The sequence below is a fragment of the Paraburkholderia sp. BR14374 genome, assembly GCF_040948685.1.
Classification (GTDB): Bacteria; Pseudomonadota; Gammaproteobacteria; order Burkholderiales; family Burkholderiaceae; genus Paraburkholderia; species Paraburkholderia youngii.
The window spans coordinates 1-57144 of the sequence record NZ_JBFPKF010000015.1 but is presented as its reverse complement, the minus strand read 5'-3'; the positions used below and the strand labels follow the sequence as shown (position 1 = coordinate 57144).

At 64.6% G+C, this 57144-nt stretch carries 49 protein-coding genes, 3 pseudogenes and 1 riboswitch (1 of these 53 only partly in view); of the genes and pseudogenes, 19 read left to right on the top strand and 33 right to left on the bottom strand.

Annotation, left to right across the window (positions count from 1 at the left end; all coding sequences use genetic code 11):
- Positions 1-33: the 3' portion of a cysteine dioxygenase gene (locus AB3X86_RS27620; RefSeq protein ID WP_368598467.1), read on the top strand. It extends 675 nt beyond the left edge of the window; only the last 33 of its 708 coding nucleotides appear in the window; its start codon lies beyond the left edge, outside the window; its stop codon occupies positions 31-33.
- An 83-nt stretch (positions 34-116) separates the two neighbouring features.
- Here the strand turns inward: AB3X86_RS27620 and AB3X86_RS27615 are convergent, their stop codons facing one another.
- Complete coding sequence (locus AB3X86_RS27615; protein ID WP_368598466.1) at positions 117-2897, bottom strand: mechanosensitive ion channel family protein; 2781 nt, start codon at positions 2895-2897, stop codon at positions 117-119.
- Positions 2898-3103: 206 nt separating this feature from the next.
- On the opposite strand from AB3X86_RS27615, the pseudogene AB3X86_RS27610 reads away from it, so the two are divergent.
- Positions 3104-3274, top strand: a pseudogene (locus tag AB3X86_RS27610) (DUF6538 domain-containing protein); the annotation flags it as partial.
- Positions 3275-3694: 420 nt separating this feature from the next.
- Here AB3X86_RS27610 and AB3X86_RS27605 read toward each other — a convergent pair.
- From AB3X86_RS27605 to AB3X86_RS27595, 3 genes are read right to left on the bottom strand one after another with little or no spacing between them, the layout of a single operon-like run.
- Complete coding sequence (locus AB3X86_RS27605) at positions 3695-3850, bottom strand: hypothetical protein (RefSeq protein ID WP_368598544.1); 156 nt, start codon at positions 3848-3850, stop codon at positions 3695-3697.
- An 11-nt stretch (positions 3851-3861) separates the two neighbouring features.
- Positions 3862-4239 carry a hypothetical protein gene (locus AB3X86_RS27600; RefSeq protein WP_368598465.1) on the bottom strand — a complete coding sequence of 126 codons (378 nt, stop codon included), beginning with the start codon at positions 4237-4239 and terminating at the stop codon, positions 3862-3864.
- A gap of 48 nt (positions 4240-4287) precedes the next feature.
- On the bottom strand, positions 4288-4482 hold the full coding sequence (locus AB3X86_RS27595; RefSeq protein ID WP_368598464.1) for a hypothetical protein: 195 nt from the start codon (positions 4480-4482) through the stop codon (positions 4288-4290).
- A gap of 306 nt (positions 4483-4788) precedes the next feature.
- Here AB3X86_RS27595 and AB3X86_RS27590 point away from each other — a divergent pair, with 306 nt between their 5' ends.
- Positions 4789-5250, top strand: a complete 462-nt coding sequence (locus AB3X86_RS27590) for a hypothetical protein (RefSeq protein WP_368598463.1) — start codon at positions 4789-4791, stop codon at positions 5248-5250.
- Between the two features lie 888 nt (positions 5251-6138).
- On the opposite strand, the gene AB3X86_RS27585 is transcribed toward AB3X86_RS27590, so the two are convergent.
- From AB3X86_RS27585 to AB3X86_RS27560, 6 genes are all read right to left on the bottom strand, one after another.
- On the bottom strand, positions 6139-6786 hold the full coding sequence (locus AB3X86_RS27585; RefSeq protein WP_368598462.1) for an NAD(P)-dependent oxidoreductase: 648 nt from the start codon (positions 6784-6786) through the stop codon (positions 6139-6141).
- Between the two features lie 98 nt (positions 6787-6884).
- Positions 6885-7334, bottom strand: coding sequence for an Rrf2 family transcriptional regulator (locus tag AB3X86_RS27580; RefSeq protein ID WP_368598461.1), 450 nt, complete (start codon positions 7332-7334; stop codon positions 6885-6887).
- Between the two features lie 91 nt (positions 7335-7425).
- Positions 7426-7890, bottom strand: a complete 465-nt coding sequence (locus AB3X86_RS27575; protein ID WP_176120057.1) for a hypothetical protein — start codon at positions 7888-7890, stop codon at positions 7426-7428.
- A gap of 324 nt (positions 7891-8214) precedes the next feature.
- Positions 8215-8613, bottom strand: a complete 399-nt coding sequence (locus AB3X86_RS27570) for a cupin domain-containing protein (RefSeq protein ID WP_368598460.1) — start codon at positions 8611-8613, stop codon at positions 8215-8217.
- Between the two features lie 23 nt (positions 8614-8636).
- Positions 8637-9116, bottom strand: coding sequence for a carboxymuconolactone decarboxylase family protein (locus AB3X86_RS27565; protein WP_018432277.1), 480 nt, complete (start codon positions 9114-9116; stop codon positions 8637-8639).
- Positions 9117-9167: 51 nt separating this feature from the next.
- Complete coding sequence (locus AB3X86_RS27560) at positions 9168-9923, bottom strand: SDR family oxidoreductase (RefSeq protein WP_368598459.1); 756 nt, start codon at positions 9921-9923, stop codon at positions 9168-9170.
- Positions 9924-10105: 182 nt separating this feature from the next.
- Between AB3X86_RS27560 and AB3X86_RS27555 the strand changes: the two genes are divergently transcribed.
- Both AB3X86_RS27555 and AB3X86_RS27550 read left to right on the top strand, forming a co-directional pair.
- On the top strand, positions 10106-11695 hold the full coding sequence (locus AB3X86_RS27555) for a winged helix-turn-helix domain-containing tetratricopeptide repeat protein (protein ID WP_368598458.1): 1590 nt from the start codon (positions 10106-10108) through the stop codon (positions 11693-11695).
- Positions 11696-11836: 141 nt separating this feature from the next.
- Positions 11837-12160 carry a hypothetical protein gene (locus tag AB3X86_RS27550; protein ID WP_176378023.1) on the top strand — a complete coding sequence of 108 codons (324 nt, stop codon included), beginning with the start codon at positions 11837-11839 and terminating at the stop codon, positions 12158-12160.
- A 45-nt stretch (positions 12161-12205) separates the two neighbouring features.
- On the opposite strand, the gene AB3X86_RS27545 is transcribed toward AB3X86_RS27550, so the two are convergent.
- Complete coding sequence (locus AB3X86_RS27545) at positions 12206-13990, bottom strand: ATP-binding protein (protein WP_368598457.1); 1785 nt, start codon at positions 13988-13990, stop codon at positions 12206-12208.
- 421 nt (positions 13991-14411) lie between these two features.
- Between AB3X86_RS27545 and AB3X86_RS27540 the strand changes: the two genes are divergently transcribed.
- From AB3X86_RS27540 to AB3X86_RS27510, 7 genes are all read left to right on the top strand, one after another.
- Positions 14412-15599 carry an ammonium transporter gene (locus AB3X86_RS27540; RefSeq protein WP_368598456.1) on the top strand — a complete coding sequence of 396 codons (1188 nt, stop codon included), beginning with the start codon at positions 14412-14414 and terminating at the stop codon, positions 15597-15599.
- Positions 15600-15700: 101 nt separating this feature from the next.
- A riboswitch (Fluoride riboswitch) is annotated at positions 15701-15762 on the top strand.
- Between the two features lie 72 nt (positions 15763-15834).
- Positions 15835-16215, top strand: a complete 381-nt coding sequence (gene crcB / locus AB3X86_RS27535; RefSeq protein ID WP_368598455.1) for a fluoride efflux transporter CrcB — start codon at positions 15835-15837, stop codon at positions 16213-16215.
- A gap of 9 nt (positions 16216-16224) precedes the next feature.
- Positions 16225-16539: a hypothetical protein gene (locus tag AB3X86_RS27530; protein WP_368598454.1), complete on the top strand. Its 315-nt coding sequence runs from the start codon at positions 16225-16227 to the stop codon at positions 16537-16539.
- 1099 nt (positions 16540-17638) lie between these two features.
- Positions 17639-18484, top strand: a complete 846-nt coding sequence (locus AB3X86_RS27525; protein WP_368598453.1) for an IclR family transcriptional regulator — start codon at positions 17639-17641, stop codon at positions 18482-18484.
- A gap of 407 nt (positions 18485-18891) precedes the next feature.
- Complete coding sequence (locus AB3X86_RS27520) at positions 18892-20271, top strand: MdtA/MuxA family multidrug efflux RND transporter periplasmic adaptor subunit (protein ID WP_368598452.1); 1380 nt, start codon at positions 18892-18894, stop codon at positions 20269-20271.
- Between the two features lie 23 nt (positions 20272-20294).
- Positions 20295-23429 carry an MdtB/MuxB family multidrug efflux RND transporter permease subunit gene (locus tag AB3X86_RS27515; protein ID WP_368598451.1) on the top strand — a complete coding sequence of 1045 codons (3135 nt, stop codon included), beginning with the start codon at positions 20295-20297 and terminating at the stop codon, positions 23427-23429.
- Between the two features lie 3 nt (positions 23430-23432).
- Entirely contained in the window at positions 23433-26771 is a 3339-nt protein-coding gene (locus tag AB3X86_RS27510; RefSeq protein ID WP_368598450.1) for an efflux RND transporter permease subunit, read from the top strand.
- Positions 26772-26788: 17 nt separating this feature from the next.
- Here AB3X86_RS27510 and AB3X86_RS27505 read toward each other — a convergent pair whose 3' ends face one another.
- The 3 genes from AB3X86_RS27505 to AB3X86_RS27495 form a co-directional block, all read right to left on the bottom strand.
- Positions 26789-27253: a hypothetical protein gene (locus tag AB3X86_RS27505; protein WP_368598449.1), complete on the bottom strand. Its 465-nt coding sequence runs from the start codon at positions 27251-27253 to the stop codon at positions 26789-26791.
- Between the two features lie 77 nt (positions 27254-27330).
- Complete coding sequence (locus AB3X86_RS27500; protein ID WP_368598448.1) at positions 27331-27894, bottom strand: peroxiredoxin; 564 nt, start codon at positions 27892-27894, stop codon at positions 27331-27333.
- 171 nt (positions 27895-28065) lie between these two features.
- Positions 28066-29367 carry an EAL and HDOD domain-containing protein gene (locus tag AB3X86_RS27495; RefSeq protein WP_368598447.1) on the bottom strand — a complete coding sequence of 434 codons (1302 nt, stop codon included), beginning with the start codon at positions 29365-29367 and terminating at the stop codon, positions 28066-28068.
- 339 nt (positions 29368-29706) lie between these two features.
- On the opposite strand from AB3X86_RS27495, the gene AB3X86_RS27490 reads away from it, so the two are divergent.
- Together AB3X86_RS27490 and AB3X86_RS27485 are read left to right on the top strand one after the other, a co-directional pair.
- On the top strand, positions 29707-31536 hold the full coding sequence (locus AB3X86_RS27490) for a putative bifunctional diguanylate cyclase/phosphodiesterase (RefSeq protein WP_368598446.1): 1830 nt from the start codon (positions 29707-29709) through the stop codon (positions 31534-31536).
- 95 nt (positions 31537-31631) lie between these two features.
- Complete coding sequence (locus AB3X86_RS27485) at positions 31632-33089, top strand: HDOD domain-containing protein (protein ID WP_368598445.1); 1458 nt, start codon at positions 31632-31634, stop codon at positions 33087-33089.
- Positions 33090-33187: 98 nt separating this feature from the next.
- Here AB3X86_RS27485 and AB3X86_RS27480 read toward each other — a convergent pair whose 3' ends face one another.
- From AB3X86_RS27480 to AB3X86_RS27410, 15 genes are all read right to left on the bottom strand, one after another.
- Positions 33188-34564: an EAL and HDOD domain-containing protein gene (locus tag AB3X86_RS27480; protein WP_368598444.1), complete on the bottom strand. Its 1377-nt coding sequence runs from the start codon at positions 34562-34564 to the stop codon at positions 33188-33190.
- 249 nt (positions 34565-34813) lie between these two features.
- Positions 34814-35608 carry an ABC transporter substrate-binding protein gene (locus AB3X86_RS27475; RefSeq protein WP_368598443.1) on the bottom strand — a complete coding sequence of 265 codons (795 nt, stop codon included), beginning with the start codon at positions 35606-35608 and terminating at the stop codon, positions 34814-34816.
- 146 nt (positions 35609-35754) lie between these two features.
- Positions 35755-36825, bottom strand: coding sequence for a succinylglutamate desuccinylase (gene astE / locus AB3X86_RS27470; RefSeq protein WP_368598442.1), 1071 nt, complete (start codon positions 36823-36825; stop codon positions 35755-35757).
- Complete coding sequence (gene astB, locus AB3X86_RS27465) at positions 36809-38149, bottom strand: N-succinylarginine dihydrolase (RefSeq protein ID WP_176378138.1); 1341 nt, start codon at positions 38147-38149, stop codon at positions 36809-36811. Before astB ends, astE begins: the two co-directional genes overlap by 17 nt.
- A gap of 12 nt (positions 38150-38161) precedes the next feature.
- Complete coding sequence (gene astD / locus AB3X86_RS27460; protein WP_368598441.1) at positions 38162-39625, bottom strand: succinylglutamate-semialdehyde dehydrogenase; 1464 nt, start codon at positions 39623-39625, stop codon at positions 38162-38164.
- Between the two features lie 2 nt (positions 39626-39627).
- Positions 39628-40665, bottom strand: a complete 1038-nt coding sequence (astA, locus tag AB3X86_RS27455; RefSeq protein WP_368598440.1) for an arginine N-succinyltransferase — start codon at positions 40663-40665, stop codon at positions 39628-39630.
- A complete protein-coding gene (aruF, locus tag AB3X86_RS27450; protein ID WP_368598540.1) occupies positions 40662-41714 on the bottom strand; it encodes an arginine/ornithine succinyltransferase subunit alpha in 1053 nt (350 codons plus the stop codon). Before aruF ends, astA begins: the two co-directional genes overlap by 4 nt.
- A gap of 67 nt (positions 41715-41781) precedes the next feature.
- Positions 41782-43017, bottom strand: a complete 1236-nt coding sequence (locus AB3X86_RS27445; RefSeq protein ID WP_368598439.1) for an aspartate aminotransferase family protein — start codon at positions 43015-43017, stop codon at positions 41782-41784.
- Positions 43018-43323: 306 nt separating this feature from the next.
- A complete protein-coding gene (locus tag AB3X86_RS27440) occupies positions 43324-44367 on the bottom strand; it encodes a GlxA family transcriptional regulator (RefSeq protein ID WP_176108960.1) in 1044 nt (347 codons plus the stop codon).
- 27 nt (positions 44368-44394) lie between these two features.
- Complete coding sequence (locus AB3X86_RS27435; protein ID WP_368598438.1) at positions 44395-45186, bottom strand: ABC transporter ATP-binding protein; 792 nt, start codon at positions 45184-45186, stop codon at positions 44395-44397.
- A gap of 88 nt (positions 45187-45274) precedes the next feature.
- Positions 45275-45988, bottom strand: coding sequence for an ABC transporter permease (locus tag AB3X86_RS27430; RefSeq protein WP_368598437.1), 714 nt, complete (start codon positions 45986-45988; stop codon positions 45275-45277).
- Positions 45989-45993: 5 nt separating this feature from the next.
- Entirely contained in the window at positions 45994-46683 is a 690-nt protein-coding gene (locus AB3X86_RS27425; protein ID WP_368598539.1) for an ABC transporter permease, read from the bottom strand.
- A gap of 291 nt (positions 46684-46974) precedes the next feature.
- The gene (locus AB3X86_RS27420) at positions 46975-47928 is read right to left on the bottom strand and encodes a patatin-like phospholipase family protein (RefSeq protein ID WP_176108963.1); all 954 of its coding nucleotides are present in this window, start codon (positions 47926-47928) and stop codon (positions 46975-46977) included.
- A gap of 59 nt (positions 47929-47987) precedes the next feature.
- Positions 47988-48539 (bottom strand): outer membrane protein assembly factor BamE, encoded by a 552-nt coding sequence (bamE, locus tag AB3X86_RS27415; RefSeq protein ID WP_368598436.1) that lies wholly within the window; start codon positions 48537-48539, stop codon positions 47988-47990.
- A gap of 576 nt (positions 48540-49115) precedes the next feature.
- Positions 49116-50717: a rhodanese-related sulfurtransferase gene (locus AB3X86_RS27410; RefSeq protein WP_368598435.1), complete on the bottom strand. Its 1602-nt coding sequence runs from the start codon at positions 50715-50717 to the stop codon at positions 49116-49118.
- A 336-nt stretch (positions 50718-51053) separates the two neighbouring features.
- Here AB3X86_RS27410 and AB3X86_RS27405 point away from each other — a divergent pair, with 336 nt between their 5' ends.
- The gene (locus AB3X86_RS27405) at positions 51054-52049 is read left to right on the top strand and encodes an LLM class flavin-dependent oxidoreductase (protein ID WP_368598434.1); all 996 of its coding nucleotides are present in this window, start codon (positions 51054-51056) and stop codon (positions 52047-52049) included.
- Between the two features lie 128 nt (positions 52050-52177).
- Here AB3X86_RS27405 and AB3X86_RS27400 read toward each other — a convergent pair whose 3' ends face one another.
- Complete coding sequence (locus AB3X86_RS27400; protein WP_368598433.1) at positions 52178-52969, bottom strand: SDR family NAD(P)-dependent oxidoreductase; 792 nt, start codon at positions 52967-52969, stop codon at positions 52178-52180.
- Here AB3X86_RS27400 and AB3X86_RS27395 point away from each other — a divergent pair.
- Both AB3X86_RS27395 and AB3X86_RS27390 read left to right on the top strand, forming a co-directional pair.
- Positions 52968-53204, top strand: coding sequence for a hypothetical protein (locus AB3X86_RS27395; protein WP_368598432.1), 237 nt, complete (start codon positions 52968-52970; stop codon positions 53202-53204). The genes AB3X86_RS27400 and AB3X86_RS27395 overlap by 2 nt on opposite strands.
- 124 nt (positions 53205-53328) lie before the next feature.
- Positions 53329-53529: a hypothetical protein gene (locus AB3X86_RS27390; protein ID WP_176365726.1), complete on the top strand. Its 201-nt coding sequence runs from the start codon at positions 53329-53331 to the stop codon at positions 53527-53529.
- Positions 53530-53601: 72 nt separating this feature from the next.
- Here AB3X86_RS27390 and AB3X86_RS27385 read toward each other — a convergent pair whose 3' ends face one another.
- Entirely contained in the window at positions 53602-54519 is a 918-nt protein-coding gene (locus AB3X86_RS27385) for a LysR family transcriptional regulator (RefSeq protein WP_368598431.1), read from the bottom strand.
- A 129-nt stretch (positions 54520-54648) separates the two neighbouring features.
- Here AB3X86_RS27385 and AB3X86_RS27380 point away from each other — a divergent pair, with 129 nt between their 5' ends.
- Positions 54649-55581 (top strand): DMT family transporter, encoded by a 933-nt coding sequence (locus tag AB3X86_RS27380; RefSeq protein WP_368598430.1) that lies wholly within the window; start codon positions 54649-54651, stop codon positions 55579-55581.
- 48 nt (positions 55582-55629) lie between these two features.
- Here AB3X86_RS27380 and AB3X86_RS27375 read toward each other — a convergent pair.
- Positions 55630-55867: pseudogene (locus tag AB3X86_RS27375) on the bottom strand (GDCCVxC domain-containing (seleno)protein).
- Positions 55868-56253: 386 nt separating this feature from the next.
- On the opposite strand from AB3X86_RS27375, the gene AB3X86_RS27370 reads away from it, so the two are divergent.
- Entirely contained in the window at positions 56254-56400 is a 147-nt protein-coding gene (locus AB3X86_RS27370) for a hypothetical protein (RefSeq protein ID WP_013089077.1), read from the top strand.
- A 209-nt stretch (positions 56401-56609) separates the two neighbouring features.
- Here AB3X86_RS27370 and AB3X86_RS27365 read toward each other — a convergent pair.
- A pseudogene (locus AB3X86_RS27365) lies at positions 56610-56864 on the bottom strand (alpha/beta fold hydrolase); the annotation flags it as partial.
- Positions 56865-57144 lie beyond the last annotated feature (280 nt).

The following is a 57144-nucleotide window of genomic DNA, read 5'->3' as shown; positions in this document are numbered from 1 at the left end:
TTGCACGTCACGACGACACGTGACGTGATGTGATGTGACGCGTTCGCGCGACTAAGAAGTCATGCGAGCACACAAGCACGCGACCGTCCTAGCACGGTCCCCAACAAACCCCCGCCTCAGCTCTTCCCACCGACATCGCCAGCCGTCGGAATTTGCGGCGGAATCGGCGCGGTCTGTCCGGTCGGCGGCGGCGCCGGACGCGGTTCGTGCGACACGTCACGCGCGGGCGCAAGGGGCACATTTGTCGATGCGCGCGCCGACGGGCCGACGGCGCCCACTTCATACTCCGCTTCGCGCAGATGCTCGTGCGCCGCTTCGCGGGTTCGTTCGCGCGCGGGTTCATGCGCCCTTTGACGGTCTTTGCCGTGCGCGCCGTCGCGCGCCCGCTGGTGCGCGTCGGCACCCGCATCCACAGGCGCGACGAACCCGGTCATCTCATCATCGCGCAACGGCTCGCCCTCGCTATCCTTCGACGACGTGTACACCCGCATCTGCGCGACCGGAATCTCGATGCCCGCCTCGTCCATCTTGCGCTTGAGCCGCAAATTGAACGCCCGCGCGACGCTCCATTGTTGCAGCGGCCGCGTCTTGATCTGCCCTTTGACGACCATCCAGTTCGGATCGAAGCGGTCGAGACCCCACACCTCGATCGGCCCGAGCATCTCGCGGCGGTAGCGGAAGTCGGCCATCAGCTCCGCGCCGACTTCGCGGATCAGCTGCGTGATCTCGTCGACATCAGTCGAGAACGACATGCGCACCTCGAACACCGCATACGCGAAATCGCGCGACAGGTTCTTCACGATCTTGATCTGCGAGAACGGAATCGCGTGGATCGCGCCCTGCCCGTCGCGCAGCCTCACGGTGCGGATAGACAGATGTTCGACCGTGCCCGCATGGCCGCCATCGACGTCGATCCAATCGCCGACCGAGATCGTGTCCTCAATGATGATGAAGAGCCCGGTGATCAGGTCGGTCACCAGCGACTGCGCGCCGAAACCGATCGCCAGACCGATCACGCCCGCGCCGGCGAGCAGCGGCGTCACGTTGATGCCGAGGTTCGCGGCGGTGACGATGCCGCCGATCGTCATGATCGACACTAGCAACACGTTGCGCACCAGCGGCAGCATCGTGCGGGCGCGCGTGCTCGGGCTGCGCGCCTTGTTGCGCGGGCTGCCCGGATTGAGCGTTTCGGTGATCGCGGTGTCGACCAGAATCCACAGCAGCCACGCGATAAAAACGGTGGCGACGATCGCCGTCATCGCATGCGCGATACCGCGCGCCGCCACGTTCCTCTCTATCACCTCGGCCAGCGACACGTCCCACAGACGCGCGGCCAATTCGAAGAAAAACAGCCAGATGAACAAGGTCAGCAAGGTGCCGCAAAAGCGCAACAGGCGCGTCAGATACGGCGAGCGGCGCCGCGCGCGGGCGCTGCGCGGGCGCGTCATGCGCAGCACGATCGCCGACAGGAAAAACGCCAGCACCAGCAGCAGCGCGGTCACGATCGAGATCTGCAGCACGTTTTCGCTGGAGCCTGAGCCGCCCAGCGTCGCGACCACCGAGGCGGCCGCCAGCACCAGCACCGGCACGTGCCACATCGCGGCCAGCACCTCGAACGCATCGGTTGCGGCCCTGTGGTCGTTGCGCTGCTCGTACGGCCGGTTGCGGATCAGGTGCGCGACCGGCCGGCGGAAAGCGAGCGCGAAATAGCCGGTCAGCACGGCGGCCGTCATGTTGGCCGCGGTCGAAATCAGCGCGGCGAGGTTGGTGCCGATCTGATGCTCGACGTCGTAATTGACGGCCGCGTCGCCGAGCGCACCGCACACGCCGATCACGAACAGCACGCGGCGCGCATGATCGATCAGCAATCGCACCGCGACGCGCCGGTGGCCCGAGCCGAACAGCGAGAACATGATGAGGCAGATCGCGGAAAACACCGCTCCCGCGACGATCGCATACGCGACCACCATGCCGAGCGTGCGGCCGAGCGCATCGGGCATCGCGCGCATGAACAGCAGCGCCGCGATGAACGCGATGATCCACGGACCGACGCGGCGCAACGCGAAGATCAGCAGCTCGCGCGTGGTGGGATTGGGCCGCAGCACCAGCTCGACGCCGAAGCGCCGGTGCAGCCGATGCTGCAGATAGATCAGCGCGCCGGCACAGGCGCCCCAGCCGGCCAGCATCCCCAGCATCGCCAGCAGGATCGAGCCGAGACCCTCGCGCCCCTGGCCGGAGACGATCGTGTACAGCTCATTGCCGGCAGCAGTCACGCGCCCGCTCCAGTAGCGCACTGGCGTGCGGCCCTGATGCACGTCGGATTCGAACGACGCGATGCCCGATGCGATCGCGCCGAGCAGGCCCGGGCTAGGTTGCACGGCCGTCGGCGCGGGCGGGCCGACGGTGTGCGCGGCGCTTTCCGATACGTCGCGCAGCTTCTTCAGCTGGGCGACGAGTGCGCTGCGCTGGCGGTCGTTGTCGAGCGTGGCGATCACGCTGTCGAGCGAGCGCGCAAGCTCCGCCTGGCTCGCGGGCGACGGCGCCGACGCCGCCTCGGGCGCCGACGCACCCGAGGCCGCGGACGCGGGCGTCGCGTTCACCGTCGCGCTGTTGATCAGGCTCTGCAATGCCGGGATCACCGGCGTGCCGCCGCCGACCGCGGGGCCGGCGGCCTGCGCGATGCGCGGCAGCGCGCCGAGGCACAGAATCAGCGTGGCGCACACGAGCGCGGTCAACCAACCCAGCACATATGCGCTCGCGCGCGGCTGGGCGTCGCCGCTGGCAGTGCCGCGAGCGGCGTGATCGGAGGAGAGATGAGGGGCGGTGAGAATCGCTGGCTGCTGCCCGCCGCCAGACGGCGCAGCCTCGGACTCACGCCGCGACGGGCATGACTGCATGGCAATCCGTGAGAAAACGGCAGACGCCAGTGTAGCCGCAGTTACGCCCGGCGCGCCCGAACATGCGTAACCGAATGTATCGCGCTTCCCACATGGGAAAGTCATATAATCGTTGAGGGGCAAGGCTGGCACGGTATTTCGGGGTTTTCGGGCTTCCCTCGTGTTACTTGGCTATACCACGCGGTATAGGCGCGTAAGAGAAAAATATGGAACATTTGATCCGCAAAGGCGCACGCTACTACTACCGCCGCAGAGTCCCTAAGGCCCTCGTAGCGGCCTTGGAGGGCAAGACCGAGATAGTCCGCGCTCTCAATACCGCCGACCCGTCAGAGGCCCGCGTACGCTGTCGGAGGGTTGACGTTGAGGTTGACGAGCTATTCGCCCAGGCTGCACATGCACCCGCCACACCTCCCGCACCGCGCGAGGTACGCCCCCTGTCTCCAGCCGACGAGGATTACCTAAGGAAACGGGACGAGCACGAGGAGGCCCAACGCACCGCACTGTATGAGTCGGACGAGGAACAAGACGCATCCTGGAACGCGATATACGCGCGCCAAGCTCGGCAAGAGCGTCATTACGATTTGCTTGCCGAGCGAATGACCAACATTGTGTCTAGGGCTGTCGCGGCTACGGCACGGTTCGAGCCGTCTATCCGCTTGGCTAACGATCCCCCCTCACCCACCACAACCGGCAGACGCCAAGCAAGCCGCCTAAACTCATTACGTAGTGTCTCGCCTGTCTCGTCGCGCAGTTGCCTTAAGCGGTTGATAGCAGCGCGGCTAATCTTGAACGTGTACTTATGGTGCGTCATACGCCTTATTAAGCTCGGCCACTTCACGTTCAAGGCTCTCAATTTCCCGCTTGATCCGTTCAATTTCGGCCCGCTTGTTTTTAATTACGGTTTCGGTGGTAATCACGCGCGCCCTGATTGCGGCCGCCTTAAATCCGTTCATATCTGAATTCCTCAATATTTGTAGTAAAACGGTTTCAACAAAGTCCGGCTCGATTTGGTCCCGCTGCCGTCTACCGGCCCCTTCTCTTTTGGCTTAGCGGTACTAACCGTGTTAAGCGTGGGTTTGACGGTTGCGGGGCTCGCAACCGTAGCGTCCGTGTCCTCAATGACTTTCGCCTGACACTGAGAGTTACAAGGAACCGCGACAAGGCTCAACTCATGCACAATGCTATATGCGAGAGCTTGAGCGTTGTTGTCACGCCAGATAGAGATAATGCGATTTACCGTACGGCTATCGTACTGGCTCGCGTTCTCAATGGCGTTCAGTTGGTAGCTTTGCTGTTTGATACCTTGAGCGGTAGCGACAATGTTTTGGGTGTCGATATTCATAGCCTTAGAGGTCTCCTTTTTGAAAAACTTAAACACGGGGTTGATTCCTTACTTGGTTACAGCAGACGAGATATAGCGACCCTCTACGGTGTTGCCCGCAATCTCCTTGGTCATCGCCTCCGCTTGCGCGCGGAACAGGCTTGAGACGGTCATATCGTTACGTGCAGCGAGGAGACGCATAGCACGGTGGGTATCTGACGAAAGGCGAATAGTTACAACGCGGTCTGCGTATTGCTTAGTCATATGTAGTCCTATTGATTTTGGTTGAATGTATTACGATAGAAACGACAGACAGGCCCGTTGGCTATCTATCGCATTTGATGAGTGGGAAAGCTGAGAGGATATGCACAGCCTCTCGTACCTCCTCTGTGGGAAGGGATACGGGACAAGTTGCGCGGTGCCTCGGCTCTCTGGGACTGTGGGGTAGGAATTCCACGCGGCCCTTCTCTCCTTGTCTCCCAGCAACTACAAAAATATCGCTGAATCCCTTATTGGATAAGGGTTACCGTGTTATATTGGTGTCTCCTCGGTTGTGCGGACACGGCAGTCATGAATGAACCCTTCGAAATCACGAACGAACGCAAGCTGACCGCACAGCAAGTTTTGGTTATTCGTGCGATCCACATTCCGCGCAGTCCCCTGTTTGGGTCGGTTGTGCTGGCAGGGGTGTACGGCGTTTCACAGGTAACGATAGACCGGCTGATTAAGCGCGCTACGTACCGCGAACTGCACCCGCTAACGTTGCCGAACGGGATGCTTGAGGATTCAAGCTACGTCTCGGATAAGGACGGTAACGCGCGCATCCGGCATAACTGGCGAAAGTACGAGCTTGAGAGCGGATGCGACCAAGAAAAGGACGAAGAGACGGACTTTGAGCGGGCTAGTACTAAGGGCGAGTACCGGCTACGACAAGCGCAAATTCGGCGCGGGTTTCTCGAATGGCAAAAATCCAATAGCGATTACCCAAGCCTCAACCGCAAAGGCGCTAAGCGTCTATGGGTGCCGTGGTGAAATTCCACGCAGCTAAAAAACTTTGACTACAAATAGAAAGACCCGCTCTGCGGCGGGCCTCTCAGGGTCATTGGGCTAGTGGGTTGCGGTGGTCTATCCCTACGCGCGTCCCGGTTGGTAGCGTGCGCGCTACGTACCCCGCCGCCCTCTCATGGTCGTTAGCGCAGTGACGCGCCATAACCTTGACTCGTGCCTTGTTCCTGCGTTGCACCGTAAACGCCTGCGTAACCTCAAACCCGTACAACGTGAGCGTTGCTACTACTTGCCGGTGTGCGGTGTGGCCGTTGATGCCGGGAACGTCGATATAAAGCGTCTTATGCATTTGGTCTACCTTGTTGGATTAGTAACGCTAGTCAGAGTGGTCGGTGCGCTGGTTGCCTGCGAACCCCGCGTGAGACGAATATTAACCGTAAAGATGACTATGTTTATTCGCCAACCTTAGACAGAAAAGTCATAGTAATATTCATAGTCATAACTATAGAAATTCGCTACAATCGGGGCGCTATCAACACAGAGGGTTACCAACATGCCAAGAGGTAGACCGCAGAAAGCCCCGGCCCGCTCGCTCAACGTCCGGGTAGAGGTATCGGATTTGGATAAGCTCGCCCTCCTCCAGACGATCACAGGGACGCCGACAGCGGAGGTCGTACGGGACGCACTCAAGCGCTATATCAAGAGCAACCAGGGCAAGCTAAAGGAGGCCGGCGAGAAGCTGGCTAGCGGAGAGTACTGGACAGGCCCGGACGAAAGCTGAGTATGACCGGTGGCGGGAGCATGTGGTATGCTCCCACGCACTTACCACACAGCGCTAAGTACTTGATTTTATTGATAGTCGCTTAGCCGAATGTTAGTACGCTTGCGCGGCGGGCGAATTCGATGCGCCGATCGTCAGTACGCGACCGTCGCGATCTGGCGGACGAAGCGGCCCTGCTCCAGTTCGTCGACGAACGCGATCGCGTAGTCTTCGGCCGAAATGCGGCTGTTGCCGTCCGCATCCGCGATCAGCGTGTTCGCGCCCGTGCGGAACTTGCCGGTGCGCTCGCCCGGCGCGATCAGCGCGGCCGGCGCGAAGAACGTCCAGTCGAGATCGGTCACGCTGCGGTAGTAGTCCAAGGCGTCGCGATGCGCGAGCGCGATGCCCTTGTACGCGGGCGGAAAACTGTCGGTGTCGACCAATTGCTTGCCCGGCGCGACTTCGAGCGAGCCCGCGCCGCCTACCACGACGACGCGCTTCAACCCCGCCGCGCGCACCCCTTCGACCAGCGCGCGCGTGGCCTGCGTCAGCGTGGCGAGATCGCCTTGCGGCGGCGCATACGCGCTCGCGACCACGTCCTGACCGCGCACCGCCGCGCCGACGCTCGCGGCATCGAGCAGATCGGCCTGCACCGCATGCAGATTCGCGACGCCGGCCGGCACGCGCGCCGGATCGCGCACCAGTGCCGTCACCTGATGCCCGCGACGCGCGGCTTCCGCGGCAATCCGCGAGCCGATCATGCCGGTCGCGCCAAACAAGGCGATCTTCAGTTGCTTGCTCATATCAGCGTACTCCTCAGGTTGTCTTATATGTAACACTTATAGTTACATATAACGAGAAAAAAAGCGGGGCTGTCACCCCGTTCATTGGTTAGTCACCGTCAAGCCCGGCGCTTGCGCTCGCGATGCTTCTCAGAGCGGACCACGTCGGCGGTCGCATCGGCGAGCGTGCGCGCGGCCAGCGCCGCTTCCATCGCCTGCTGCGCTTCGTCGATGATCCCGCTCAACACGCTCTGGATATTGCGCCCCACCATGCACGCAGGATTCGGCTCCTCGCGATGCAACGCGAACAACGGCGCGTCCTCCACTGCGCGATACACGTCTAGCAGCGCGATTTGTTCCGGCCGCCGTGCGAGCAACGCGCCGCCACCGGCTCCCATCTGCGACGTGGTGAGGCCGGCCGCCGAGAGCATGGCGAGAAGCCGGCGGATCAGCGCGGGATTCGTGTTCACGCTGCCCGCGATCATCTCCGACGACAACGGCACGCCGCCCTGTAACGACAGCAATGCGAGCACATGCACGGCAAAGGCAAACCGGCTACTCGTGTTCACGGTAGATCCGTCCCGCAACGACAATGTGTAACCATCGTAATTACATATCCCTCTAAAGTCAAACGGCGAAAGCCGGATCGAACCGCGCGGATCATTTGTCCATCTGCTTCTGCGCGTCGGCGGACTCGGTCGATGCGCTCGACGACGCCGACGAGCTCGCATTCTGCGCCGACCACGCCTGCAGCTTGCGCCCCGCCGTTTCGAGGCCCTGGCCCGTGATCGACGCGGCCCTGCCGAGCTGCGCGTTGGCCGCGCTTGCCGCATTCTGCAGGTTGGCCTGCGCGCTCGACGCGAGCGCGGCCGGGTCGATCCTGATCGACGGCGCGGAGGCCGAGTCGAGGTTCTGCTGCGCGGCGTCCTTGGTCGCGGTGACCTGTTGGCCGACGTAGCTCGCGGCCTGATCGAGCTTCTGACCGGCAAGCTGCGCGGCGTCGTTGAGCTTGCCCGCGACCTGGCCGGCCGAAGCGTCGTTTTTCTGGCACGCGGCCAGCGCGCCGAACACGAAGACCACGACCGCCGCGCGGCGCAATAAGGATGAGGAAACAGATGAAATCATGATCAGAAGGAGCCGCACCGAGCGGCTCGCACTTGCGAAGATGTGCCCATGATACCGCCGTTGTGCCGCGCGGCCGCTTCGAGTCACCCCGGCGAGCCATCGACGATTACGACGAAACCTCGGGTGCGGTTCGCCGCAAGGCCATGCAACTGAACCACAACCCCGCGTCGACCAATGCGATCATCGCCGGGCTAGGAAACGGAAGCGTGGAAACAACTGTCTTCATCGACCGACTTCGCTGCGTAAGCGAAGAAAGCAGCGGTTCGGCATTTCGCCGAGCCGCTGCTCTCGCCTGAAGCCGTTGCGCGAATATCACCGAGCCAGTTAATTCGCCGGCGTCAGTATCGGTGCGCCGGCATCCTTCAGCAGAAAAACCAGGAATTTGGCCGGCTTGGTCTTGCTGACATTGCGCCCAACCGTGTGTACGTCGTTCGGCCCTTCGTAGAAGGTCTGGCCCGGCTTCAGCGTGACGGTCTGGCCGCCGCGCACGCCCATCACGATCGAGCCTTCCAGCACATAGATGAAGCCGTGTGCATCATGCCGATGTACCGGGTCCGCACTGCCGGGCGGATACTCGACCGAGAGCACCGTGACTTCCTTGCCCGGATAGTCTTCCAGCGCCCTGGTCATCAGCGGCGTAACTTGCGCTTGCGGCGGCTCGTGCGCGTGTGCGGCGCCCGCTGCGAGCAGCAGCGATGCGATCAGCCATCTGGAAATATGCATGACGGTGCTCCGTTGCGTGTCGCTCAGGCGAGGCCCGACTTGTCCACGCCAAAGGCTTTGTCGTAGATGCCCGGCGGGATGCGAAAGCCGATGTTGACCCGATTCCACGCGTTGATCGACATCACCTGGAAGGTCAGGTCGGACAACTCCTTCTCCGAGAACTGGGTTCGCACGCGATCGTAGATTTCATCGCTCACACCCAGCGGCGAAATCTGGGTCAGCGCCTCGGTCCAGGCTAGAGCGGCACGCTCGCGCGGCGTGAACAGATTGGACTCGCGCCACACGGCCACGTGATGAAGGCGCAACGGACGCTCGTCATGGATCGTGGCCTCCTTCACGTGCATGTCGACGCAGAACGAGCAGCCGTTGAGCTGCGACGCGCGGATGTCGACGAGATGGCGGATGGTTTCCTCGATTGCGGACTTCTTGAGCACGAGGCTGAACTCGACGAACTTCTTGAACAGTTCCGGGGATTGCTGCTGGTAGTCGATGCGTTGGGTCATGGCATGTCCTTGGTGCGGTTGGAGAAAGGAGAAACGTTGCGGGAATGCGGTTCAGTCCTTCGCGACGGAGCGGCTGAGCCAGGTGTGGAAGCGCGTCGGGCCGATGCGATGACCGCCGCCGGCGACCAGGGTGCGGTCGTCCAGCTCTGCGCCGAAATAGCGAGCGTGGACATCGGCGATCACCGTGCGTGGATCGTTGTGCGCGGCGAGGAACTTGCGGGCGAGTTCGTCGAGTGGGAAGCGGTCCGGACCGGCGAATTCGGTCATGTCGTTCAGCGGCATCCCCGCCGCAAGATCGGCGAGCACTGCGCAGACGTCGTCGGCGGCGACCGGCTGGATCAGCGCGGGCGAAAGGCGCACCTCGCCTCGCTGGGCGCTGGCCTCGATGATGCCGCCGACGAATTCGAAGAACTGGGTGGCACGCAGCAGCGTGTACGGGACGGGCGACGCCTTGACCAGCGTCTCCTGCGCAGCCTTGGCGCGAAAATACCCGCTTTGCTGCAGGCGTTCGGTGCCCACGACGGACAGAGCAAGATGGTGCTCGACGCCCGCCGCGTGTTCAGCGGCCAACAGGTTGCGGCCCGCCGTCTGGAAGAAGCTCATCACGGCCTCGTCCTCGAAGGACGGCGCGTTGGCGACATCGACGACGACATGCGCGCCTTCGAGCGCTTTCGCCAACCCGTCGCCCGTCATCAGGTCCACCCCGGTCGACCTGGATGCTGCCACCACGTCGTGACCATCGCGGCGAAGCCGCCGCACCACGTTCGAGCCGATCAGTCCGCTGCCACCAATGACGACCACTTTCATGTCCCACTCCCTCCGGTTCGGTTGACGAAGCGCTTGCTGCTTGATCCGATGGGTGCAGTATCATTTCCAGCCGCCGGCGCCGCTTTGTCTGCGCCTTGTATTTCCGTCCAAAATTCCTCCATCCGCTTCATCAGCGCGCCGGGTAGCGCATACCTGGCGGCTTTCTCGTCCTGGAGTCCCCAATGCAGTGGGTTTTCGCTGATTGCACGCTGGACCTGGAGCGTCGCGACCTGCGCCGCGCTTCCCAGGCGGTCGCCACGACGCCGAAAGTGTTCGATCTACTGGTTTATCTGGCGAGCCATCGCAACCGGGTCGTGGGCCGGGATGAGTTGATCGATGCGGTGTGGGACGGACGCGTGATTTCCGAATCCACCATGGCCAGCCACGTGAACGCCGCGCGCAGCGCGGTTGGCGATGACGGTCAGCAGCAGCGGGTGATCAAAACCGTGGCGCGCAAGGGATTCCGGTTTGTCGCCGACGTCATCGAACATCCGGCATCGGATCAGGCCAGCGAGAAGACATCGACGCCAACCGAGACGTCATCGCCGGATGCGGCGCAGTCCAGCAAGCCTTCCATCGCCGTCCTGCCTTTCGTCAATCTCAGCGGTGACGCGGAGCAGGACTACCTGGCCGACGGTGTGATCGAGGACGTCATCACCGCGCTGTCGCGATACCGCTGGTTGTTCGTCGTCGCGCGCAACTCGAGCTTCACTTACAAGCATCGCAACGTGGATGTGAAGCAGATCGGGCGAGAGCTCGGCGTGCGCTATGTGCTCGAAGGCAGTTGGCGGCAGGCACAGGGCCGCGTTCGCATCACCGGCCAGCTCGTCGATGCGGGCACCGGCGCGACCCATTGGGCTGGCCGCTTCGAAGGCGTGCTCGACAATATTTTCGAGTTCCAGGACCAGATCGCCGACAGTGTGGTCGGCGCGATTGCGCCGCAGGTCGAACAGGCCGAGATCGCTCGCGCGCGGTTCAAACCGACCGAAAGTCTGCGTGCGTACGACTACTACCTGCGTGGCATGGCGCAGCTTCATCGAGGCAGCCGCGAAGCGATCGACGAAGCGTTGCCGTTATTTCAGCGCGCATTTGCGTGCGACCCTGAGCTTGCATCGGCGTACGCGATGGCGGCCTGGTGTCATTGCTGGCGCAAGGTCAATGGCTGGATGCACGATCGCCCAAGAGAAATGGCGGAAGGCTCCCAGTGGGCGCGTCGTGCCGTGGAGTTGGGCAAGTACGACGCCGTCGCTCTCGCGCGCAGCGGTCATGCGCTATCGCATCTGGCCGGCGACCTGCCTGAAGGTATCGCCTTGCTGGATCGGGCGCTCGAATTGAATCCCAATCTTGCCGCCGCGTGGTTTCTCGGCGCATTTCTCCGCTTGTGGCATGGCGAAACTGAACAAGCGATCAGGCAATTTGCCCATGCGATGCAATTGAGCCCGTTGGATCCAGAGCGTTATCGGATGCAGTTCGGCTTGTCGGCGGCGCATTTGTTCATGGACAACTTCGTCGAAGCCGCTCTGTGGGCCGAGAAAGCCATCCGGGATTTGCCGAGTTTCGGCCTGGCCTACGCAACGCTCGCCGCGAGTCAGGCCTGGCTCGGCAAACCAGCGGAAGCTCGACGAGCTGCGATTCGCTTACGCGAGCTGATTCCCGACTTGCGCCTCGGCAACTTGACCGACTGGATGCCGATCCGGCGCGACGAAAATCTTGCCGTCTTCACGGAAGGCTTGGCCAAGGCGGGATTCGATTCTGAACCCTGCGAGGATTGATGCAATCCTGCAGCGGGCATCGGCATGCAGCGGCGCTCGCCTCGACATCGTTCAACGCTCTCCCACATTTCAGAATCTTCCGACGGTTGTAGACGAAACACCTCCCTATAGTCGCGGCTGCTTTTAGGGAGTGCTGTTTCGATGAAACTGATCGACTGGATCGTCACCCTCGTCATCATGCTGATGGTGATCGTCTTCTTCTGTGCGCGCCGGCCGCCCACCTGGTCGCACGACTCCCGTGCCCGGCATATGAAGGGAACCCGTTTGCTGATGCAGGCCGCGTGCGCGCTGTGGGTGGCGCTGCTGGCTGTCACGAATGGCCTGTTTGCCGTCGAAGGGATTGCCGGCGTTCGGCCAACGCCGGCCGAGTCGTCCGCCGGCATCGCCGTGCTGCTGGCTTGCAGTTGCTACTGGTCGGTGCGCGGCCGGAGACTGCTGAAGCGGCGACGGATTTTCGCCGGTTGAGGAACGGGCGGGCGCCACCCGCACCGCACGCACGATCGAGCGCCCCTACCGCGCAGTGATTCCTCGCACCGCATCGATCGAAGGCGCGTGCAAACCGCTGCCGGCGCTAAAGCCTGCCCCCGCGGCGCCCTGCGCGCTCTCGCGCGCACCGCGCGCCGCCGAAGCCGAAGCCGAAGCCGAAGCCGGAGCCGGAGCCGCCACGACGAGCGCTGGCCCGCCAGCCGCGGCCGGTTCCGAGCCCGCGGCGCCCGCCGCCTCTGGCAGCGACAGATAGAACGTCGTACCCACCCCCTCCTTCGATTCCGCCCACACTCGCCCGCCGTGCCGCTCGACCATCCGCCGCACGAGCGCGAGGCCAATGCCCTCGCCGGCCGCCGCGTTGCCGTGCAGGCGCTGGAACGCGGTGAACAGCCGCGGCAGCGCGATCGCCGGGATGCCGGGGCCGTTGTCGCGCACGTAGAAGATTCGCAGCGAATGCACGCCCGGCGGCGCGGGCGTCGTGCCGATTTCGACGCGGCCCTCGCGCGCCGGGTCCAGATAGTTGACCGCGTTGCCGATCAGGTTCGCGAAGATCTGCTCGAGCGCGGTCGGATCGCCCCATACCGCGGGCAGTTCGCCGACCGTCACGCGCGCGCGCCGCACGCGGATCGACCCCTGCATCGCATCGACGACGCGCTGCACGATGTCGCGCACATTGACCTTCTGGCGCCGGTACTCGACACGCCCGACACGCGACAGCCGCAGCAGCGCGTCGATGATGTGCGACGCGCGCATCACCGCGGTCTGCAGATAGTGCAGCGCCTCGCCAATGTCCTCGTCGACGATCCGCTCGATCCGCTCGCGCGTGCTGGTCGCGAGCGACGAGCCGCGCACCGCGTCGCGCAACTCGTCGCAGGCGCGAATCAGCTCTTTCGAAAATGCCTGCAGGTTCACCAGCGGCGCGCGCAGATCGTGCGACACGCTGTAGATGAACATTTCGTTTTCCTGAGTCTGCTGGCGCAGCGTCTCGTTGATGCGGGCAAGCTCGGCGGCGCGGCGTTCGAGGTCCGCGTGAAAACGCGCCTCGATGCGCTCGGCTTCGAGCAGACGGCGGCTCGTCTCGTGCAAGGTCAGATCGAGCCGCGCGATTTCATCGCGACCCCCGCCGAGCGGCGCGAGCGGCTCGTTGCCGGCAAGCCTGGCCGCGTTGTCGGACAGCAACGCGAGCCGGCCGCGCACGCCGCGCGTGAACATCCCGATGGCGAGTGCGACGAACAGCAGCGAGCCCAACGCGGCCGCGACGATCAGCGTCTGTTCCCGCTCGCGCACGGCGGCGACGGCATTCGAGCGCGACATGTCTAGCCGGCGCTCCTCGGCCTGGAACGCGCTCACCTGCGAGCGGAAATGATCGAGCACGTCGGCCTGAGTGAGATCGTGGAAGCGCGCGAGAATCTCGGCGCGCCGCCCGGCGCGCAGCATGTCCTGGATGCGGTCGGACCACTGGCGGTATGCCTGCACCGCCTGGCGCACCTCGACCACGCGCTCGACTTGCGCGGGATTGTCGCCGACGAGATCGACGAGCTCGTCGATGCGCCGGTCGACGTCCATCCATACTGCGATCGGGGTCGTGAAGCGTGCGTCGTTGGCAAGTACCGCGCCGCGCAGCGCGACCGATTCGGACAGCACCGGATCGAGAATCGCCGTGCTCTGGCGCAGCACCTCCTCGGTATGCATCGCCCGACGCTCGGCCATCGTCGCATCGACCTGCGCCTTCACGACGCCAGTGAGCAGCGCGAGTTCGAAAACGGCCGGAATCGCGATCAGCAACAGGCCTTTAGTGGTCAGTCTCATGCGGGCCCATGGGAGGGGTTGGCCGGCGGATCGTGCACGGAGTCGGCACATTATGTCGGCGTTTGCGCGGGAAAAGAAAGAGGGACACGAACCCGTCGACCACCGTACCCCCGCTGGTCGATCGCGCGCCAGAATTGGGCATCGACAGCGTCTCGTTGCGTCAGGATTCCGAATAAAGATGTAATTTAAATCGAATATTTCGCCCTTTTCTGGGTCATCCTGCGTAGCCGTGACGATTTATGCACTTTTGCTGTGCCTCGCCTTTCTTTTCAGGTGCATGGCGCGCTCGGACGGCGCATCGCCCGAAACCATCCGGATTCCCATCCCAGTGCCCGATTGCACCGGGCCGACGCGGCCAGCACAACTATGGCCCGCTTCTTGCTCGCATAGCGCACTTTTTTGGCACAAGCGGGACATATCGATGGAAAGTCTGAAATACGGCGCCGATACCGAGTTTCTTTTGATCGGCGCCGCCATGGTGCTGGCGATGCACGCAGGATTCGCCTTCCTGGAGCTCGGCACCGTGCGCAAGAAGAACCAGGTCAATGCACTGGTCAAGATTCTGGTGGACTTCGCGGTGTCGACGATCGCCTACTTCTTCATCGGCTACACGATCGCATACGGTGTGCAGTTTTTCGACGGCGCCGCGACGCTCGCCCAGCATAACGGCTATGCGCTCGTGCGCTTTTTCTTCCTGCTGACGTTCGCCGCCGCGATCCCCGCGATCGTGTCGGGCGGCATCGCCGAGCGCTCCAAGTTCAATCCGCAGTTGTTCGCGACGTTCGTGCTGGTCGGCTTCGTCTATCCGTTCTTCGAAGGCATCGCATGGAACGACCGTTTCGGCATTCAGGACTGGCTCACGCAGGCGTTCGGCGCGCCGTTCCATGACTTCGCGGGTTCGGTGGTGGTGCACGCGTTCGGCGGCTGGGTCGCGCTGCCGGCCGTGCTGCTGCTCGGCGCGCGCCACGGCCGCTATCACCGCGACGGCGGCATCGCCGCGCATCCGCCGTCGAACATTCCGTTTCTCGCGCTCGGCGCATGGGTGCTGACGGTCGGCTGGTTCGGCTTCAACGTGATGAGCTCGCAGACCCTCGACAAGATCAGCGGCCTCGTCGCGGTCAACTCGCTGATGGCGATGGTCGGCGGCACGCTGAGCGCGTGGTTCGCGGGCCGCAACGACCCGGGCTTCACGTACAACGGCCCGCTCGCCGGGCTCGTCGCGGTGTGCGCGGGCTCGGACATCATGCATCCGCTCGGCGCGCTGGTGACGGGCGGCATCGCCGGCGTGCTGTTCGTCTATATGTTCACGTGCGTGCAGAACCGCTGGCGCATCGACGACGTGCTCGGCGTGTGGCCGCTGCACGGCCTGTGCGGCGCATGGGGCGGCATCGCGGCCGGCATCTTCGGCGCTCACGCGCTCGGCGGGCTGGGCGGTGTGTCGTTCGCCTCGCAGATCATCGGCACGCTCGGCGGGATCGTCGTGTCGGGGCTCGGCGGCACGCTCGTGTACGGCGCGATCCGCATGACGGTCGGCCTGCGGCTCGACCAGGAAGAGGAATACAACGGCGCCGATCTGTCGATTCACAAGATTTCGGCGACGCCGGAGTGAACCAGGGCGGCGCTCGCGGGGAACGGGAGAGACGCGGCGAGAGGCGCGGGAAAGTCGCGGGCCACATGCCTGTCCCCAAAATCCGCACGCCGATGCTAGACTTCGCGGCTGGAGATGGCATTCTCCATTAACCGCCCATGGGGCTGATGATGCCTGCTACGCCCGGTTATGCGGACGCGGCATCAATTCGCCCGCATCAACCGGTTTGTCGACGTTTCCGGTTCGATCCTCTTCCATGTATTGGTCTTTTCTCGCTGTCGCGATTGGCGGCGCACTCGGCTCGCTGTTTCGCTGGTTCCTCGGCTTTCGACTGAACCCTGTCTTTGGCGACCTGCCGCTTGGCACGCTCGCCGCCAACGTGATCGCCGGCTACATCATCGGTGTGGCGGTCGCGGGCTTCGCGCGGGTGCCCCAGCTCTCGCCGGAATGGCGGCTGTTCGTCATCACCGGTCTGATGGGCGGGCTGTCGACCTTCTCGACGTTCTCCGCGGAAGTCGTGCAGCGCCTGCAGGACGGCCGGCTCGGCTGGGCGGCCGGCGAAGTGGCGATTCACGTGAGCACCTCGCTGATCATGACGATTCTCGGCATCGCGACGGTTTCGCTGCTGGCGCGCTGAGGCGTGTTGATGCTGCTTGGCATTGCAGCAATGTTCGCCGTTCCGTATCACACGCTCTTTTCACCCGACCAGCGCCGTGCTGTTCGGAACCGGCTACGGCCTCGCCTATCCCGTGATCACATTGCCGAGCCGTCTCGTCGAGGCGGTCACGCGCGGCGACGCGTTTTGCAGCGCGCTCGCGCAAAAGAAAATCACCACGACTTGCCGCCCCGCATCCCCATCAGCATTGCCCACGTGGAGCGCATCGACAGCAGCCGTGGCGCGAGCGCCGGAAACAACAAGAAGAAAAAGACAGCGTCGACAACAACCACGACGGAATGTTGAGTGACAAATAAAGGGAATTCCCCGCCTGCAACACCAGCAGCTGTAAAGCCGCATTGACGGCTACCTCCACACCGCTCGTGGTGTGCACGATCGGCGGCGCTGAATCGATGTTGCTCAGCTCAGTGTCGACAGGGGTGGGAGTTCACAGCCATTAATGCAGCGCTCAGAGCCAGCGTAATAACGTGAATCGGATAAAGTACTAAAGCAGTTGATAAAAAATATCCTGCGCCGAGACCGTACGACAGATCAGATCCCGACATGATAAAGAAGAAACTCATCGCGCAGCCGCTAAATTTTCATAACTCGGCCATTGCTTGCATCGGGGTACATGACGAGCGTGCGAAAGACGACCAGACAGCAGGCCAGCAGGAGCGCAGGACGGTCAGATCCGGGAGCATCGCCGTCATTTTTTACTTTTTTAAATCGAAAGTACATCGCTCAATATGCGGAGCATGATTCGTTTAACCGCGCTAAACCGGCATGGGCACTTTCTCACCATTTGCGTTTGCAAATAAATTCACAACCAACCGGGGATTAAACGAGACGGTAATTTCCCCGGTAATTGTTGCGCATCGTCCTTTTGGCGGAGACGGAAGTCTCTTGCGATTTCAGAAGGCGTGATCTAATGCTTGCATTTTGGTGCCGATTTTTTGCGAACTTTCTCGTGCGGAATACTACGGGTGCATTAACATTAGATGTCGGCTGTTATGCGGTTTTACGGCCCAAAAAAAAGGCGTCACGTTGCCGTGACGCCTTGAAAGTTCTAGCCATTCCGAGGGCCGTGCTAGAACCTGAGAGAAGGTATTTCGAAAGGCGCAAGCGCCTTGGACGCGATCCTGGATTCCGGGATTTTCCGCTTGCGCGCCCAAAATGCAGCGAACAGATGCGACTTTCGAAATGAGGTTCCATTTTTTATGGTTATCCTGACTAAGTCAAGCAAAAAGATATAGTCGCTCATCGATCGGCAATTTGTTCCGATACAATGATTTTCCCAAAATATATCAAATGGATGCCCCGGTTTGGAGATGCCCCCGCCCCGCGCGGGCGGTCGTCAAGAGGTTAACGAACGAACAATCTGAAATACTGTTCCAAAAAACGCATGAACCGATCCACACCCAATCAGGCCGTCGTCGCCAAAGCCCCTGCGAGCAAAGACCGGGACGGCCAGGGCGATGAAGTCACCGCGCTCGCGCGCGGCCTGACCGTATTGCGCGCCGTCGCCGCCGCGCACGCGCCGCTCAGCAATCGCGAACTCGGCGAGTTGACCGGCATCCCAAAGCCCACCGTGTCGCGCATTACCGCGACGCTCGTGGGCAGCGGTTTTCTGCTGCGACTGCCCGAAAGCGAGCGCTTCGTGCTGACCTCGTCGGTGCTCGAACTGAGCAATGGCTTTCTGCGCAACTTCGACATCCGCTCGCGCGCGCGGCCATTCCTGATCGAACTCGCGGAACGCACCGCGTTGTCGGTGCATCTCGCGGTGCGCGACCGCTACGATATGGTCGTCATCGACGCGATCCGGCCGCGTTCGGCGGTGCTCGTATCGCGACTCGAAATCGGCTCACGCATGAGCTTGACGCGCACCGCCGTCGGCCGGGCGTATCTCGCCGCGCTCGCGCAAGCGGACCGCGACCGCCTGCTCATCGGCCTGCAGACGGCCGAGGGCGATGATTGGGGCTATATCGGCAGCCGTCTCGTCAGTGCGATCCAGGACACGCTCGAACGCGGTTTCGCCATCGCCACCGGCGAGTGGTACAACGGGCTGAACGCGATCGCGCTCGGCTTCGTCGGGCCGTCGGGCGAACGCTACGCGGTCAATTGCGGCGGCTCGGCCGACCAGTGTCCGCGCGACTGGCTAATCTCGGACGCCGCACCCGCGCTGCTCGAATGCATCGACAAGATCGTGCTTGAGATCGGCGGCACACCGGGGCGCCGGCTCGACGAATAGCGCCCCGCGCAGACCGAACGCGGCGCCGGCCGCCTGCGGTCTGTGCAGGGACGAAGGCATCCCGCCCACCCTTGCCCTACAATTCGCCGACAGCCTGTAACCTTCGTAATTAACCGAAAAATACGCGGCTGGACTGTTACAGACGCCGCAACGTACGATCACGCATCCCCGTCGCGGGACCGCGCCGCGAGCCGCGAGCGCCGTCAAAAAGGCCTCGCCGATCCGTGATGATTCCGCATTGCGTTAACATCTCTGTCCCGCGCCTCGGATAGCATCGCGCTGAATATTGCGCGGCGCGCGCCGCCATGACCGCCTGACCCGCCGCCCATATGCCGGCCCGCCGTCTTTCGAACGGCGGCGACCGCATCGGCGGCTCACATCACAAAGCCAGCCACCTGACCGAACCGATGGACGAACAACAAAAGCACCCGGAAACCCAACGCCCCGCCGCTTCCCAGCCGTCCGCGAGCGGCGCGCAATCGAGCGCGCCCGGTGCGGTGAAACGCCACCGCGGCCGCACTGTCGCGCTGATCGTCGCGGCGCTGGTCGTGCTCGGTGTCGTACTGTGGCGCTGGCATCCGTGGGGCAGCCCCGGCAGCGGGGCGAGCGCGCCGGGTGCCGCGAGCGGCGCGCGCAGCGGCCGCCTCGGCGGCGGCGGTCCGAACGCGATGGCCAACATGCCGCAGCCGGTGCACGTCGCCGCCGCGACGCAGGGCGAGATGCCGGTCGTGCTGACCGCGCTCGGCACGGTCACGCCGCTCGCCACCGTCACGGTGCTGCCGCAACTGAGCGGCGTGCTGCAGGACGTGTATTTCAAGGAAGGCCAGATGGTCAAGAAGGGCGACGTGCTCGCCCAGATCGACCCGCGCCCGTATGAGATTTCGCTGCGCAACGCCGAGGGCACGCTGGTGCGCGACGAGGCGCTGCTCGCCACCGCGCGTCTCGATCTGAAGCGCTATCAGACGCTGCTCGCGCAAGACTCGATCGCGAGTCAGCAGGTCGACACGCAGGCGTCGCTGGTGCGGCAATACGAAGGCACGGTGAAGGCCGACCAGGCGAACGTCGACAGCTTCAAGCTCGATCTCGTGTACGCGCGCATCACCGCGCCGGTGTCGGGCCGAGTCGGTCTGCGTCAGGTCGACCCGGGCAACTACGTGACCTCAGGCCTCGCCAACGGCATCGTCGTAATTACGCAGCTCGATCCGATCAGCGTAGTGTTCTCGACCTCCGAAGACAATCTGCAGCAGATCATCCAGCACACGCGCAACGGCGAGTCGCTGTCGGCCACCGCGTACGACCGCAGCAACACGCATCCGCTCGAAGTCGGCTCGCTGAAGACGATGGACAACCAGATCGACACCACCACCGGCACGATCAAGCTGCGCGCGATCTTCGAGAACAAGGACAACGGCCTGTTCCCGAACCAGTTCGTCAACACGCGCCTGCTCGTCGATACGATCAAGGACGCGGTGATCGTGCCGACCTCCGCGGTGCTCAACGGCTCGATCGGTACCTTCGTGTACATCGTGAAGCCCGACGACACGGTCACCGTGCGCCAGGTCAAGGTCGGCCCGGTCGATGGCGAGCGCACCAGCATCCAGTCGGGTCTCGCGGTCGGCGAGCGCGTCGTGATCGACGGTTCGGACCGGCTGCGCGAAGGCTCGAAGATCACGATCCCGGCCGAGCGGCCGCGTGGCGCGTCCGGCGCGCACGGCGCGAGCGCTCCGGCGGCCGCCTCGGGCGCGCCAGCGCGTCGCGGCCGGCGCGCGACGCAAGCATCGCAATAAAGTAAAGGCACGGCACTTACCGCATGAATCCATCCCGCGCATTTATTCTGCGTCCCGTCGGCACCGCGCTGCTGATGGCGGCGATCATGCTGGTCGGCCTCGTCGCGCTGCGCTTTCTGCCGCTGTCCGCGCTGCCCGAAGTCGACTATCCGACGATCCAGGTGCAAACCTTCTATCCGGGCGCGAGCCCGGACGTGATGACGTCGTCCGTAACGGCGCCGCTCGAGCGGCAGTTCGGGCAGATGCCGTCGCTGAATCAGATGTCGTCGCAAAGCTCGGCCGGCTCGTCGATCATCACGCTGCAATTCAGCCTCGATCTGCCGCTCGACATCGCCGAGCAGGAAGTCCAGGCGGCGATCAACGCGGCGGGCAACCTGCTGCCCTCCGACCTGCCCGCGCCGCCGATCTACGCGAAGGTCAACCCGGCCGACGCGCCGATCATCACGCTCGCGATCACGTCGAAAACGCTGCCGCTCACGCAGGTGCAGGATCTCGCCGACACGCGTCTCGCGCAGAAGATCTCGCAGGTCGCGGGGGTGGGTCTCGTGAGCCTGTCGGGCGGGCAGCGCCCGGCGATCCGCATTCAGGCGAACCCGCGCGCGCTCGCCGCGTACGGCCTGAATCTCGACGATCTGCGCACCACCATCTCGAACCTGAACGTCAACACGCCGAAGGGCAATTTCGACGGCCCGACGCGCAACTACACCATCAACTCGAACGATCAGCTGACCGACGCCGACGAGTACAAGAGCGCCGTCGTCGCATACAAGAGCGGCCGCCCGGTGATGCTGACCGACGTCGCGAGCATCGTGCCGGGTCCGGAGAACACGAAGCTCGGCGCGTGGGTCGACAACACGCCCGCGATCATCCTGAACGTGCAGCGCCAGCCGGGTGCGAACGTGATCCAGGTGGTCGACAGCATCAAGGCGCTGCTGCCGCGCTTGCAGCAGTCGCTGCCCGCCGCGCTCGACGTCGAGGTCGTCACCGACCGCACCACGACCATCCGCGCGTCGGTGCGCGACGTGCAGTTCGAGCTGGCGATGTCGGTCGTGCTGGTCGTGCTGGTGATGTACCTGTTCCTCGCCAACATCTACGCGACGATCATTCCGAGCCTGTCGGTGCCGCTGTCGCTGATCGGCACGCTCGCCGTGATGTACCTGTGCGGCTTCTCGCTCGATAACCTGTCGCTGATGGCGCTGACCATCGCGACCGGCTTCGTCGTCGACGACGCGATCGTGATGATCGAGAACATCGCGCGCTATGTCGAGGAAGGCGACAGTGCGCTCGAAGCCGCGCTGAAGGGCTCGAAGCAGATCGGCTTCACGATCATTTCGCTGACGGTCTCGCTGATCGCGGTGCTGATTCCGCTGCTCTTCATGGGCGACGTGGTCGGCCGCCTGTTCCATGAATTCGCGATCACGCTCGCGGTGACGATCGTCATTTCGGCGGTCGTGTCGCTGACACTGGTGCCGATGATGTGCGCGAAACTGTTGCGCCACACGCCGCCGCACGACAGTCACCGCTTCGAGGCGAAGGCGCACCGCTTCATCGACTGGGTGATCGCGCGCTACGCGGTCGCGCTCACCTGGGTGCTGAACCGTCAGCGCTCCACGCTGGTCGTAGCTGTCCTCACGCTGGCGCTGACCGGCCTGCTGTACGTGTTCATACCGAAGGGCTTCTTCCCGGTGCAGGACACCGGTGTGATCCAGGCGATCACGCAGATGCCGCAGTCGGTGTCGTTCGCGTCGATGGCCGAGCGTCAGCAGGCGCTCGCCGACCAGATCCTGAAGAACCCGGACGTCGAAAGCCTGACCTCCTTCATCGGCGTGGACGGCAGCAACATCACGCTGAACAGCGGCCGCATGCTGATCAACCTGAAGCCGCGCGACGACCGCAGCAACACCGCGAGCGAAGTAATCCGCCAGTTGCAGATGGACGTCGCGCATATTCCGGGCGCGTCGCTGTACATGCAGCCGGTGCAGGACCTGACGATCGACTCGACGGTCAGCCCGACGCAGTATCAGTTCATGCTGACCGATCCGAACATCGGCGAATTCGCGACGTGGGTGCCGAAGCTGGTCGAGCGCCTGAAGCAGTCGCCCGAACTCGCGGACGTCGCGACCGATCTGCAGGACAACGGCCGCTCGGTGTTCATCGAGATCGACCGCGCGACCGCCGCGCGCTTCGGCATCACGCCGGCCACGATCGACAGCGCGCTGTACGACGCATTCGGCCAGCGCATCATTTCGACGATCTTCACGCAGTCGAACCAGTACCGTGTGATTCTCGAGGCGCAGCCGACGATGCAGCACTACATCACGTCGCTGAACAACATCTACCTGCCCTCTTCCACGTCGGCGGGCGGCCAGGTGCCGCTGTCTTCGATCGCGAAGTTCATCGAGCGGCCCGCGCCGCTGCTGGTTACGCACCTGAGCCAGTTCCCGGCCACCACGGTGTCGTTCAACCTCGCCCCGGGTTCGTCGCTCGGCGCGGCCGTGAAGGCGATCGAACGGGCCGAAAAGGACATCGGCCTGCCCGCATCGTTCCAGACGCGCTTCCAGGGCGCGGCGCTCGCGTTCCAGGCGTCGCTCGCGAACGAGCTGTTCCTGATCCTCGCGGCGATCGTCACGATGTACATCGTGCTCGGCGTGCTGTACGAGAGCTTCATCCATCCGATCACGATTCTGTCCACTCTTCCGTCCGCCGGCGTCGGCGCGCTGCTCGCGCTGCTGATCACCGGCCACGATCTCGACATCATCGGCATCATCGGGATCGTGCTTTTGATCGGTATCGTGAAGAAGAACGCGATCATGATGATCGACTTCGCGCTCTACGCGGAGCGCGAGGAAGGCAAGCCGCCGCGCGAGGCGATCTACCAGGCGTGTCTGCTGCGTTTCCGGCCGATCCTGATGACCACGCTCGCCGCGCTGCTCGGCGCGCTGCCGCTGATGCTCGGCACCGGCGCGGGCTCGGAACTGCGCCGGCCGCTCGGTATCGCGATCGCCGGCGGCCTGATCGTGAGCCAGCTGCTGACGCTGTTCACGACGCCGGTAATTTACCTCGCGTTCGATTCGCTCGGCCGCCGGCTGCGCGAGCGCTTTAGCCGCGGCGATTCGTCCGGTAGCGCCACGCCGCCCGCGACCGATGCAGGGAACTGAGCGATGAACCTGTCGCGTCCGTTTATTTCCCGCCCGGTCGCCACCACGCTGCTGGCGATCGGCATCGCGCTGTCGGGCGTGTTCGCGTTCACCAAGCTGCCGGTGGCGCCGCTGCCGCAGGTCGACTTCCCGACCATCTCGGTGCAGGCGACGTTGCCGGGCGCGAGCCCGGAGACCGTCGCGACCAGCGTCGCGAGTCCGCTCGAGCGGCATCTCGGCTCGATCGCCGACGTCACCGAGATGACGTCGCAAAGCTCGGTCGGCTCGACGCGCATCACGATGCAGTTCGGCTTGAACCGCGACATCGACGGCGCCGCGCGCGACGTGCAGGCGGCGATCAACGCGGCGCGCGCCGACCTGCCCGCGAGCCTGCGCAGCAATCCGACCTACCACAAGGTCAACCCGGCCGACGCGCCGATCCTGATTCTCGCGCTGACGTCGAGCACGCGCACGCCCGGCCAGCTCTACGATTCGGCCGCCACGGTGCTGCAGCAGTCGCTGTCGCAGGTGCAGGGGGTCGGCGAAGTGGACGTGAGCGGCTCGGCGAATCCGGCCGTACGCGTCGAGCTGATGCCGCATGCGCTGTCGCATTACGGCATCGGCCTCGAGGACGTGCGCGCGGCGCTCGCCTCGGCCAACGCGAACAGCCCGAAAGGAGCGATCGAGTTCGGCGAGAACCGCGTGCAGCTGTACACCAACGACCAGGCCACCAAGGCGTCGCAGTACAAGGATCTGGTCATCGCCTATCGCAACGGCGCACCGGTCAAACTCTCCGACATGGGCGAGGTCGTCGATTCGGTCGAAGACCTGCGCAACCTCGGCCTCTTCAACGGCAAGCAAGCGGTGCTCGTGATCCTGTACCGGCAGCCGGGCGCCAACATCATCGAGACCGTCGACCGCGTGAAGGCGATGCTGCCGCAACTGCACGCATCGCTGCCCGCAGACGTCGAAATCTCGCCGACCTCGGACCGCTCCACGACGATTCGCGCGTCGCTGAAAGACACCCAGCACACGCTCGTGATCGCGGTCGCGCTGGTCGTGATGGTCGTGTTCCTGTTCCTGCGCAACTGGCGCGCCACGCTGATTCCCAGCGTGGCCGTGCCGATCTCGATCATCGGCACGTTCGGCGCGATGTACCTGATGGGCTTCTCGCTCGACAATCTGTCGCTGATGGCGCTGACCATCGCGACCGGCTTCGTCGTCGACGACGCGATCGTGGTGCTCGAAAACATCTCGCGCCACATCGAAGACGGCGTGCCGCGCATGAAGGCCGCGTTCCTCGGCGCGCGCGAGGTCGGCTTCACGGTGATGTCGATCAGCATCTCGCTCGTCGCCGTGTTCCTGCCGATCCTGCTGATGGGCGGCATCGTCGGGCGGCTGTTCCGCGAGTTCGCGCTGACGCTGTCGCTCGCGATCGCGGTGTCGCTGATCGTCTCGCTGACGCTCACGCCGATGATGTGCTCGCGCCTGCTGCGCGAGCCGCACGAGAAGCAACAGGAAAGCCGCTTCGGGCGCTGGCTCGAACGCGGCTTCACGTCGATGCAGCGCGGCTACGAGCGCACGCTCGGCTGGGCGCTGCGGCATCCGCGGCTGATCCTGCTCGTGCTGCTGCTGACCATCGGGCTGAACGTCGCGCTCTACATCATCGTGCCGAAAGGCTTCTTCCCGCAGCAGGACACCGGGCGTCTGATCGGCGGCATCCAGGCCGACCAGAGCACGTCGTTCCAGGCGATGAAGGGCAAGTTCTCGCAGATGATGGAGATCGTCAGCAAGAACCCGGCGGTCGACAGCGTGGTCGGCTTCACCGGCGGCCGGCAGACCAACTCGGGCTTCATGTTCCTGTCGCTGAAGCCGAAGAGCGAACGCAAGCTGTCCGCCGACCAGGTGATCCAGCAGTTGCGCGCGCCGCTCGGCGACGTGGCCGGCGCGCGCACCTTCCTGCAGGCGGTGCAGGACATCCGCGTCGGCGGCCGGCAATCGAACGCGCAGTATCAGTTCACGCTGCTCGCGGACTCGACGCCCGATCTGTACAAGTGGGGGCCGAAGCTCACCGAGGCGCTGCAGGCTCGCAAGGAACTCGCGGACGTGAACTCCGACCAGCAGCAAGGCGGTCTCGAGGCGATGGTGACGATCGACCGCGCCACCGCCGCGCGCCTCGGCATCAAGCCCGCGCAGATCGACAACACGCTGTACGACGCGTTCGGCCAGCGCCAGGTATCGACGATCTACAACCCGCTGAACCAGTATCACGTGGTGATGGAAGTCGCGCCGCGCTACTGGCAGAGCCCGGAAATGCTGAGCCAGATTTATGTCAGCACCTCGGGCGGCAGCGCGAGCGGCGCGCAGACCACCAATGCGCCGGCCGGCACTGTAACGAAGGCGACCAGCACGGCGGCCACGACGAGCGGGGCCGCCGGCGGCGCCGCAACTGGCGGCACGGCAGCCACCACCGCGGCGAGCGCGGCCAGCATCGCGGCCGACTCCGCGCGCAACCAGGCGATCAACTCGATCGCGGCGAGCGGCAAGTCGAGCGCGTCGTCGGGCTCGCCGGTATCGATCGCGAAGGAAACGATGGTGCCGCTGTCGGCGATCGCCGGCTTCGGGCCGGGCACCACACCGCTGTCGGTCAATCACCAGAGCCAGTTCGTCGCCTCGACGATTTCGTTCAACCTGCCGCCGGGCGTCTCGCTGTCCACCGCCACGCAGGTGATCTACAACACGATGGCCGAGATCGGCATGCCCGCCACGATTCACGGCAGCTTCCAGGGCACCGCCCAGGCGTTCCAGCAGTCGATGTCCGATCAGCCGATCCTGATCCTCGCCGCCCTCGCGGCGGTGTATATCGTGCTCGGCATCCTGTACGAGAGCTACATCCATCCGCTGACGATCCTCTCGACGCTGCCGTCCGCGGGCGTCGGCGCGCTGCTCGCGCTGCTGCTGTTCAAGACCGAGTTCAGCATCATCGCGCTGATCGGCGTGATCCTGCTGATCGGCATCGTCAAGAAGAACGCGATCATGATGGTGGACTTCGCGATCGACGCGTCGCGCAAAGGGCTGTCCTCGCGCGACGCGATCTACCAGGCCTGTCTGCTGCGCTTCCGGCCGATCATGATGACCACCTTCGCCGCGATGCTCGGCGCATTGCCGCTCGCGTTCGGCAGCGGCGAAGGCGCGGAGATGCGCGCGCCGCTCGGTATTTCGATCGTCGGCGGGCTGATCGTCAGCCAGATGCTGACGCTCTATACGACGCCGGTCGTGTATCTGTACATGGATCGCATCCGCGTGCGCTGGGAGGCGAGAAAGGCGCGCCGCACGGGTGGCGCGGCGCCGACGTCGTCATGATGTCGTGAAGGTGGCGCTCACAGCTTCTGCTCGATGGCCAGCGAGAAAATCCGCTGCCATCGGCGCGCCACCCGCTCGTTCGACATCGGCACGAGCCACTCGCCGCGCCGTGCGTCCTTGACCTTCACGGCAAGCCGCGCCTGCGCGTCGCGGCCCTGTGCTTCGGCGCCGAGCAGATCCGCGAAGATATACGCACCCTGCTCGTCGCCGACGCGAATCTCGCAGAGCCGCTTGCCCGCTGCGAGCCGCACCAATCCCCAACTGCCCTTCAGCTCGTGCGTCCAGTCGCCGTCGCGCACGTTCGGCGCGACTTCGCGGCGCCGCTGCCGCCAGTAAGCGAGCGCAGCGGCAATCAGCAACGCAACCAGGACCGCCACGCTTTCCGCCACCGCCAGCCCGAAACTGGCCTGCACCGCATCGAAGGCGCGTACCGCGCCGTACCCCAGCGCGACGAGCGCAATCAACGCAACGAGAATCGGCATCGCAAGCTCATCCGGTAAATGGTTTTAGCCTGGCACGGGCGTGACACTAGCAATTCGCGATGTCGCGCGCAGCCCCTTCACTGCCCCTTGTGCGCGGCCGCCCATTCCTTGAGCGCGTTCAGCGTGTTCTCGACATGCTTGTCGGGCTGCAGGCTCGTGTACTCGTAGATGATCTTGCCGTCGGGCGAGATCACGTATGACACGCGATTCGCCATGCCGGCCTTCATCGGCATAGCCGCGTCGTATGCGTCGATCACCTTCGCGTCGGCGTCGGCTGCGACCGGGAATTTGCTGCGGCATTCGCTGACCGAGAACTTCGTCAGCGTATCGATGTTGTCGTGTGATACGCCGATCACCGTCGCACCGTACTTCTTGTATTCGTCGACCGCATCGGCGAATTCGTGCGCCTCGATCGTGCAGCCCTTCGTGAACGCGGCCGGATAGAAGTACAGCACGACCGGCCCCTTCTTCAGCTGATCGGCCAGCGAATACGTGTAGGTCTTGCCGCCGAGCGAGGCCTCGGCGGTGAACGCCGGCGCCGTATCGCCGGGCTTCAGGGTTGCCGAGGCGAGCGGCGAATGCATTGCGAATCCGAACGCCATGACGGCGGCCAATACCGCCGGTATGTGTTTTGTCTTCATCTGCTCCTCCATGCGTGAGCGCACGCAGTTGATCCCGTCCATCGAAGACAGCTTCGGCCGGCGTCACAGGCCGTCGCTGAACGTTCTATTGGACCACGGATGCGCACGCGGCGTCGGTCGCCGCCAGGACCACAAGTAAATCGAAAGGATGCGGCGCGCGGGCCCAGCGCATCAAGCGTCCGACTCCGCCACGTGCGCGCCGAACCACGCCGCCGCCGACAGGTTCAGCTGCGACAGCACCTCGGGCGTCAGCGCGTTAAAGCCCGCCGCCGTCGCGACCGGCGCCGCGTCGCCGCCCTCGCCCGCGACCTCGGCGATCAGCAGCAGCGCGCCCAACTCGCCCTTGCGCGCGACGATCGCCTCGCGGATCTGCGGCGCGAGGCCGAGCTTTTCGAGCACCGCGTCCGGGGTGCTGTCGAGCACGATATGCACCAGCGAGAAAATCCCGGTCATGAACGCGGCGTCGGCGAATTCGCCGTCGGCCGGACGCAGCCAGTTCGCGGCAAGCTCCATGAAGCGCGAGCGCGTCGCGGCCAGTTGCACGAGCGGATCGGCGCGCCACGGCAGGTCACCGGTATCCGCGTACAGCAGCAGTTGCGCCCAGCGCGCGATTTGCCGGGTGCCGGTCGCGATGATCGCCTCGCGCAACGACGCGATATTGCGCCCGAGGCCGAACGCGCTCGAATTGACGAGCCGCAGCAGTTGCACGACCACGCCCGGATTGACCTTCAGCTCCGCCTCGAGCTCGACGATGCCGGCATCGCGCGACAGCAGCGCGAGCAGCCGCAATAGGCCCGGGCGCAGCGAGCGGTTGCGCGGCGCGGCCAGCACCTGCGGCCGCGCGAAGAAGTAGCCCTGAAACAGATCGAAGCCGAGTTCGTGCGCGAGCGCGAAGTCCTCGCGCGATTCGACCTTCTCGGCAAGCAGCGTCTTGCCGTAGCCGCGCAAGGCCGCCGCGAGCTCGGCGACCTTGCGGCGCGGCGTTTGCAGGAGGTCGATCTTGACGATGTCGGCGTACGGCAGCATCGCCCTCAGCTCGTCGGTCAGGTCGTGCACGTCGTCGAGCGCGACCTGGAAGCCGGCGCAGTGCAGCTCGTCCAGCCGACGCGCGAGGGAAGCGTCGTAACGCACGGTTTCGAGGATTTCGAGCACGAAGCGCTCGGGCGGCATCAGATGGACGATGTCGCTAAAGAGCAGCGCACGATCGATATTGACGAAGCCGCGATGCTGGCCGAGCACGGCCGGCACGCCGATTCCGCCGATCGTGCGCGCGACCACCTGCGCGGTGGCCTGCGCGTCGTCGCTGATTTCGGCGTAGTTATAGGTGCCGGCGCGGAACAGCAGCTCGTACGCGTGAAGCGCCCCATCGCGATCCAGAATCGGCTGGCGGCCGACGTAGACATACTGCGGGACCGCGTCCGGGTCCCCGCGCTCAGGATGGCCGGCCGACGCGCCGGCGACGACATCACGCACCTCGGCGTCCCGCGGGACGGGCCGTGCGGCGCTGGCGGACCTGATGACGGAGCGTTCGAAGATGGATCATCGGTGCAAGGTTCGGAAAGTCTACGCAGCGCGACGCCATCAGCGTCGCCAAATTAAGGGAGATTCGCCGTATTAACGGCCGCGAATCAGCGTCACTTTAACCGAATCGTCCCGGCGACTGAACCGCGCGTCTCCTTGCCGGATGTTTTTCTCCGCGCGCCGCTAAAGATTTCCTCGCTGGCGTCGTTATCTCGTTCTGATAGGGCGGGCTGCTATCTCCCGGCCGCCCGGACCGGCGGACAAGCAGCCCCGCCCGCGGACGAACCCAGGTTGCCAGCGACGAACATGGAAGCGAACACGATCACCGCGCCCCGCCGGGGCTCCTTGCGCACGGTCATCGACCGGCTGCGGGCGTTCGGCCGGCGCGAGGACGACGACCGGCCGAGCAGCGCCAACCGCCCGCCTCCACTGGAACAGGTGGTCGGCGCGGTCGACCTGCTAGCGCACGTCGACGATGCGTTGCGCTTCGTCTACGTGTCCGACGCGAGCCTGCGCTTCATCGGCTATCACCGCGAATACCTGAAAACCGCGACGCTGCACGATCTGGTCGCGCCCGCCGACGTGCCGCGCCTCGATGCGCTGCTCAAGCAGGCGGCGGCCTCGGGCAACGTCGAGAAAGCGACGCTCGGGCTCGTCAAGTCGCTGACCTATCCGATCACGGTCGAGCTGCGGGTCGTGCGCAGCAACCACGACGGCGTCGACGGCTACGCGATCGCCGGCTTCGACGTGTCGTCGTGGCGCGCGACCGAAGAGCGGCTGACCCAGGCGCTGCATCTGGACCGGCTGACCAGTCTGCCGAACCAGTCGGGTCTGGTGCACGCGCTGCTCGACGCACAACAGAAGGCCGACGCGCACGGCACGCCGGTCGCGCTGCTGCTGCTCGATCTCGACGACTATCAGCGGGTGAACCGCGCGCTCGGCTACGACGCCGGCGACGAGATGCTGCGCGACACGTCGCGGCGCCTGTTGAACATGACGAGCCCGAACGAAACGATCGCGCGCGTCGCCAGCGACGAGTTCGCGATCCTCGTGAAGCCGGCCGCGAGCCGCACCGACGCGGCCGCGGCCGCCGAAGCGCTGGCGCGGCGTCTGTTGACCGCGATCCAGCAGCCGTATGTGTTCAAGGGTCAGCAGGTCCACCTGTCGGCCAGCATCGGCATCGCGCTCTACCCGGACCTGCGCCACGCCAACGACACCGGCGGCCACGACACGCACCTGCTGCGCTGGGCCGACCACGCGCTGTTGCAGGCAAAGGCCGCGGGCGGCAACACGCTCGCGTTCTACGTGCCCGACGACAACCCGGCCGACGCCGAGCGTCTGAAACTCGAGGCCGACCTCTACGACGGCGTACGCAACGGCGAGTTTTCGCTACACTTCCAGCCGATCACGAGCAGCCGCACGCGGGGCGTGGTCGGTGTCGAGGCGTTGATCCGCTGGACGCATCCGGTGCACGGCCTCGTGCCGCCGTCGATGTTCATTCCGCTCGCGGAGTCGATCGGGCTCATCAACTTCCTCGGCAACTGGGTGATGAAGGTCGCGTGCATGCAGCTGATCCAGTGGGACGCGAAGGGCATTCCGCTGCAGTACGTGGCCGTCAACGTGTCGCCGCAGCAGTTTCGTGATCCGCGCTTCAAGGACTCGGTGCGCGAGGCGATCGAGCTGACCGGCATCGATCCGCGCCGGCTCGTGTTCGAGATCACGGAAAGTCTGCTGATGCACGACCCGGCACACGCGAAGGGCTTGCTCGAAGACCTGACCGCGATGGGCATCCGCTTCGCCGTCGACGACTTCGGCACCGGCTATTCGAGCCTCGCTTACCTGCAGCGCTTTCCGCTCGCGAAGCTGAAGATCGACCGGAGTTTCGTCGAGAATCTGCTAACCTCGCGAAACGATCAGGCAATCGTTAGCGCTGTCGTCGGCCTTGCGCAGACGCTCGATCTCGAACTGGTTGCCGAGGGCGTCGAAACGGAAGCGCAGCGCACCCTGCTCACCGAGATGGGCTGCGATCACATTCAGGGCTGGCTCGTCTGCAAGGCGCTGCCGTCCGAAGAGCTTGCGCAGCGCTTCGAAACGCGCGAGCTTCAGCTGCACGGCGCATAACGGGCGATGCGGACACGACGCCCAGGCAGCGCAACAAGCCGGCTTGCGACCGGCACGGCATTCACTGGAACACGTATGGCATTTGCGGGACACACATGGTAAAGGCGGCAGTGCTCGACCGGCTCTGGACGCGAATGAGCGAGCGCGGCGATTTCCCTATGCTGTCGCAATCGCTGCGCACCACCATGGCGGCAGTGACCAACGACGACCTCGACTTCACCGGCCTCGTGCAAGTGGTGCTGTCGGACTTCGCGCTCACGCAGAAGGTGCTCCGGCTCGCGAACTCGGCGATGTACATGGCGTTCGGCGGCAATATCACGACCGTGTCGCGCGCGCTGATGGTGCTCGGCATGGATGCGGTCGGTCACCTCGTAGTCGGTCTGAAGATCGTCGATCACTTTCATCAAAGCGCGCCGCGCCGGATCGACGCGAAACTCGAATTGAACCGCACACTGCTGTCGGGCTGCGTCGCGCGCAAGCTGACCGAGCGCGGCGACCTGCGCGCCGGCGAGGAAGCGGTGGTCTGCACGTTGATGCGGCAGATCGGCAAGCTGCTGGTCGTGTTCTATCTCGACGCCGAGTGGGACCAGATTCGCCGCCATATCGACGGCGGCGCACTCGAAGCCGATGCGTGCGTGCTCGTGCTCGGCGTCACCTTCGATGAAATCGGCGCCGAAGCCGCGGTGCGCTGGCGCCTGCCCGACACGATCCGCTCCGGCATGGGCGAGTTCGATCCGGAAGACGTGACGCAACCGCGCCAGGTGCAGTGGCTGCGCGCGATCACCAACTACTCGACCGCGGTCGCCGACGTGCTCACGCAGCAGAACATGCCCGAGGGGGAACGCGAGGCACGCATCGGCGAGCTTGCGCGCGAGTACGGCAGCGCGCTGAACACCGACCCCGAAGTGCTGCTGCAGATGAGCGTCGCGCTCGCGCGCGAGGATGGCGGCGACAGCGTGATGCGCGAAATCGTCGAGCTGCGCGCCAATGCCGACGCGATCGCGCGCGAGGCGCTCACGCCCGAGGCGCGCATCGAGGTCGGGGTGAAGGATCTGCGCGACCTGCCCGAAGGCAGCCCGCTCGCGCCGGCGCTCGCGATGGCCGCCGAAACCGTGCTCGCGGCGCTCGGCTTCGCGCGCACCGTGGTCTACGTCAAGCATAGCAACGGCACGTTCAGGGCGCGCATCGGCTTCGGGCCGAAGATCGACGCGGCGCTGCCGAAGCTCGCGTTCAGCACCGCGTTCGAGCCCGATGTGTTTCATCTCGCGATCGCGAACTCGGTTGGCATCTTCATCGAGAATGCGCGCGATCCGAAGATGGTCGCGCGGCTGCCCGAGTGGTTCCGGCGCTCGTTCGACGACGCGCGCGCGTTCGTGCTGCTGCCGATCATCGACGAAACCGAACAGACCGTCGCGCTGCTCTACGGCGACTGGTCGCATACGCAGGAGGCGCGCCGCATCTCACAGAAGGAGATGGGCGTGCTCAACGAACTGGCAAAGGAGTTAGGACGTTTTTTCGGCCAGGGGCAGATGCGGGAAATGGAGACGATGTGAAGACCTGGCGTGATCGCTGATCACTCTGCTTCACTTGATTCTTTCCGTGTTTGCCCGAAAACGATTTTATCCGGGCATCTGTGGGGCTTTCACCCCACTCAATCCTCGATCCGCTCCAGTCCTTCCGCGCTGCGATCCGCGACACCGGCCCATGCGCCGGCCGCGAGACCCATCTGCGCGACCTCTTCCAGCGTCAACGGCGCAAGACGTTCGGATAGCGTGGCGACGCGCTCCCATGCGCCGACTTCGAGCGCCTCGACCGCGCTCAGCAGCAGGCCCAGCCTGCCCTCGCGATGCAGGATCGCGGCCTGGATCGGCCGCGACAGCGTGAGGATGTTCAGCGTTTTTTCGAGCGAGCCACCGAACACCGCATCGACGAACGAAAACACGCCGGTCAGGAAGGCCGCGTCGGCTTCGTCGCGGCCCGCTTCGGGCATGCGTTCGATCGCGAGCTCCATGAAGCGCGCGCGCGTGGCCGCGAGTTGCAGCAGAGGGTCGTCTTCGAGCGCGACCTTGCGGCCGTCGGCGTAAAGCAACAGCTGCGTCCAGCGCGCGATGCGATCGGTGCCCGTCGCGTTGATCGCGTCGCGCAGCGTCGTCACCTTGTGACCGACCGCGAGGCCGCTCGAATTCGCGAGCTTCATCAGATGCATGACGAGCACCGGATTCAGCTTGAGCTCGGCTTCGAGCTGCGCGACCGTCGGGTCGCCCGCGAGCAGTTGCAGCAGATTGAGCAGCGCGTGGCGCGGCGCGCTGACGCTGCGACTCGATGCGCTTTGCGCCCGCGCGAAGTAATAGCCCTGGAAGCGGTCGAAGCCGAGCTCATGCGCCGTTTCGAAGTCGGCCTGCGCATCGACACCCGATGCGAGCAGCAGCTTGCCCGCCGACTTCAGCACGCTCGCGAGCTTCGGCAACAGCGCGCGCGGCGTGCGCGGGACGTCGATCTTGACGACTTCGGCGTACGGCAGCAGCTTCGCGAAAGTCTCGTTGGGCTGCGTGACGTCGTCGAGCGCGAAGCGATAGCGGCGGCCATGCAGATACACGAGACGCGCGATCAACTCGTCATCGACTTCGAGCGATGAAGGCAGCTCGAGCATGAAGCGTTCCGCGGGCAGTCGCAGGATCGCGTCGTCGAGCAGCAGTTCGCGGCTCACGTCGACATAGGCCGGATGGCCAGTCAGCGCGCCTCGTACGTCGCTTTGCACGAGCCCGCGCACGATCGCGCGCGCGACACGTTGCATCGGCGTAGGCGCGCGGCCCGGCAACGCGTCCGCGTTGGGAAGAAGATCGGTATGGGTTCGTGGGGCGCTGAGGTCCGCGTCGGCGAGCGGCAGCTCGGGCGCACGCACCTTGATCTCGTAACCGCACAGCATGCCGTCCCGATTCAGAATGGGCTGCCGCGCGTAGCTGGCGACGAGCGACGCGTCGTCGGTCGTGCCGCCGTGGCTCAGAGTCTCGATTGCGATGGTGGTCATTCCAGTCCCCCGCTCGGCGCCGCTGGCGCCTGGCCCTATGTTCTGTTTTTTCGCTGCACGTAAGCGCGTTTCAGTGACGTTGGAAGCTCGTCGACGCGTGCCAACGTGCGTCGCAATTTTATCGCAGCGTCATTGGGCACGAACAGGCTTACAGGGCAATATCTCGAAATATTTGTTGAACGTTTGCGACCCGCGTGCAAAAAGCAAAACGGCCGCATCAGCGGCCGTTTTGCACAATTCGATGCAGCGTTACTTCAGCACGACTTTCACGTCGAAGTATTTGGCGGCGAAGCGGTCGATCGTGCCATCGGCCTTCAGCTCCTTCAACGCGCCGTTCAGCGCATCCTTGAGCGCCTTGTCGTTCTTGCGCACACCGTAGCCGACACCCGCGCCGAGCAGCTTGTCGTCGCTCACGGCCGGACCGGCGAACTCGAAGCCCGCGCCCTGCGGTTTCTTCAGAAAGCCCTTCGACGCCGCTTCGGCGTCCTGGAACGACGCGTCGAGACGACCCGACGCGAGGTCCGCGTAAATCTGGTCCTGGGTCTGATACGGCACGACATCGACACCGGCCGGCGCCCAGCGCGCCTTCGCATAGGTTTCCTGGATCGTGCCCTGCAGCACGCCGACGTGCTTGCCCTTCAGCGATGCGGGCGTCGGCTGCAGAGCGCTGCCCTTCTTCGCGATCATCTGATTCGGGATCGTGTAGATCGGATCCGTGAAGTCGATCGCCTGGCGACGCTGGTCGGTGATCGTCATGTCCGAGTTGATCGCGCTGAACTTGCGCGCTTCGAGCGCCGGGATCAGGCCGTCGAACGAATTCTCGACCCACACGCATTTGGCCTTCAGCTTCGCGCACACGGCATTGCCGACGTCGATATCGAAGCCCTGCAGCTCGCCCGCGGGCGACTTGGATTCGAACGGCGCATACGAAGCCTCGACGCCGAAGCGCACTTCCTTGATCTCAGCCGCCGACGCGGTGCCTGCCGTCAAGGCCGCCGTCGCGAACAGCGCGAGCGCGGCCAGGTTGGGCCAATTCTTCTTCATAACGGGTGTTCCTTTACGGTGTTGACTGAAACGGAGCCGATTCGGCGCGCACAGGCGGATTACGCCGGCCGCGCTTCGGACTCGCGCGGCCGGCGTAACGGGTAGATGCGTCAGCCGCGAAGCCCGCGATTGTACACGGGACCTGTCTAGACAAGCTTGGGCAGCGTCTCGGCGGTGGTATCGACGACGAGCAGACCGGCACGCAGGCCGGGCTTGACCGCCGGGTTCGGAAACACGATGCGCTCTTCGTCGCGCTGCACCGTGTATTGATAGTCGCCGTCGCGCGCGAGCAGGGTGCCCTTGGCGAGCGGCGTGAAGTTCGGCACGTCGGGCGCGAGCAGCAGTTCGAATGCGTCGCTTTGCTTGGTCAGCTGATCGACGACGGTGAACACGCGCGGCAGCGCAGCTTGCGCGTCGCCTCGTGCGTTCGTTCGCGTGCCGGCGAGCAGCGCGCGCACCGCGAGATCCGCGCCTTCGAAGCGCGTCAGGTCGTTCTGGCCGAACGGCCGCACCTTGCCGAGTTCGAGCGTGCACGCATCAGCGCCGCACGCTTGCGCGGTGAAGTGCGAATAGGTGTTGCCCTTCGTCGTGTGCAGCAGCACCGCACTGATGCGCGCGTCGCCGAGCCATTCGAACATCGCGCGCGAAAAGGGCTTGCCGGTATGCGGCAACAGCGCGAAGCGCTCGAATACCGACGCGCGGATCGCCGTATGCATGTCGATATGCCAGCGCGCGCCGGGCGCGTCGGACGCGTCCGCGAAAAAGCGCGTCGCGGCCTGTTCGAGCGCGGCCGCGCGCGGCGCTTCGTGACTGTGCGGCAGTTGCAGATGACGGCCGCTGAACAGCCGGTTCAGATCGTCGTCGCGATAGCGGCCGCCGTCGCGCATCGCATCGATGTTGCCGAGAATCACGAGCAGCCGGCACGCGAGCGCCGCGCGGCCCTGCGCGATATCGGCGACGATGCGCGACAGCAGTTCGATCGGCGCGGTCTCGTCGCCATGCACGCCGGCCGAGACGAGCACGCTGCGCACGCCCGCATGCTGCTGCGCGGGCTCGATGACGAGCACGCCGTCGCCCTGCCACGTCCAGCGCACACCGTTCGCACACGTGCCTTGCGCGTGATGCGCGGCAGGCCGCGAACCCGCGAGCGTCCACGCGAGAAAATCGTCGAGAATCGCGCTCGGGGCGGACATCGCGTAATCAGCGCTGGAAGTCATACAGCGAGCCCAGAGCGAGGATTTGCGTCAGCTCGTCGAGCGCGGTGCGCGATTCGACCAGCAGTTGCGGATCGCTGAGATCGGCCGGTGCGAGACGATCGCGATAGTGCTTTTCGATCCACGCATCGAGTCGGCCGAACAGCGTGTCGTCGATCCACACGCCCGGCGCGACCGCCGCGCGCTCGGTGTCGTCGAGTACGACGCGCAGGCGCAGACAGGCGGGGCCGCCACCGTTCTTCATGCTCTCGCGCAGATCGAACACGAGCACTTCGTCGATCGGACCGCTGTGCGAAGTCAGCTCATCCAGGTACGCGGCGACGCGCGGATTTTCGCGGCACTCCTGCGGCACGACCAGCACCTGCTTGCCATCGGGCCGAGTCAGCAGCTGGCTGTTGAACAGATACGACGTCACCGCATCGGCGACGCTGACCTGCGCGTCGGGCACTTCGATCACGTTGAAACCCGCGTGAAGGCTCGCGAGCTTCGAGCGCAGTTCGTCGTACACCGCTTGCTGATCGACGAACGCGAGCTGATGGCAGAACAGCGTGTTGCGATTGCCGACGGCGATCACGTCGTTATGGAACACGCCCGCGTCGATCACTTCCGGGTTCTGCTGTGCATAGACGGTCGCCGCGTCCTGCAAGCCATGACGATGCGCGACCGCGCGGCTCGCCTCGAACGTCTGACGCGCCGGATAGCGCTTCGGCTCCGGCCCGCGACGATACTCGCTGCGGCCATACACGAAGAATTCGACGCCGCGCGCCCGGTATTGCTCGCAAAAGCGCGTGTGATTCGCCGCGCCCTCGTCGCCGAGCGCGGGCGTGCCGGGCAGCGCCTCGTGCACCACGAAGCGGTCGGTGTCGCTGAACATCGCCCGCAGCGTGCGGCGCGTCGATTCATGCTCGATCGCGCGATGCAGCTTGCTGCACAGATTGGCCGGCGTGAAATGCACGCGGCCGTCGTGCGTATCCGCGGACGGGCTCACCGTCGCCGCGTTCGCGGTCCACATCGCGGATGCCGAACTCGCCGCCGCGAGCAGTTCGGGCGCGTTCTTCGCGACGCGCTCGATCACCGAAGCGTCGTCGCCGGAAAAACCGAGCTCGCGCAACAGCCGCATCGACGGACGCTCCTGCGGCGGCAGCACGCCCTGATGAAAGCCGAGGTCCGCCAACTGCTTCATCTTGCGCAGACCCTGGCGCGCCGCGGCCTTCGGATTCGCGACCGACTTCTCGTTGCTCTGCGACGCGACGTTGCCGAACGACAAGCCCGCGTAGTTGTGAGTCGGGCCGACCAGGCCGTCGAAATTGGCTTCAGTGGCTTGCAGCATCGTCGATCCTTAGAATTGAAGACCCGGCGAGACGCTCGCGGGCATGTTCAGTTGCGCGCTTTCGACAGAGGCCATCGGGTACGCGCAGTAATCGGCCGCATAGTACGCGCTCGGCCGATGATTGCCCGAGCGGCCCGGGCCGCCGAACGGAGCGCCCGACGAAGCGCCATTGGTCGGCCGGTTCCAGTTGACGATGCCCGCGCGGATCGTGCGCTGGAAATGCGTCCACAGCGCTTCGTCGTCGGCGAGCAGGCCCGCGGACAGACCGAACTCCGTATCGTTCGCCTGTTCGAGCGCGTCGTCGAAGTTGCGGTAGCGGATGATCTGCGCGAGCGGGCCGAAGTGCTCCTCGTCGGGCAGGTCCTTCACGCCGGTCACGTCGAGAATCGCGGGCGTGACGAAGCCGAGTTGCGGATCGCGCTGCTCCATCTTCAACAGCGCCTTCGCGCCGCTCGCGAGCAAACGTTGCTGCGCGCTGATCAAACGCGAGGCCGCGCGCGCCGACACCACCGCGCCCATGAACGGCTGCGGCTCGGCGTTGTATTCGCCGACGCCGATGCGCGCGGTCACTTCCGTCAGGCGCGCGAGAAAGCGCTCGCCGAACGCATCGTCGGGCACGAAGATGCGGCGCGCGCACGTGCAGCGCTGCCCCGCCGACAGAAACGCCGATTGAATCGTGTGGTGCACGGCGGCGTCGAGGTCAGCGACCGGGCCGATCACGAGCGGGTTGTTGCCGCCCATCTCGAGTGCGAGCACGATCTCTGGACGGCCGCCGAACTGTTTGTGCAGCAATGTTCCCGTATCCGAACTACCGGTAAAGAACAGTCCATCGATCTGCCGGTGATTCGCGAGCGCGACGCCGGTGTCCTTCTCACCCTGCACCAGATTCAGCACGCCGGCGGGCAGCCCCGCATCGCGCCAGATTTGCACCGTGAGCGCCGCGACGCCGGGCGCCAGTTCGGACGGCTTGAACACGACCGCGTTCCCGGCGATCAGCGCGGGCACGATATGCCCGTTCGGCAGATGGCCCGGGAAGTTGTACGGCCCGAACACCGCGACCACGCCATGCGGACGATGCCGCAGCACCGCGGTGCCGTCCGCCATCGCCGAGCGCTTTTCGCCGGTGCGCTCGTTGTACGACTGGATCGAGATCTCGACCTTCGCGGCCATCGACGCCGCTTCGGTGCGCGCTTCCCACAGCGGCTTGCCGGTCTCGCGGCCGATCGCTTCGGCGAGCGCTTCCTTGCGCTCGGTCACGAGCGCGGCGAAGCGGCGCACCACCGCGCAACGCGCGTCGAGCGACAGCGCCGACCATGCGGCGAATGCGCGGCGCGCGCTGCGTACCGCGCGATCGACGTCGTCCGCCGATGCGCTATTGCCTTGCCACACCACCGCGCCCGTGCCCGGATTGTGCGATGCGAATACCGGTCCTGTGCCGGCGACCCATTCGCCGGCGATGAAAAGCTCGCTCATGATCATCCTTGTTTGTGTTTCACCGGCAGCACCCGCAGCGGATCGCCTGCCTTTACCCGCAGCGCGTCGGCTTCGGCCGCGCTGAGGCGGAACACACCGTTGCGCGCCACGCCCGCCACGACGCCGACACGAAAATCGCCGAGCGACGTATTCGATACCATCGACTTCAGTCCGTCCTGCGTGGCCGGCTCTGCCGCGTCGCCGATCTCAGCCGCTACCAGCACGCTCTCGCGCACGGTGCGCAAGTCGGCGATATGGCATTCGAGCACCGGACCCGCATCGAAAATATCGACGTGGTTCTCGTAGCGCAGCCCTTCGGCTTCGAGCATGCGGCGCGCGGGGATCGTGTCGCTATGCGTGAGGCCGACGCAGCGCTGCGCCTCTTCCGGCAACAGCTCGACGTACACCGGATAGCGCGGCATCAGCTCGGCGAGAAACGCCTTGCGGCCGTGCGAGCTCAGATAGTCGGCGGCGTTGAAGTCGATCTGGTAAAAGTGCGAGCCGACCGCGCGCCAGAACGGCGACGTGCCCTGCTCGTCGAAATGGCCGCGCAGCTCCGCGCACAGACGCTGCGGAAAGCGCTCCCGAAACTGCGCGAGAAACATGAAGCGCGAGCGCGACAGCAAGCCGCCCACGCCGCTCGTGCGATAGCGCGGGCTCAGGAACAGCGAGCACACTTCCGCATAACCGGTGAGGTCGTGCGAGATATTCAGCGCGTGCATGCGGGTCCAGATGCCGAGATCCTGGCTCGCGTGCACGACCGTGCTCACGCGATAGTTGTAGAACGGCTGCTGCAGCCCCACCTCCGCTTCGATCCCGCAGACACCCGCCACGTCGCCGGTGGCCGTGTCTTCCATCACGAAGAAATAGCCGGCCTCATGCGGCTCGGCCCGATCTTCCATCGTGCGGCGCGCGCGTTCCACCCGCGCCGCGAGCGCATCGCGATCCGGCTTGAACGTGGTCAGGCCCGGCCCAGTTTCCTGCGCGAGCCGCATCAGCGCATCCACATCGCCTCGTTGCACTACGCGAACGACGATCATTGCGCGTCTCCCGATTGTTCGTCCTGCGGCTGATGCAGCGGCACGCAGCGCACCGTATCGCCTTCCCGTACCCCGAGCGCGGCGAGCGCCGCCTGCGACAACGCGGCGCCCGATTCCTTGCCCGGCGCGAGCTCGCCGAGCACGCAACGGAACTCGCCGGCGGCGCCGTTGTGCGCGATCAGGTACGTTGCACCGTGCGGCGCGGGTGCCTCGCGCACGACGCGCGTCTCGTTGTGCTTTACGCTGACACTGCGATCCATCTGCGCGGTCAGCACGGGACCCGCGTCGAAGATGTCGACGTAGCGATCGGTCTCGAAGCCTTCCTCGAGATGAATCTCGTACGCGAGCAGCGCGTTCGCATCCGGCTCGCCCAGCACGCGCTGCGCCGCTTCGGGCAACAGCGGCACATACACGGGATAGGTCGGCATCACTTCGGCGATGAACGTGCGGCTGCGGCCGCCCGATTCGACTTCGATGTCGGCGAAATCGCGGCCGAAGAACTTGCGGCCCACCGCTTCCCAGAACGGCGACATGCCGTTTTCGTCGGTGACGCCGAGCAGCAGCGAGAACACCTCGGGCGTGAAGCGCTTGCGATTCGCGGCGATGTACATCATCCGCGCGCGCGACATCAGCTGCGCGGCCGCGTCGCCGCGCAGCGACGGGTCGATGTAGTAGCCCGCGAGCCGGCTCTTGCCGGTCAGCTCGTGCGACATCGTCAGCGCGTGAATCTTGCGATTCACATGCAGCTCACGCGACGCATGAATCAGCGCGTCATTGCGAAACACGTAGAACGGGTCCGCGTAACCGGCCGCCGCGACGATGCTCGCGGTGCCCATCAGCTTGCCGGTGTCCGAATCTTCGAGCACGAGCAGATAGAACTCCTCGCCCGGAAAGTCGACCTCCGCGCGAAACGAGTCTTCCGACAACGCGACGCGCGCTTCGAGCGCGCGCCGGTCGTGCGGCAGGGAATGCAGCACCGGTTGCGCGGTGCGCGCCATATGCTCGAGCGCATCGAGATCGGCAAGGCGGGCGGGACGTACGAAGTACATCATCGTTCCTGTTGAATGTGACGCGTGAATCGCCGCATCGGCGTGGGCGTGCGGAGCTGTCTGAACATCAGTGCGACGCCGCCTGCGCATTCGCGCCGACGAGTTCGCCGAACGCCTTCTCGAGACGCGCGAAGCCTTCGGCCATATCGTCGAGCGGCATGATCAGCGACGGCACGAAGCGCAGCACGTCCGGGCCTGCCATCAGCATGATCACGCCGTGCTGGCCGGCAGCGGTGACGAAGTCCTTCGCGCGTCCCCGATACGCGTCGTTCAGTTCGGCGCCGATCAGCAGACCCTTGCCGCGCACTTCGCTGAAAAGCCCTAACCGCTGGTTCAACTTCGCGAGATGGCCTTTCAGCACTTCGCTGCGCGAGCGCACGCCTTCTAGCAGCTTCGGGTCGCTGACGAGCTCGACCACTTTTTCCGCGATCGCCGAGCCGAGCGGATTGCCGCCGTAGGTCGTGCCGTGCACGCCGACCTTGAAGTGAGCGGCGAGCTCTTTGGTGGTCAGCATCGCGCCGATCGGGAAGCCGTTGCCGAGCGCCTTAGCGGTGGTCAGGATGTCGGGCGTCACGCCGGTGTCCTGGTACGCGTAGAAGTAGCCGCTGCGGCCCACGCCGGTTTGCACTTCGTCGAAAATCAGCACCGCGTTGTGCTGATCGCACGCTTCGCGCAGTGCTTTGAGGAACGCCGGATCGGCCGGGATCACGCCGCCCTCGCCCTGGATCGGCTCGACGATCACCGCGCAGGTCTGCGCGCCGATCGCCTTCTTCGCCGCTGCGATGTCGTTGTACGGCAGATGCGTGATGCCGGCCGGCACCGGGCCGAAGCCTTCCGAATACTTCGGCTGGCCGCCGACGCTGACGGTGAACAGCGTGCGGCCGTGGAACGACTGCGTAAACGAAATGATTTCGTCTTTCTGCGCGCCGTAGCGGTCGAACGCGACGCGGCGCGCGAGCTTCAGCGCGGCCTCGTTCGCCTCGGCGCCCGAGTTCGCGAAGAACGCGCGATCGGCGAAGGTGAGGCTTTCGAGGCGCTTCGCGAGACGCAGCACCGGCTCGTTCGTGTAGCCATTGCCGATGTGCCACAGCTTGCTGCCCTGCTCATGCAGTACCTTCATTAGCTCAGGATGCGCATGACCGAGCGCAGTCACGGCGATGCCGCCGGCGAAGTCGATATAGTCGCGGCCTTGCGTGTCCCACACGAGCGAGCCGAGACCGCGATCCGGTACGAAGGCGGCGGGGGCAAACACCGGCACCATGACTTCGTCGAAGGTCTGGCGTGTCACAGTCAGGTCGTTCATGGCTAATCCTTTTGCGGGTGACAGGTAATACAGCTAGTGTAGGAAACCGTGCGCGGCGCGTCTTGCGCATACGCGACGCTTTCTATGAGGTTCCGCGCGTCGTCGCGCCACGGCGGGTACTGCGGGTACTTTTCGAGCAGGCGTCTCGTTCGTACTCTGTGAGCGGTTCGTGTCGGGTTTGTGTCGCGCTCGTGTCGCGCTTGGGCGGTGCGGCCGCGCAGCCCGCGCCGGACGTACCCCTGCTTCGCTTTCAGACGGCTTCCAGCTCTCGCACGAGCCATGCCTGATTGCTCGCGCCGCTTTGCATCAATCGAGCTCCGGCCGCTCGATCAGCGCGGCCGGCCGTGGTTCGCTCGCGCCGCCGTGTGCGCCGGTCTGCCGCTCGATCCAGTTGCGGCGATCCTCGCGCGGCGTGACGCCGAAGCGCTCCCGATAAGCATTCGAAAAATGCGCCGCCGACGAAAACCCGCAGGCGAGGCTGATCTGCACGACCGATTTGCTGGTGCGCTGCAATTGCATGCGCGCCTTCGACAGCCGCAGCCCCAGATAGTATTTGGACGGCATCGAGCCGAGATACTGGCGAAACAGGCGTTCGAGCTGCCGCCGCGAGACGCCGACGAGGCCGGCGATTTCATCGGTGGTCAGCGGGTCCTCGATATTGGCTTCCATCAGCAGCAGCGCGTCGTTCAGGCGCGGATGACGCTCGCCCGGCGCGGTCACGAACGGAATGCGCTGACGCTCCTCGCCGGCGCGCAACGTCCCGACGCCGAGCGTATCGGCGATCCGCTCCGCCAATTCGGGCCCGTGCTCGCGGCCGATCATCGCGAGCATGAAGTCGACGGTCGCCTGACCGCCCGCGCAGGTCGCGCGATCGCGGTCGATTTCGAAGATCTGCTGCGTGACGATCGAGCGTTCGAACTGTTCGGAGAACTGCTGATAGGTTTCCCAGTTCACGCTGACGCGATAGCCGGACAGCTGCCCCGCCATCGCGAGCCACCACACGCCGTGATGAATGCCGGTGACGAGCGGCGTGCGCTGGCCGACGCGCGCGAGGCTCGCGAGAAACAGGCGGTAGTCGGCGAACTGCTGGAACCGCTCGCTGACGATGATCAGCCAGTCGCACGCGATCGCGTCGCCGAACGCGGCATCGGCCGGCCATTGCGCGCCGCCCGACAGCGGCACCGCGCGGCCGTCCCACGAACAGACCTGCACGCGATACAGCGCGCGGCCGTCGATTTCATTGGCGAGATTGAGCGCGTCGACGATCGGCCCGACGCCCGACATCGACACGGGCGGCAATGCGACGATCGCGACCTGGGTCGTGCGAGCCGGGCTGGACGTGCGGGCCATCGGGTGTCCGTGAAAGCGGGCCGCGCGTTACTTTAGGCTGCCGGACAGGAACTGCTTCAGGCGCTCGCTGCGCGGCGCGCTCAGCACCTCGGCCGGATTGCCCTCCTCCTCGGTGCGGCCCTGGTGCAGGAACATCACATGGTTCGACACGTTGCGCGCGAAGCCCATTTCGTGTGTGACGACGATCATCGTGCGGCCTTCCTCGGCGAGCTTTTGCATCACCTTCAGCACTTCGCCGACGAGTTCGGGGTCGAGCGCGGAAGTCGGTTCGTCGAACAGCATCACGTCGGGATGCATCGCGAGAGCCCGCGCAATCGCCACCCGCTGCTGCTGGCCGCCCGACAGATGCGACGGATACTGCTTCTCTAGACGCGGCGCGAGACCGACCTTCTCCAGATATTCGCGCGCGCGGTCTTCCGCTTCCTTGCGCTTCAGGCCGAGCACATGAATCGGTGCTTCGACGATGTTCTCGAGCACGTTCATGTGCGACCACAGATTGAAGTGCTGGAACACCATCGCGAGCTTCGTGCGGATGCGCTGCAACTGTTTGTGGTCGGCGACTTCGAGATTGCCGGCGCGATCGGTCTTCGTCTTCACCGCCTCGCCATCGACGATGATCTGCCCGGCGTTCGGCCGCTCGAGAAAATTGATGCAACGCAGAAAGGTGCTCTTGCCCGAGCCGCTCGCGCCGATGATGCTGATCACGTCGCCCTTGTTTGCGTTCAACGACACGCCCTTGAGCACCTCGTTGTCGCCATAGCGCTTGTGGATGTCCTGTACGGCGAGCTTGCAAGCTTCGGTTTGAGTGGTATGGAGCAAGATGCTCTCCCAGTGAAGATACGGATCGGTCTGGTGCGCACGCCGCCGTGCGCTAGCGCGCGGCGCCCGCTGCAATGTCGACGCGCGCTCAGTGCGTGCGCACCGCGAGATGCGCGAGCCAGCGGCGCTCGGCGCGCCGGAACAACGCAACCAGCGCAAACGACACCACGAGGTAAATTAACGCCGCGAGCCCGAACGCGTTGAACGACTGGTAGGTCGCCGAGTTCACATCACGCGCGACCTTCAGGATATCGGGCACCGTGGCCGTGAACGCGACCGTGGTCGCGTGCAGCATCAGGATCACTTCGTTACTGTACAACGGCAGCGCGCGACGCAGCGCGGACGGTATCACAATGCGCCGGTACATCGTGAACCAGCTCATGCCATAGGCGCGCGCCGCCTCGACTTCGCCATGCGAGGTCGAGCGGATCGCTCCCGCGAAAATCTCGGTCGTGTACGCGCAGGTGTTCAACGCGAACGCGAGGATCGCGCAGTGAAAGCCGCTGCGAAAGAACGCGTCGAGCAGGCTGTGCGAGCGCACGAACGCGAGGCTGTACACGCCGGTGTAGATCAACAGCAGCTGCACGTAGAGCGGCGTGCCGCGAAATACGCAGGTGTACAGACGTACCGGCGTCGACAGCCAGCGCTTCTTCGACACGCGCGCGACCGCGAGCGGCACCGCGCACACGAAGCCGATCGCGATCGACGCGACCAGCAGCCACAGCGTGACCGCGAGACCCGACAGGCGCTGCCCGTCCCAGAACAGATACGCCTTCCAGAATTGATTGAGGATATCGATCATGACGTTCAGAGCTCCGCGTGTCGCACGCCGATCGAATAGCGGCGGTTCAGCCAGATCAGCGCGACGTTCGAGACGGTGGTGATCGCCAGATAGATCAGCGCGGCGACGAGGATGAAGAAGAACATGTTGAAGGTGCTCTTGCCGGCGTCCTGCGCGGCTTTGACGACGTCGGCGAGACCGATGATCGACACGAGCGCGGTGGCCTTCACGAGCACCTGCCAGTTGTTGCCGATGCCGGGCAGCGCGAAGCGCATCATCTGCGGAAACAGGATGCGGGTGAACACGCGCACGCCGCTCAAGCCGTACGCGCTGCCCGCTTCGAGCTGGCCGCGCGGCACCGCCAGAAAGGCGCCGCGGAAGGTTTCGGTGAAATACGCGCCGTAGATGAAGCCGAGCGTCAGCACGCCGGCCACGAATGGATCGATGTCGAACTGCGGCAGATCGAGCGCGTCGGTCAGATCGTTGACCGCCATCTGGATGCTGTAGAAGAGCAGAAGCATCAGCACGAGGTCGGGCACCGAGCGGATCAGCGTCGTGTAGCCGGTCGCGATGGCCCGCAGGGGCCGGTTGAACGAGAGTTTCGCCGCCGCGCCCGCGAGGCCGAGCAACACAGCGGCCGCCAGCGACAGGACGGACAGCTCGATTGTCTGCAGCGTGCCGGCGAGCAGCACGGGACCAAAGCCGTATAGGAACACGCGTGTCTCCATCCAGGTTCGTTGAATTGGCGCGGATGGCGGCAGCTTCGTGGGCGGCTCGCTGCTCCGGCATGGCGCGGAGTCTCGCAAGCGAAAATCAATTTCTCAAATACCGGGCGACTGGCTTGCTGCGACGCAGCATGACGCTGCCGGCGCGCGTGGAACGCTCGTAGCGCTTGGTATCACGAGGGTTATCGTTTTGTCAGGTGTGCGGCGCGCGCCTGGCCGCGCCGCGATTTCGCAAGATTCGGGTCGCTTTTTCGATAGGCCGCGGCGACGAACAAGCCGCGCTCATTCGAGCGCGAGCCGAGCGCGAATCGCCGGCAGCATGTGTTCGACTGCCGCGCGCCCCTCCTCGATGGCCGGCGCCGCGCGATGAAAATCGAAGATGCCCATGCCGCCGAGACGCGGCTGGATCAGGATATCGGCCGGTTCGCCCGCGAGCCGGCTGCGCGTGATGCGCACCTGCATGATGTCGATGCTTTGCGCGATCGAGCTCAACATCGACGGCACGTGCGCACTCGGCTTCGGCGGCACGCGGACGTCGTCGCTGGCGCTCGCTTCGGCTGGCGCCAGCCAGCGCGGCCACGGCTTGCCGTTGCGGCGCAGCGCGACGGGCGGCGGCGCGGTGGGATCGAGCGCGGGCGTTTCGATGACCGGGCCGCCGAAGTCGCGGCCGTTCAGGATGTCGTTGTTCAGATCGATCGCGATCACGCAGTCCGCGCGCATGCCGCGCGCGACCGACACCGGCACCGGGTTGCACAGCCCACCGTCGACGAGCCACACGCCGTTGTGCCACACCGGCGTGAAGATGCCCGGAATCGCAATCGACGCGCGCACCGAGTCGACCGTGCTGCCGTCCTGCAGCCAGATTTCGCGGCCCGTGTCGAGCTCGGTCGCGACTGCCGCGAACGGCATGTTCAGTTGCGCGATCGAGCGGCCGGCGAATTTGTCGGCGAATAGCTGGATCACCTTGCGCCCGCCGAGCAGGCCGCCCGAGATGCGCAGATCGAGCAGCCGCACCACGGTCTGCCACGTGAGACGCGACACCCACTCCTCGAGCCAGTCGAGATCGCCGTTCGCATAGACCGCGCCGACCAGCGCGCCGATCGACGTGCCGCAAACGACGTCGGGCTTAATGCCCGCGTCTTGCAGCGCGCGAATCGCGCCGATATGCGCCCAGCCGCGCGCGGCGCCGCCCCCCAACACCAGCCCGATCCGGCTGTATCGACGTCGACGTATCATGCCTACCCCGCTCTTTCGGCCCGCTTGTCCGGCCGTCTTCTAATCGACATTCTTCCCACCTATCGCCCACGGATCACGTCCGAGCGTGACGTGGTGTACACCCTCTGGTTCCGGTCGAAGTGAACGTTGAAGATGCCTTCCTCGGTCACGCCGCGCTCGCGCCATTTCCAGCTCCACACGGTTTCCGGCTTCAGTGGAAACACCGCGACCTCTCCAGGCTTGCCAAGCAATCGACGCACCTCGTCCTCGGTCATGCCGGAGCGGATCTTCGCGAAGTTTTCCGCGGTGAGCACCTGTGTGATCGCCTGCAGCTTGCCGTCGCGATCGATGTCGACCATGTAGGTGTTCAGGCCTTGCGGACCGCGCGGATACTCGAAGCGCTTCGAGCCGTCGGTGAAGGTGCGGGTGGTTTCGGGCTTGCCCATCTGCGCGAGGACTTGCGCTTCGGTCGTGACGCCCGGCGTCATATTCTTGAGCAACAACGCGTCCGGTTTGACCGCGTTGAAAAAGTCCTTGAGTTTTTGCACGGCTTGATCGCTCTGCTGTTGGTCGCAGCCGGTCAGCGCAACGCACGCTATTAGCAGCGTGACGCCCAGCGGTTTGAGGCTCACTTCGATTCCTGTCCGGATGCGCGGCATCTAAAGGTGCTGCGCATGGCCGGTCTGTAGTGTGTACTACAAGGATAACCGCGCGCGGAGAAAACCGCGAGCAACGCAGGCGCGACGAGTGCGGCTACGCACGCAACGTGTTGCGCGCAGCGCTAAAAGATCGGCTGGATCGGTCGAAATGGGCAAGCCAGAAGCAAAAAGGCGACGCTGTGTGCAGCGTCGCCATGTCGGTCGATACGATCAACCGGAAGTGACGGCGGCTCATCAGCCGCCTTGCGCGAAGCACCTCGGACGACGCGCAGCGGCCTGCTTCAGACGAAGCGATGAGCAACCTTGGCTGCTCACCTTGCGCCATCGCCGAATGACAAACCGCTGCCTTTTACGGCCGCCCTGGTCCCTCGATAAGCCTTCCAGATGCCAATAATCTAAACGCATCAGAGGCTTTCGACGAGAGCGCGTTTACACCGAATTGGCAGAAGATTCGCGCGGTGCGAAAGGGGCGCAGGCTGGCCGGCCTCCGGAAGGCCGGCCCCCGGATAGCCGGCCCCCGGAAGGCCGGCCCCCGGATAGCCGGCCCCTTCAAATCACCCGGAAGCCGTGCGTGCCGTCGCGCGCCAGTTGCGCGACAAGCCCATGCTCCCACTCCAGATACGCGCTCATCGCTTCGCGCGCGTTCTCCGTGCCCTCATATGGCCGCTGATAACGATCGATCCGCGGCGACGCCATCCGCGTGCCGCCCGACTCTACCGGCAAGCCCGCGTCGATCCACGCGCGCGTGCCGCCGCGCAGCACCTGCACCGGCCGCTCGGTCGCCGCGGCGAGTTCCGGTGCGACGAAGCGCGCGAGCACGTCGCTGCCGCACGTCACCACATAGCGCTTCGCATCGGGCAGCGTGCGCAGCGCGTCGGCGAGCTGGCTGCGGATCACGAACCATGCGCCCGGAATGTGCCGCTTCAGATAATTCGTGCTGCTCGCGAAGTCGAGCACGACGGTTCCCGGCGACTGCAGCAGCGCCGCAAGCTCGGCGGGCTCGATGTCGTCGACGTCGGGTGGCGTAACCGCGTTGCGCGCGAGCGGCGCCACGCCCTTCTCGGCGAAATCGCCCGCCGTCAGGCCATCGACCACGAACACCTCGATGTTCATCTGCGCGAGCCACGATGCGGTCATGTTCGCGCGCACGCCGTCGCTGTCCGCGAGGATCACACGCGCGCCGCGCACCGTCACGAACAGGTCGGTTTCCTGCACGAGCTGGCCGCCAGGCGCGCTGCGAAAGCCGGGCACGTGGCCCGCCTCGTATTCCTCGGGCGTGCGCACATCGAAGCGATACACGGTGCGCACCGCCTCGTCCGCCCAGCGGCGCGCTTCGTCGCGCGAGGTGCGGCGCACGCGCGCCCGGTCGGCAAGCGCGCGCGCGCCGTCGGCCGCCGCGAGACGGGATACGTCGTCGACCGCGCCTTCGACGCGCCGCGTGCTGCCATGCGCGAGCGGCTGGCCGGCGAGCGTCCAGCCCATCGTGCCGTTGCGCAGCGCGGCCACCGGATTGGGTACGCCCGCGTTGATCAGCGACTGCGCGCCGATGATGCTTCGCGTGCGTCCCGCGCAATTGACGATGATGCGCGTGGCCGGATCCGGCGCGAGCTGCCGCGCGCGCAACACCAGCTCCGCGCCCGGCACGCTGATGCTGCCGGGGATGTTCATGGTCTGAAACTCGTCGAAGCGACGCGCGTCGAGCACCACGACATCGGCCTCGCGATCGAGCAGCGCCTGCACCTGCTGCGCGGACAGCGACGGCGTATGACGCACGCTTTCGACCAGTTCGCCGAACGCCTTGCTCGGCACGTTGACATCCTTGAACAACTCGCCGCCCGCTTCGCGCCAGCCCTGCAGACCGCCTTCGAGCAATGCGACGTTGCTATAGCCGAGCTCGTCGAGGCGCTCGGCCGCGCGCCTCGCGAGCCCTTCGCCGGCATCGAACACGACGATCGGCACGGCGAGGCGCGGCAGCCGCAGCGGCGCATCGAGTTCGAGCCGCGACAGTGGCAGATTGGCGGCGAACAACGGATGACTGCGCGCGTGCGGATCTTCCTCACGCACGTCGACGAGCGCGATCTCCTCGCGGTCGAGCAATGCGTGGCACACGTCCTGGAACGACCGGGTACGAAACTCTTTGACGACATTCATGGGATCGGGAACTCCTTCGCTACATTCCAGATTTTGGGCGACGCGTCGCGTCACCGTACCGAATACTTAAACCTACACTCGAATTCCGATCGGCGCACGGTCACTCGTTGGATTGCTTATTCGACCGCACCGCGAATGCGAAGCACCGCCGCGCGAACACGCTACGCAAGCGCAATTTCCGCGCCACGCATCGCCTCTCGTCGTGGCTCGTCGCGCCTCACCAGCGCTGGCGACCCTTCCCCCGTCAGGGACATCGCCGCGCTGCCAGCAGAAAAGCCGCCGCTTTGCCACAATGCCCCATCGCGCGAAAGCGCCGCCCATCGCTATGCATAGACAATGATCCCCTTCTCGGTTCTCGATCTTTCGCCGGTCACCGCGGGTGCCACGCCCGCTGATGCGTTCAGGAACACACTGTCACTCGCGCAGCACGCGGAAAAACTGAATTACAAGCGTTACTGGCTCGCCGAGCATCACAACATGACCGGCATCGCGAGCGCGGCGACCTCGGTCGTGATCGGCTACGTGGCCGGCGGCACGAAGACGATTCGTGTCGGCTCCGGCGGCATCATGCTGCCGAACCATGCGCCGCTCGTGATCGCCGAACAGTTCGGCACGCTCGCGTCGCTGTATCCGGGCCGGATCGATCTCGGCCTCGGCCGCGCGCCCGGCACCGATCAGACCACCGCCCGCGCGCTGCGCCGCGACCTGCAGGCGAGCGCCGAAACCTTCCCCGACGATGTCGTCGAATTGCAACGCTACTTCGCCGAACCGGTCGCGGGCCAGCGCATTCGCGCGGTGCCGGGCGCGGGCCTGAATGTGCCGCTGTGGCTGCTCGGCTCGTCGCTGTACAGCGCGCAACTGGCCGCGGCGCTCGGGCTGCCGTTCGCGTTCGCGTCGCACTTCGCGCCCGATTACATGATGAGCGCGCTACAGGTGTATCGCTCGCAGTTCCGGCCGTCCGCGACGCTGGCGAAACCGTATGCGATGGTCGGCGTCAATCTGTTCGCCGCCGACACGAACGACCAAGCCGCGCGCCTCTTTACGTCGCTGCAGCAGCAGTTCATCAATCTGCGGCGCGGCACGCCGGGGCAATTGCAGCCACCGGTCGAGCGGCTCGACGCATCGGAGATGGAGCTGAACAACGTCGCGCGAGCGCTCGCGTGCACGGTGCTCGGCGATCGCGACGCGATCCGCGAAGGTCTGCAATCGATCATCGAGCAGACCGGCGCGAACGAGTTGATGCTGACCGCGCAGATTTACGATCACGAAGCGCGGCTGCGCTCGTTCGAGATCGGCGCCGAGGTGCGCGATGAATTGATGGCGGTCGAATAAACGCTTCGCGAACCGATCGGCCGACACGGCCACGCACGAAAAAAGGGCGGCTTATGGCGAGCCGCCCTTGTCTTTTGCACTGAGTTGGACCAGTCCCAGGAGAAGCCGGCCCCGGCGCCGGCGTGGCTCTAGAAGGCGCTCTTCACAACGCCCCCGTCGGCCCGCAACGCAGCTCCCGTGGTGGCCGACGAAAGCGGACTCGCGATATAGGCCACCAGTGACGCGACTTCCTGCGGCGAACCAAATCTCTTGATCAGCGAGGTGGGACGGACCTTCTCGAAGAACTCTTTTTCGAACGCTTCGAACGATTTGCCGTCGGCCTTGGCAAGGGTCTCCACGAATTCACCGACTCCCCGCGATTTCGTTGGCCCCGGCAACACGCTATTGACTGTAATGCCGGTGCCGGCAACGGCTTCGGCGAGTCCGCGCGCGACCGCCAGCTGTGCGGTTTTCGTCATCCCGTAGTGGATCATTTCAGCTGGGATCTGCACCGCGCTTTCGCTCGAAATGAAAATGATGCGCCCCCAGTTGGCGTGCCTCATCGCCGGCAGATACAGGCGAGCGAGGCGTACCCCGCTCAACACGTTGACATCGAAGAACCGCTGCCAGTCCGCGTCGGGAATCTCTTCAAACGGCTTGGGCTCGAAGATGCCGAGGTTGTTGACCAGAATTTCCACGCCGGGGTAGCGTCGCGCGAGTTCTTCTGCCGAAGCGGCGGTACTGAGATCGCCGGCAAATCCCTGCACGTCGCCGCCCGTCTGCGCTTTGAGCTGCGCGACTACGTCATCCACGGATGACTGCAAGCGGCCGTTCACGATTACACGAGCGCCCTCCTGCGCCAACGTGCTGGCGATAGCGAGACCGATGCCGGCTGTGCTGCCGCTCACCAGTGCGAGTTTGCCTGTCAGGTTCAAGTCCATGGGTGATTTCCTTTCAATGGATGAATTAAAAATCGCGACGTCGGTACAGCCTCGCTTTCGAACAGCAAAAAGACTAGATGATCTGACGGAAATGGCAACGCACATGAGTGACAGGCGGACAGTGACGCAGGCAGGCCCGAAGTACCGTGTACGAGCAGGAAAACGAGGCCATGTCAGCGATTTTCCGACTTCGTTTGGCCAAGTGATGGTCGCGCCCAAACTCGCATCATCGTGATGCACCTTGGGATGCGCTCTGCACAGACTACGCGCGGATGGCATGACATGTGCGTACCGTGCTGCAAGCAGCCGGCCGCTTGAATGTTCTACAACCCTCTTGTTCTTGTTCGAGGAGACACCCCATGAACACACTGACCATCGACGACATCCAGAACTGTGCTGAACTGGATCACCAGGAGATGACCACCATTCAAGGTGGCCGGATGAAACTACCCGGCCAGCACGTCGGCTCGATTCTCACGAGCGCTGATGGCGACCCTGTCGGCGTCTATGTAGACGGCGTGCTGCAGAACTCGGTTACCGACGGCTTCTACCACGGCTGACAGCAAGGCGGCGCGCAGCCCTGCGCGCCCCGTTGCCGCAGGTGTGGCCAGCGCGTGCGTGAAAAGCACTCGTCACCTGTCGTGGAGATGACTCACAAGGTAATCGATCAACGCACGTGCTCGAGACGGCAAAAATCGATTCGGCGGATAAAGCAGCCAAACCGGGCCCATATAGGGACGCGCCTCGAACTCCCAGTCGCTCAGCACCTGGACGATGTCGCCCGCGGAAATCGCCTGCGCAGCGACAAAATCGGGCAAGCTCGCAATGCCCAGGCCATGCAGCGCCGCATCCAACCGCGCGCTCGTATCATTGGCAACGTAGCGCCCCTTCACTTCGACCGACCGTGTCTCAGAGTCGCGGCGGAAATGCCATCGATTGTCGTCGACCGTCTCTCCTAGATACATGCATGCGTGCCGCGCCAGGTCACGCGGCTCGCCCGGCGTCCCCCGCTCCGCCAGATAAGCAGGCGACGCGCACAGAACCCATTTGACCGCGCCGAGTCGCCGGGCAGCAAGACCCGGCGGAGGCGAACGCGTGAGCCGGATCACCAGATCGACATCGTCACGCAGCGGATCGACGTCGTGGTCGGCGAACACCAGATGGACATCCACGTCGGGCCACATACGCAGAAATTCGGGAACCAGCGGATGGATGACAGATCGCGCAAATGAAATCGGCGCACTGATGCTGACCTTGCCTCGCGGATCACCCGCGCCTTGTCCAGCGACGTCGACGGCGCCCGAGGCCGCGCCGACCATATCCCGGCAGTACCGGTAAATCTGCGCGCCCGAATCCGTCAACCGGATGCTACGGGTCGAGCGCTCGAGCAGGCGTGTGCCCAACGCATCCTCGAGGCGTTTAATCTGCCGACTGACAGTCGACGGTGTACTGCCCAGTTGCCGCGCGGCGATGGAGAAGTTGCCGGCGTCGACCACCCTCGCAAACATCGCCATGTCGGGTAGCAACGCAAAAAGCTCATTCGGATTCATCGCGATCCTCCGACCTGCGTTGGACATTTGTGCATTACAAACATAAAAGATGTTCCGCCGCCATGGATTATAGTTTTCGGCGCAATACCCGACAATTCGGACCATACGAGTGAAAACACAAGGTCCGTCATGTCGAAGCAAAAGAGCGCGTTATGGATGTCCGACCTGATGCTGCTTGCGGTCGCGATGGTGTGGGGCACGAGTTATGGGGTCGTTAAAGGCGCGCTCGCGATCTATCCGGTGCTCGGTCTGCTGGCGTTGCGCTTCGGACTGACGTTCGTCGTGTTGTCGCCTGCGTTGCGCTCGCTTCGACACGTTAAAGCGTCCGCCTTGCTGGGCGCGCTCGGTTCCAGCGCAATCCTGCTCAGCATCTTCCTGGCCGAGACGTTCGGGATCGCGCACACACGCGCGTCGAATGCGGCGTTCCTTATTAGTCTGTGTGTCGCGCTGACGCCGCTGGTCGAATGGGTGTTGCTGCGACGAAAGCCCTCGAGTGGCGAATGGATTGCCGTGGCTTTGTCGCTGACGGGCGCCGCGTTCGTCAGCGGTGGCGCGATCATTCCGACCGCAGGCGATGCGCTGATCCTTGTTGCGGCGTTGCTGCGCGCGCTGATGGTGTGCGTGACCAAGCGCGTGATGCGCGAATCGCATCTTGCCCCGCTGTCGGTAACGGCGGTCCAGGCAGGCGTCGTTGCACTGGGCAGTGTGCTGGTGGCGTTCGTGTTGCCGTCACAGCATTGGCAGGCGCTGCCGTCGCTCAATGGGCACAGCGACTTCTGGGCGAGCATTGCTTACCTCGTGCTCGCCTGTACGTTGTTCGCATTTTTCGCACAGAATTTTGCCGTCAAGCGCAGCAACCCGACGCGCGTCGCTTTGCTGATGGGCAGCGAGCCCGCGTTCGGTGCGCTATTCGCCTACGTATGGCTCGGGGAGCATGTTTCGGCCTCGGCATGGTTTGGCGGAGGTCTGATGGTACTTGCATCGGTGCTGGCGGCGGTGCCATTCAAAAGGGACGCCAACGCGAGGCTCGCCATGCGTCCCGCCACTTCGATCGAGGGTTAGCCGATTATTCAGGCCAAGCCTTGTTTCGATGCCTGCGCTCGCCTCGGCTCATGGCCCGGCTCGAGTGACAGATTTCGCACAGCACACACCGGCCTCTTGCACGGACGGGCACTTGACCGAGCCATACGAACAGAAGACGCAGCAGTCGCCGGACTTCGGAGAAAGCAAGGCTTTGCACCCGGCATTCATAGAAGTAAACGCAGGCGTCGGTCGGCATCGTCACGACTGTGACGCACCCGCAGTGCGGACAGGTCAACGCGGACTCCGGGATCGCTGAGTTTTGCATTGATCGCGTCTACATCGATATTCCTTGCACCTGTCAATGTTAGCGCCGGCAAACGGTCGCGGGGGGCTTGCGCAAGGTCCGTGCCGCATTGAAGGCAAGTATCCCGACGCGAAACGTGTCACAAATAACCGATTGCGGTGGAATAAAGGCGAGCCGTTGGCGTTCGTAGATTAGGCGTCGCGTGATCGAGCGCGTAGCCATGGAACCGCGAAACGGAATCGTCGGCCGCGCACAGCGGTTGCTTGCCCGTTTTGCAGAAGGTTTGCCTGTCCTTTTTGTAACCGCCGCCGGCGTCGCGGGACTTGCCGCTAGCGATCCGCGACTCCCCGGCTCAACGCGTGGCCGCGCGGCAAGTCAGTCGCGTTGGCCGTGCAGGAGAGTTCTACATGAAAGTATCAAGACTGTTATCGGCCGTATCCGTGATCATCGCGCTAGGAGTCGCATCGTTGTCGTTGGCCGCGTGCCAGTCCACGGGCGGCGACATGGGCTCGTCGGGCAGCAGCAGCGGCGCCACCAGCAGCGGCGGCTATTGATGCGCGATCGCGCGGCCGTCAGCGTCGCGTGAACTTCGATACGGAAGTGATATCGCGGCTCCCGTGGCCGCGGCGCTATGCGCGTGCATTGACGTGCCCTCGGTCAGGGCGGTCAGCCTGACCGGAACAGCCCGATCGGCTTACGCTGATCGGGCTGTTTCCTTTTTGGGAGGTCGTCATCGACACGCGACAAAAATCCGCTCGAACCCTCAACGGTTCGTCGGCACCGCGGCCAACCCGTCCAACAGCGCCTTGTGAAACGCATCCGGGTCCTGCATCTGCGGTGCGTGACCGAGCGCCGCAAACTCCACGAGCGTCGCGTGCGGAATCGCCTTCGCGGCCGCGCGGCCCAGTTCCGGATAACGGCCGAGCTTCGCGCGTACTTCGGGCGGCGCGGCATCCTTGCCGATCGCGGTGGTGTCCTTCTGACCGATCAGCAGCAGCGTCGGCATGCTGAGTTGCCCAGTTCATAGGAAACCGGCTGCGTGCAACTGATGACACCATAAACTTTTCGCCGATGCCGTCCAAATTCTTATCCGATAAAGGGTTGAGCGCAATTCAGTTGTGCCAGAGGCAGCAAAATGGTTGTTCGCGGACGTCTAGGGAACGGCGGTTCCCGACCCAGGTCGTGTGGAAACGCGATGGCATAACGATGCGGCGCGTGAACCGGAGCCCAGCGGCGCGTTCGACTGCCTTCGCAGCCATCACGACGCCGACGAGAAGCTAAATCTCTCTGACGCGTTC

What these genes read in the sequence shown, in the direction of transcription:
- AB3X86_RS27615 (WP_368598466.1), bottom strand. Translation starts at nt 2,897, where the DNA reads ATGCAGTCATGCCCGTCGCGGCGTGAGTCCGAGGCTGCGCCGTCTGGC.
- AB3X86_RS27605 (WP_368598544.1), bottom strand. Translation starts at nt 3,850, where the DNA reads ATGAACGGATTTAAGGCGGCCGCAATCAGGGCGCGCGTGATTACCACC.
- AB3X86_RS27600 (WP_368598465.1), bottom strand. Translation starts at nt 4,239, where the DNA reads ATGAATATCGACACCCAAAACATTGTCGCTACCGCTCAAGGTATCAAA.
- AB3X86_RS27595 (WP_368598464.1), bottom strand. Translation starts at nt 4,482, where the DNA reads ATGACTAAGCAATACGCAGACCGCGTTGTAACTATTCGCCTTTCGTCA.
- AB3X86_RS27590 (WP_368598463.1), top strand. Translation starts at nt 4,789, where the DNA reads ATGAATGAACCCTTCGAAATCACGAACGAACGCAAGCTGACCGCACAG.
- AB3X86_RS27585 (WP_368598462.1), bottom strand. Translation starts at nt 6,786, where the DNA reads ATGAGCAAGCAACTGAAGATCGCCTTGTTTGGCGCGACCGGCATGATC.
- AB3X86_RS27575 (WP_176120057.1), bottom strand. Translation starts at nt 7,890, where the DNA reads ATGATTTCATCTGTTTCCTCATCCTTATTGCGCCGCGCGGCGGTCGTG.
- AB3X86_RS27570 (WP_368598460.1), bottom strand. Translation starts at nt 8,613, where the DNA reads ATGCATATTTCCAGATGGCTGATCGCATCGCTGCTGCTCGCAGCGGGC.
- AB3X86_RS27565 (WP_018432277.1), bottom strand. Translation starts at nt 9,116, where the DNA reads ATGACCCAACGCATCGACTACCAGCAGCAATCCCCGGAACTGTTCAAG.
- AB3X86_RS27560 (WP_368598459.1), bottom strand. Translation starts at nt 9,923, where the DNA reads ATGAAAGTGGTCGTCATTGGTGGCAGCGGACTGATCGGCTCGAACGTG.
- AB3X86_RS27555 (WP_368598458.1), top strand. Translation starts at nt 10,106, where the DNA reads ATGCAGTGGGTTTTCGCTGATTGCACGCTGGACCTGGAGCGTCGCGAC.
- AB3X86_RS27550 (WP_176378023.1), top strand. Translation starts at nt 11,837, where the DNA reads ATGAAACTGATCGACTGGATCGTCACCCTCGTCATCATGCTGATGGTG.
- AB3X86_RS27545 (WP_368598457.1), bottom strand. Translation starts at nt 13,990, where the DNA reads ATGAGACTGACCACTAAAGGCCTGTTGCTGATCGCGATTCCGGCCGTT.
- AB3X86_RS27540 (WP_368598456.1), top strand. Translation starts at nt 14,412, where the DNA reads ATGGAAAGTCTGAAATACGGCGCCGATACCGAGTTTCTTTTGATCGGC.
- crcB (WP_368598455.1), top strand. Translation starts at nt 15,835, where the DNA reads ATGTATTGGTCTTTTCTCGCTGTCGCGATTGGCGGCGCACTCGGCTCG.
- AB3X86_RS27530 (WP_368598454.1), top strand. Translation starts at nt 16,225, where the DNA reads ATGCTGCTTGGCATTGCAGCAATGTTCGCCGTTCCGTATCACACGCTC.
- AB3X86_RS27525 (WP_368598453.1), top strand. Translation starts at nt 17,639, where the DNA reads ATGAACCGATCCACACCCAATCAGGCCGTCGTCGCCAAAGCCCCTGCG.
- AB3X86_RS27520 (WP_368598452.1), top strand. Translation starts at nt 18,892, where the DNA reads ATGGACGAACAACAAAAGCACCCGGAAACCCAACGCCCCGCCGCTTCC.
- AB3X86_RS27515 (WP_368598451.1), top strand. Translation starts at nt 20,295, where the DNA reads ATGAATCCATCCCGCGCATTTATTCTGCGTCCCGTCGGCACCGCGCTG.
- AB3X86_RS27510 (WP_368598450.1), top strand. Translation starts at nt 23,433, where the DNA reads ATGAACCTGTCGCGTCCGTTTATTTCCCGCCCGGTCGCCACCACGCTG.
- AB3X86_RS27505 (WP_368598449.1), bottom strand. Translation starts at nt 27,253, where the DNA reads ATGCCGATTCTCGTTGCGTTGATTGCGCTCGTCGCGCTGGGGTACGGC.
- AB3X86_RS27500 (WP_368598448.1), bottom strand. Translation starts at nt 27,894, where the DNA reads ATGAAGACAAAACACATACCGGCGGTATTGGCCGCCGTCATGGCGTTC.
- AB3X86_RS27485 (WP_368598445.1), top strand. Translation starts at nt 31,632, where the DNA reads ATGGTAAAGGCGGCAGTGCTCGACCGGCTCTGGACGCGAATGAGCGAG.
- AB3X86_RS27480 (WP_368598444.1), bottom strand. Translation starts at nt 34,564, where the DNA reads ATGACCACCATCGCAATCGAGACTCTGAGCCACGGCGGCACGACCGAC.
- AB3X86_RS27475 (WP_368598443.1), bottom strand. Translation starts at nt 35,608, where the DNA reads ATGAAGAAGAATTGGCCCAACCTGGCCGCGCTCGCGCTGTTCGCGACG.
- astE (WP_368598442.1), bottom strand. Translation starts at nt 36,825, where the DNA reads ATGACTTCCAGCGCTGATTACGCGATGTCCGCCCCGAGCGCGATTCTC.
- astD (WP_368598441.1), bottom strand. Translation starts at nt 39,625, where the DNA reads ATGAGCGAGCTTTTCATCGCCGGCGAATGGGTCGCCGGCACAGGACCG.
- astA (WP_368598440.1), bottom strand. Translation starts at nt 40,665, where the DNA reads ATGATCGTCGTTCGCGTAGTGCAACGAGGCGATGTGGATGCGCTGATG.
- aruF (WP_368598540.1), bottom strand. Translation starts at nt 41,714, where the DNA reads ATGTACTTCGTACGTCCCGCCCGCCTTGCCGATCTCGATGCGCTCGAG.
- AB3X86_RS27445 (WP_368598439.1), bottom strand. Translation starts at nt 43,017, where the DNA reads ATGAACGACCTGACTGTGACACGCCAGACCTTCGACGAAGTCATGGTG.
- AB3X86_RS27440 (WP_176108960.1), bottom strand. Translation starts at nt 44,367, where the DNA reads ATGGCCCGCACGTCCAGCCCGGCTCGCACGACCCAGGTCGCGATCGTC.
- AB3X86_RS27430 (WP_368598437.1), bottom strand. Translation starts at nt 45,988, where the DNA reads ATGATCGATATCCTCAATCAATTCTGGAAGGCGTATCTGTTCTGGGAC.
- AB3X86_RS27420 (WP_176108963.1), bottom strand. Translation starts at nt 47,928, where the DNA reads ATGATACGTCGACGTCGATACAGCCGGATCGGGCTGGTGTTGGGGGGC.
- AB3X86_RS27410 (WP_368598435.1), bottom strand. Translation starts at nt 50,717, where the DNA reads ATGAATGTCGTCAAAGAGTTTCGTACCCGGTCGTTCCAGGACGTGTGC.
- AB3X86_RS27405 (WP_368598434.1), top strand. Translation starts at nt 51,054, where the DNA reads ATGATCCCCTTCTCGGTTCTCGATCTTTCGCCGGTCACCGCGGGTGCC.
- AB3X86_RS27395 (WP_368598432.1), top strand. Translation starts at nt 52,968, where the DNA reads ATGGGTGATTTCCTTTCAATGGATGAATTAAAAATCGCGACGTCGGTA.
- AB3X86_RS27400 (WP_368598433.1), bottom strand. Translation starts at nt 52,969, where the DNA reads ATGGACTTGAACCTGACAGGCAAACTCGCACTGGTGAGCGGCAGCACA.
- AB3X86_RS27390 (WP_176365726.1), top strand. Translation starts at nt 53,329, where the DNA reads ATGAACACACTGACCATCGACGACATCCAGAACTGTGCTGAACTGGAT.
- AB3X86_RS27385 (WP_368598431.1), bottom strand. Translation starts at nt 54,519, where the DNA reads ATGAATCCGAATGAGCTTTTTGCGTTGCTACCCGACATGGCGATGTTT.
- AB3X86_RS27380 (WP_368598430.1), top strand. Translation starts at nt 54,649, where the DNA reads ATGTCGAAGCAAAAGAGCGCGTTATGGATGTCCGACCTGATGCTGCTT.
- AB3X86_RS27370 (WP_013089077.1), top strand. Translation starts at nt 56,254, where the DNA reads ATGAAAGTATCAAGACTGTTATCGGCCGTATCCGTGATCATCGCGCTA.